The 53,542-nt window shown below is 53.1% G+C and carries 70 protein-coding genes and 1 tRNA gene (2 of these 71 cut by a window edge); 40 read left to right on the top strand and 31 right to left on the bottom strand.

Annotated elements, in window-relative coordinates; all coding sequences use genetic code 11:
• The 3 genes in view from NF683_RS17885 to NF683_RS17875 are tightly spaced (at most 20 nt apart) and all read left to right on the top strand, a layout consistent with a single transcriptional unit that may run on beyond the window.
• Window positions 1-395, top strand: partial view of a Na/Pi symporter gene (locus tag NF683_RS17885; RefSeq protein ID WP_089038452.1) — the end only. The gene continues 769 nt to the left of window position 1, outside the view; the window shows 395 of its 1,164 coding nt (coding positions 770-1,164); its start codon lies off the left edge, out of view; the stop codon is at window positions 393-395.
• Between the two features lie 20 nt (window positions 396-415).
• Window positions 416-646, top strand: a complete 231-nt coding sequence (locus tag NF683_RS17880; protein WP_089038451.1) for a hypothetical protein — start codon at window positions 416-418, stop codon at window positions 644-646.
• On the top strand, window positions 643-1,605 hold the full coding sequence (locus tag NF683_RS17875) for a PstS family phosphate ABC transporter substrate-binding protein (RefSeq protein WP_198361474.1): 963 nt from the start codon (window positions 643-645) through the stop codon (window positions 1,603-1,605). Before NF683_RS17880 ends, NF683_RS17875 begins: the two co-directional genes overlap by 4 nt.
• A gap of 131 nt (window positions 1,606-1,736) precedes the next feature.
• Here the strand turns inward: NF683_RS17875 and metG are convergent, their stop codons facing one another.
• The 4 genes from metG to NF683_RS17855 form a co-directional block, all read right to left on the bottom strand.
• Window positions 1,737-3,773, bottom strand: a complete 2,037-nt coding sequence (gene metG, locus NF683_RS17870) for a methionine--tRNA ligase (RefSeq protein WP_089038450.1) — start codon at window positions 3,771-3,773, stop codon at window positions 1,737-1,739.
• Between the two features lie 99 nt (window positions 3,774-3,872).
• Window positions 3,873-4,154, bottom strand: a complete 282-nt coding sequence (locus NF683_RS17865) for a hypothetical protein (RefSeq protein ID WP_038484684.1) — start codon at window positions 4,152-4,154, stop codon at window positions 3,873-3,875.
• A 199-nt stretch (window positions 4,155-4,353) separates the two neighbouring features.
• Window positions 4,354-5,535: a 1-acyl-sn-glycerol-3-phosphate acyltransferase gene (locus tag NF683_RS17860; protein ID WP_193085405.1), complete on the bottom strand. Its 1,182-nt coding sequence runs from the start codon at window positions 5,533-5,535 to the stop codon at window positions 4,354-4,356.
• 58 nt (window positions 5,536-5,593) lie between these two features.
• Entirely contained in the window at window positions 5,594-6,532 is a 939-nt protein-coding gene (locus tag NF683_RS17855; RefSeq protein WP_120386907.1) for a recombination-associated protein RdgC, read from the bottom strand.
• 157 nt (window positions 6,533-6,689) lie between these two features.
• Here NF683_RS17855 and NF683_RS17850 point away from each other — a divergent pair, with 157 nt between their 5' ends.
• From NF683_RS17850 to NF683_RS17815, 8 genes are all read left to right on the top strand, one after another.
• On the top strand, window positions 6,690-7,124 hold the full coding sequence (locus NF683_RS17850; RefSeq protein ID WP_089038447.1) for an acyl-CoA thioesterase: 435 nt from the start codon (window positions 6,690-6,692) through the stop codon (window positions 7,122-7,124).
• 153 nt (window positions 7,125-7,277) lie between these two features.
• Window positions 7,278-10,052, top strand: coding sequence for a DNA gyrase subunit A (gene gyrA, locus NF683_RS17845; protein WP_089038446.1), 2,775 nt, complete (start codon window positions 7,278-7,280; stop codon window positions 10,050-10,052).
• Window positions 10,036-11,139, top strand: a complete 1,104-nt coding sequence (gene serC, locus NF683_RS17840) for a 3-phosphoserine/phosphohydroxythreonine transaminase (protein ID WP_089038445.1) — start codon at window positions 10,036-10,038, stop codon at window positions 11,137-11,139. The genes gyrA and serC overlap by 17 nt, the downstream gene beginning before the upstream one ends.
• A gap of 5 nt (window positions 11,140-11,144) precedes the next feature.
• Entirely contained in the window at window positions 11,145-12,236 is a 1,092-nt protein-coding gene (gene pheA, locus NF683_RS17835) for a prephenate dehydratase (RefSeq protein WP_089038444.1), read from the top strand.
• Between the two features lie 11 nt (window positions 12,237-12,247).
• Entirely contained in the window at window positions 12,248-14,539 is a 2,292-nt protein-coding gene (locus tag NF683_RS17830; RefSeq protein WP_253920603.1) for a bifunctional prephenate dehydrogenase/3-phosphoshikimate 1-carboxyvinyltransferase, read from the top strand.
• Entirely contained in the window at window positions 14,529-15,218 is a 690-nt protein-coding gene (cmk, locus tag NF683_RS17825) for a (d)CMP kinase (RefSeq protein WP_253920601.1), read from the top strand. Before NF683_RS17830 ends, cmk begins: the two co-directional genes overlap by 11 nt.
• A 184-nt stretch (window positions 15,219-15,402) precedes the next feature.
• Window positions 15,403-17,079 (top strand): 30S ribosomal protein S1, encoded by a 1,677-nt coding sequence (gene rpsA, locus NF683_RS17820; RefSeq protein WP_089038441.1) that lies wholly within the window; start codon window positions 15,403-15,405, stop codon window positions 17,077-17,079.
• A 285-nt stretch (window positions 17,080-17,364) separates the two neighbouring features.
• Window positions 17,365-17,739 (top strand): histone-like nucleoid-structuring protein, MvaT/MvaU family, encoded by a 375-nt coding sequence (locus tag NF683_RS17815; RefSeq protein WP_009724762.1) that lies wholly within the window; start codon window positions 17,365-17,367, stop codon window positions 17,737-17,739.
• An 80-nt stretch (window positions 17,740-17,819) separates the two neighbouring features.
• On the opposite strand, the gene NF683_RS17810 is transcribed toward NF683_RS17815, so the two are convergent.
• Window positions 17,820-18,653 carry a helix-turn-helix transcriptional regulator gene (locus NF683_RS17810; RefSeq protein WP_253920600.1) on the bottom strand — a complete coding sequence of 278 codons (834 nt, stop codon included), beginning with the start codon at window positions 18,651-18,653 and terminating at the stop codon, window positions 17,820-17,822.
• A 370-nt stretch (window positions 18,654-19,023) separates the two neighbouring features.
• Between NF683_RS17810 and NF683_RS17805 the strand changes: the two genes are divergently transcribed.
• Window positions 19,024-19,371: a hypothetical protein gene (locus NF683_RS17805; protein WP_253920599.1), complete on the top strand. Its 348-nt coding sequence runs from the start codon at window positions 19,024-19,026 to the stop codon at window positions 19,369-19,371.
• Between the two features lie 27 nt (window positions 19,372-19,398).
• Here the strand turns inward: NF683_RS17805 and NF683_RS17800 are convergent, their stop codons facing one another.
• From NF683_RS17800 to pilB, 6 genes are read right to left on the bottom strand one after another with little or no spacing between them, the layout of a single operon-like run.
• The gene (locus tag NF683_RS17800; protein WP_089038439.1) at window positions 19,399-20,271 is read right to left on the bottom strand and encodes a DNA replication terminus site-binding protein; all 873 of its coding nucleotides are present in this window, start codon (window positions 20,269-20,271) and stop codon (window positions 19,399-19,401) included.
• Between the two features lie 13 nt (window positions 20,272-20,284).
• Window positions 20,285-20,518 carry a DNA gyrase inhibitor YacG gene (yacG, locus tag NF683_RS17795; RefSeq protein WP_083004574.1) on the bottom strand — a complete coding sequence of 78 codons (234 nt, stop codon included), beginning with the start codon at window positions 20,516-20,518 and terminating at the stop codon, window positions 20,285-20,287.
• A gap of 39 nt (window positions 20,519-20,557) precedes the next feature.
• Window positions 20,558-21,154 carry a dephospho-CoA kinase gene (coaE, locus tag NF683_RS17790; protein WP_089038438.1) on the bottom strand — a complete coding sequence of 199 codons (597 nt, stop codon included), beginning with the start codon at window positions 21,152-21,154 and terminating at the stop codon, window positions 20,558-20,560.
• Between the two features lie 40 nt (window positions 21,155-21,194).
• A complete protein-coding gene (locus NF683_RS17785; RefSeq protein WP_253920598.1) occupies window positions 21,195-22,040 on the bottom strand; it encodes a prepilin peptidase in 846 nt (281 codons plus the stop codon).
• A gap of 40 nt (window positions 22,041-22,080) precedes the next feature.
• The gene (locus tag NF683_RS17780; protein ID WP_089038436.1) at window positions 22,081-23,310 is read right to left on the bottom strand and encodes a type II secretion system F family protein; all 1,230 of its coding nucleotides are present in this window, start codon (window positions 23,308-23,310) and stop codon (window positions 22,081-22,083) included.
• 6 nt (window positions 23,311-23,316) lie between these two features.
• Complete coding sequence (gene pilB, locus NF683_RS17775) at window positions 23,317-25,071, bottom strand: type IV-A pilus assembly ATPase PilB (protein WP_253920596.1); 1,755 nt, start codon at window positions 25,069-25,071, stop codon at window positions 23,317-23,319.
• A 215-nt stretch (window positions 25,072-25,286) separates the two neighbouring features.
• On the opposite strand from pilB, the gene NF683_RS21320 reads away from it, so the two are divergent.
• The 4 genes from NF683_RS21320 (at window position 25,287) to NF683_RS17755 (ending at window position 27,405) form a co-directional block, all read left to right on the top strand.
• The gene (locus NF683_RS21320; RefSeq protein ID WP_269768698.1) at window positions 25,287-25,682 is read left to right on the top strand and encodes a prepilin-type N-terminal cleavage/methylation domain-containing protein; all 396 of its coding nucleotides are present in this window, start codon (window positions 25,287-25,289) and stop codon (window positions 25,680-25,682) included.
• 161 nt (window positions 25,683-25,843) lie between these two features.
• On the top strand, window positions 25,844-26,299 hold the full coding sequence (locus NF683_RS17765) for an anti-virulence regulator CigR family protein (RefSeq protein ID WP_089038434.1): 456 nt from the start codon (window positions 25,844-25,846) through the stop codon (window positions 26,297-26,299).
• 93 nt (window positions 26,300-26,392) lie between these two features.
• A complete protein-coding gene (locus tag NF683_RS17760) occupies window positions 26,393-27,202 on the top strand; it encodes an inositol monophosphatase family protein (RefSeq protein WP_038484635.1) in 810 nt (269 codons plus the stop codon).
• A gap of 126 nt (window positions 27,203-27,328) precedes the next feature.
• Window positions 27,329-27,405, top strand: a tRNA-Pro gene (locus NF683_RS17755).
• Between the two features lie 109 nt (window positions 27,406-27,514).
• Here the strand turns inward: NF683_RS17755 and NF683_RS17750 are convergent.
• The 19 genes from NF683_RS17750 to NF683_RS17660 all read right to left on the bottom strand — a co-directional run bounded on the left by NF683_RS17750 (window position 27,515) and on the right by NF683_RS17660 (window position 36,116).
• Window positions 27,515-28,654, bottom strand: a complete 1,140-nt coding sequence (locus tag NF683_RS17750; RefSeq protein WP_253920594.1) for a tyrosine-type recombinase/integrase — start codon at window positions 28,652-28,654, stop codon at window positions 27,515-27,517.
• A gap of 1 nt (window position 28,655) precedes the next feature.
• Window positions 28,656-28,862, bottom strand: a complete 207-nt coding sequence (locus NF683_RS17745) for an excisionase (protein WP_146943521.1) — start codon at window positions 28,860-28,862, stop codon at window positions 28,656-28,658.
• 1 nt (window position 28,863) lies between these two features.
• The gene (locus NF683_RS17740) at window positions 28,864-29,376 is read right to left on the bottom strand and encodes a hypothetical protein (protein WP_253920593.1); all 513 of its coding nucleotides are present in this window, start codon (window positions 29,374-29,376) and stop codon (window positions 28,864-28,866) included.
• The gene (locus tag NF683_RS17735) at window positions 29,373-29,780 is read right to left on the bottom strand and encodes a hypothetical protein (protein ID WP_253920592.1); all 408 of its coding nucleotides are present in this window, start codon (window positions 29,778-29,780) and stop codon (window positions 29,373-29,375) included. Before NF683_RS17735 ends, NF683_RS17740 begins: the two co-directional genes overlap by 4 nt.
• Window positions 29,777-30,040, bottom strand: a complete 264-nt coding sequence (locus NF683_RS17730; RefSeq protein WP_253920590.1) for a hypothetical protein — start codon at window positions 30,038-30,040, stop codon at window positions 29,777-29,779. Before NF683_RS17730 ends, NF683_RS17735 begins: the two co-directional genes overlap by 4 nt.
• Before the next feature lie 14 nt (window positions 30,041-30,054).
• Window positions 30,055-30,318, bottom strand: coding sequence for a hypothetical protein (locus NF683_RS17725; protein ID WP_253920588.1), 264 nt, complete (start codon window positions 30,316-30,318; stop codon window positions 30,055-30,057).
• On the bottom strand, window positions 30,315-30,935 hold the full coding sequence (locus NF683_RS17720) for an HNH endonuclease signature motif containing protein (RefSeq protein ID WP_253920586.1): 621 nt from the start codon (window positions 30,933-30,935) through the stop codon (window positions 30,315-30,317). Before NF683_RS17720 ends, NF683_RS17725 begins: the two co-directional genes overlap by 4 nt.
• On the bottom strand, window positions 30,932-31,237 hold the full coding sequence (locus tag NF683_RS17715) for a hypothetical protein (RefSeq protein ID WP_253920585.1): 306 nt from the start codon (window positions 31,235-31,237) through the stop codon (window positions 30,932-30,934). The genes NF683_RS17720 and NF683_RS17715 overlap by 4 nt, the downstream gene beginning before the upstream one ends.
• Window positions 31,234-32,166, bottom strand: a complete 933-nt coding sequence (locus tag NF683_RS17710; protein ID WP_253920584.1) for a recombination-associated protein RdgC — start codon at window positions 32,164-32,166, stop codon at window positions 31,234-31,236. Before NF683_RS17710 ends, NF683_RS17715 begins: the two co-directional genes overlap by 4 nt.
• Window position 32,167: 1 nt before the next feature.
• Window positions 32,168-32,407, bottom strand: a complete 240-nt coding sequence (locus NF683_RS17705) for a hypothetical protein (protein WP_253920583.1) — start codon at window positions 32,405-32,407, stop codon at window positions 32,168-32,170.
• 88 nt (window positions 32,408-32,495) lie between these two features.
• A complete protein-coding gene (locus NF683_RS17700; protein ID WP_253920582.1) occupies window positions 32,496-32,711 on the bottom strand; it encodes a hypothetical protein in 216 nt (71 codons plus the stop codon).
• A gap of 10 nt (window positions 32,712-32,721) precedes the next feature.
• Window positions 32,722-33,042, bottom strand: a complete 321-nt coding sequence (locus tag NF683_RS17695) for a hypothetical protein (protein ID WP_253920581.1) — start codon at window positions 33,040-33,042, stop codon at window positions 32,722-32,724.
• Window positions 33,039-33,335, bottom strand: a complete 297-nt coding sequence (locus NF683_RS17690; protein WP_253920580.1) for a hypothetical protein — start codon at window positions 33,333-33,335, stop codon at window positions 33,039-33,041. Before NF683_RS17690 ends, NF683_RS17695 begins: the two co-directional genes overlap by 4 nt.
• Window positions 33,332-33,604 carry a hypothetical protein gene (locus NF683_RS17685; RefSeq protein ID WP_253920579.1) on the bottom strand — a complete coding sequence of 91 codons (273 nt, stop codon included), beginning with the start codon at window positions 33,602-33,604 and terminating at the stop codon, window positions 33,332-33,334. The genes NF683_RS17690 and NF683_RS17685 overlap by 4 nt, the downstream gene beginning before the upstream one ends.
• Window positions 33,601-34,044 carry a hypothetical protein gene (locus tag NF683_RS17680; RefSeq protein WP_253920578.1) on the bottom strand — a complete coding sequence of 148 codons (444 nt, stop codon included), beginning with the start codon at window positions 34,042-34,044 and terminating at the stop codon, window positions 33,601-33,603. The genes NF683_RS17685 and NF683_RS17680 overlap by 4 nt, the downstream gene beginning before the upstream one ends.
• Entirely contained in the window at window positions 34,041-34,454 is a 414-nt protein-coding gene (locus NF683_RS17675; protein ID WP_253920577.1) for a LuxR C-terminal-related transcriptional regulator, read from the bottom strand. The genes NF683_RS17680 and NF683_RS17675 overlap by 4 nt, the downstream gene beginning before the upstream one ends.
• Window positions 34,455-34,595: 141 nt before the next feature.
• The gene (locus tag NF683_RS17670) at window positions 34,596-34,913 is read right to left on the bottom strand and encodes a CCDC90 family protein (RefSeq protein ID WP_253920576.1); all 318 of its coding nucleotides are present in this window, start codon (window positions 34,911-34,913) and stop codon (window positions 34,596-34,598) included.
• A complete protein-coding gene (locus NF683_RS17665; protein ID WP_253920575.1) occupies window positions 34,903-35,235 on the bottom strand; it encodes a hypothetical protein in 333 nt (110 codons plus the stop codon). The genes NF683_RS17670 and NF683_RS17665 overlap by 11 nt, the downstream gene beginning before the upstream one ends.
• A gap of 11 nt (window positions 35,236-35,246) precedes the next feature.
• The gene (locus tag NF683_RS17660; RefSeq protein ID WP_253920574.1) at window positions 35,247-36,116 is read right to left on the bottom strand and encodes a LexA family protein; all 870 of its coding nucleotides are present in this window, start codon (window positions 36,114-36,116) and stop codon (window positions 35,247-35,249) included.
• On the opposite strand from NF683_RS17660, the gene NF683_RS17655 reads away from it, so the two are divergent.
• The 13 genes from NF683_RS17655 (at window position 36,006) to NF683_RS17600 (ending at window position 43,964) form a co-directional block, all read left to right on the top strand.
• On the top strand, window positions 36,006-36,236 hold the full coding sequence (locus NF683_RS17655) for a transcriptional regulator (protein ID WP_120387383.1): 231 nt from the start codon (window positions 36,006-36,008) through the stop codon (window positions 36,234-36,236). The genes NF683_RS17660 and NF683_RS17655 overlap by 111 nt on opposite strands.
• Before the next feature lie 79 nt (window positions 36,237-36,315).
• The gene (locus NF683_RS17650) at window positions 36,316-37,323 is read left to right on the top strand and encodes a helix-turn-helix domain-containing protein (RefSeq protein ID WP_253920573.1); all 1,008 of its coding nucleotides are present in this window, start codon (window positions 36,316-36,318) and stop codon (window positions 37,321-37,323) included.
• Entirely contained in the window at window positions 37,314-38,051 is a 738-nt protein-coding gene (locus NF683_RS17645) for a hypothetical protein (RefSeq protein WP_253920572.1), read from the top strand. Before NF683_RS17650 ends, NF683_RS17645 begins: the two co-directional genes overlap by 10 nt.
• Before the next feature lie 2 nt (window positions 38,052-38,053).
• The gene (locus tag NF683_RS17640; protein WP_253920571.1) at window positions 38,054-38,377 is read left to right on the top strand and encodes a MarR family winged helix-turn-helix transcriptional regulator; all 324 of its coding nucleotides are present in this window, start codon (window positions 38,054-38,056) and stop codon (window positions 38,375-38,377) included.
• A complete protein-coding gene (locus NF683_RS17635) occupies window positions 38,361-38,633 on the top strand; it encodes a hypothetical protein (RefSeq protein WP_172419980.1) in 273 nt (90 codons plus the stop codon). The genes NF683_RS17640 and NF683_RS17635 overlap by 17 nt, the downstream gene beginning before the upstream one ends.
• A complete protein-coding gene (locus NF683_RS17630) occupies window positions 38,620-38,832 on the top strand; it encodes a hypothetical protein (RefSeq protein WP_253920570.1) in 213 nt (70 codons plus the stop codon). The genes NF683_RS17635 and NF683_RS17630 overlap by 14 nt, the downstream gene beginning before the upstream one ends.
• A 294-nt stretch (window positions 38,833-39,126) precedes the next feature.
• A complete protein-coding gene (locus tag NF683_RS21315) occupies window positions 39,127-39,255 on the top strand; it encodes a hypothetical protein (protein ID WP_275050922.1) in 129 nt (42 codons plus the stop codon).
• The gene (locus tag NF683_RS17625) at window positions 39,248-39,562 is read left to right on the top strand and encodes a hypothetical protein (RefSeq protein WP_253920569.1); all 315 of its coding nucleotides are present in this window, start codon (window positions 39,248-39,250) and stop codon (window positions 39,560-39,562) included. The genes NF683_RS21315 and NF683_RS17625 overlap by 8 nt, the downstream gene beginning before the upstream one ends.
• The gene (locus tag NF683_RS17620; protein ID WP_253920568.1) at window positions 39,559-40,068 is read left to right on the top strand and encodes a VRR-NUC domain-containing protein; all 510 of its coding nucleotides are present in this window, start codon (window positions 39,559-39,561) and stop codon (window positions 40,066-40,068) included. Before NF683_RS17625 ends, NF683_RS17620 begins: the two co-directional genes overlap by 4 nt.
• 80 nt (window positions 40,069-40,148) lie before the next feature.
• Window positions 40,149-40,763 (top strand): hypothetical protein, encoded by a 615-nt coding sequence (locus tag NF683_RS17615; RefSeq protein WP_253920567.1) that lies wholly within the window; start codon window positions 40,149-40,151, stop codon window positions 40,761-40,763.
• 89 nt (window positions 40,764-40,852) lie between these two features.
• Window positions 40,853-41,320, top strand: coding sequence for an AcrIF11 family anti-CRISPR ADP-ribosyltransferase (locus NF683_RS17610; protein ID WP_253920566.1), 468 nt, complete (start codon window positions 40,853-40,855; stop codon window positions 41,318-41,320).
• Window positions 41,317-41,895 (top strand): Aca2/YdiL-like domain-containing protein, encoded by a 579-nt coding sequence (locus NF683_RS17605; RefSeq protein WP_253920565.1) that lies wholly within the window; start codon window positions 41,317-41,319, stop codon window positions 41,893-41,895. Before NF683_RS17610 ends, NF683_RS17605 begins: the two co-directional genes overlap by 4 nt.
• Window positions 41,896-41,906: 11 nt before the next feature.
• Entirely contained in the window at window positions 41,907-43,964 is a 2,058-nt protein-coding gene (locus NF683_RS17600; protein WP_253920564.1) for a DEAD/DEAH box helicase, read from the top strand.
• 17 nt (window positions 43,965-43,981) lie between these two features.
• Here the strand turns inward: NF683_RS17600 and NF683_RS17595 are convergent, their stop codons facing one another.
• Window positions 43,982-44,269, bottom strand: coding sequence for a hypothetical protein (locus tag NF683_RS17595; protein WP_253920563.1), 288 nt, complete (start codon window positions 44,267-44,269; stop codon window positions 43,982-43,984).
• Window positions 44,270-44,321: 52 nt separating this feature from the next.
• Here NF683_RS17595 and NF683_RS17590 point away from each other — a divergent pair, with 52 nt between their 5' ends.
• The 11 genes from NF683_RS17590 to NF683_RS17545 form a co-directional block, all read left to right on the top strand.
• Window positions 44,322-44,873 carry a glycoside hydrolase family 24 protein gene (locus NF683_RS17590; protein ID WP_253920561.1) on the top strand — a complete coding sequence of 184 codons (552 nt, stop codon included), beginning with the start codon at window positions 44,322-44,324 and terminating at the stop codon, window positions 44,871-44,873.
• 27 nt (window positions 44,874-44,900) lie between these two features.
• Window positions 44,901-45,251: a phage holin, lambda family gene (locus NF683_RS17585; protein ID WP_120387256.1), complete on the top strand. Its 351-nt coding sequence runs from the start codon at window positions 44,901-44,903 to the stop codon at window positions 45,249-45,251.
• Window positions 45,248-45,670 (top strand): hypothetical protein, encoded by a 423-nt coding sequence (locus NF683_RS17580; protein WP_253920560.1) that lies wholly within the window; start codon window positions 45,248-45,250, stop codon window positions 45,668-45,670. The genes NF683_RS17585 and NF683_RS17580 overlap by 4 nt, the downstream gene beginning before the upstream one ends.
• A 159-nt stretch (window positions 45,671-45,829) precedes the next feature.
• Window positions 45,830-46,774 (top strand): HNH endonuclease, encoded by a 945-nt coding sequence (locus NF683_RS21455; protein WP_456362350.1) that lies wholly within the window; start codon window positions 45,830-45,832, stop codon window positions 46,772-46,774.
• A 139-nt stretch (window positions 46,775-46,913) separates the two neighbouring features.
• Window positions 46,914-47,462, top strand: coding sequence for a terminase small subunit (locus tag NF683_RS17575; RefSeq protein ID WP_253920558.1), 549 nt, complete (start codon window positions 46,914-46,916; stop codon window positions 47,460-47,462).
• Window positions 47,428-49,353, top strand: a complete 1,926-nt coding sequence (locus NF683_RS17570) for a terminase gpA endonuclease subunit (RefSeq protein ID WP_342760363.1) — start codon at window positions 47,428-47,430, stop codon at window positions 49,351-49,353. The genes NF683_RS17575 and NF683_RS17570 overlap by 35 nt, the downstream gene beginning before the upstream one ends.
• Window positions 49,350-49,571, top strand: a complete 222-nt coding sequence (locus NF683_RS17565; protein ID WP_253920556.1) for a hypothetical protein — start codon at window positions 49,350-49,352, stop codon at window positions 49,569-49,571. Before NF683_RS17570 ends, NF683_RS17565 begins: the two co-directional genes overlap by 4 nt.
• A 2-nt stretch (window positions 49,572-49,573) precedes the next feature.
• Complete coding sequence (locus NF683_RS17560; RefSeq protein ID WP_253920555.1) at window positions 49,574-51,208, top strand: phage portal protein; 1,635 nt, start codon at window positions 49,574-49,576, stop codon at window positions 51,206-51,208.
• Between the two features lie 15 nt (window positions 51,209-51,223).
• A complete protein-coding gene (locus NF683_RS17555; RefSeq protein WP_253920554.1) occupies window positions 51,224-52,462 on the top strand; it encodes a S49 family peptidase in 1,239 nt (412 codons plus the stop codon).
• A gap of 60 nt (window positions 52,463-52,522) precedes the next feature.
• Entirely contained in the window at window positions 52,523-52,876 is a 354-nt protein-coding gene (locus tag NF683_RS17550) for a head decoration protein (protein WP_253920553.1), read from the top strand.
• Between the two features lie 57 nt (window positions 52,877-52,933).
• A protein-coding gene (locus tag NF683_RS17545; RefSeq protein ID WP_253920551.1) for a major capsid protein crosses the window boundary here: on the top strand, window positions 52,934-53,542 show its 5' portion. It continues 423 nt past the right edge of the window; 609 of the gene's 1,032 nt are visible here — the first part of the coding sequence; its start codon is at window positions 52,934-52,936; the stop codon falls past the right edge of the window.

The following is a 53,542-nucleotide window of genomic DNA, read 5'->3' as shown; positions in this document are numbered from 1 at the left end:
CGGGGGCAATCATTACGCTGTTGGTGCAGTCGTCCTCTACCACTACAGCACTGATTGTGCCACTTGCTGGTACTGGTGTGTTTAATCTCAGGCAGGTCTATCCGTTCACATTAGGTACCAATGTGGGCACTTGTATCACTGCGTTGCTCGCTGCAACGGCGATAAGTGGCCCTACGGCGGTGCTTGCTATGCAGATTGCCTTGGTGCATCTGATGTTTAACCTAGTGGGGATACTAGTCATATACGGCCTACCTTTCTTACGTGGTATTCCGCCTAGCATTGCCACTGGCCTTGCGGAGCTGGCACAGAAAAACAAACTCTATGTGGTGGCTTATATTTTAGGTGTTTTCTTTGTGCTGCCATTGCTCCTGATCGGGGCGAGCCAGTTGTTTTGATCTAAGGGGATGGAATTGGCATGAGTTCACAACGCAGAGTTGAGACAGAAGCACGCATTCGCGAACTACGTGAATCGATTGATGAGCTGGAAGCGCAGTTGGCTGAGGCGTCCACCCAGGAGCGGGAAGAGCATGAGCAGCATGAGCTGATCGACCAGCTTGATCATTATATTGATGCTGTAGATACCAAAGTGAGCGGTCTTAAAACCTTCTGGCAAGCTCTCAAGAAAGAGCTGGGGGGGAGGCAATGATTAATGCTACACGCGGATATTCCTACTCCTTGATGGCGTCAGGCCTGCTATTGGGCCTTTTGCTTCAAGGTTACAGCGAGGATAGCCACTCAATGCAGGCAGCCGCCTCTGGTGATTTAACTGCCAGCGGTTCCAGCACCGTTTATCCATTGACGCGAGAAGCAGCACGTCGTTACGAGCGTGCTAATCCTGTTGCCAATATTGCCGTCGAGTTCACTGGAACAACGGCTGGTTTTGAGAAGTTTTGTGCAGGCGAGACTGATATTAATAATGCATCGCGGCCAATAGACGCAAGCGAGCGGGCCGTGTGCGCATCTAACGATGTAGCGTATGTGGAAGTGCCTATTGCGATGGATGCGATTTCGATCGTGGTCCACCCATCCAACCGCTGGGCAAATGATATTACTGTCGACGAACTTCACAGGCTTTGGTCTCCGGCGTCAGAAGGCGAGGTCATGACATGGCGTGATGTGCGCGCAAGTTGGCCAGATGAGCCCATTGAGCTGTTTGGTCGAGGACAGGACTCGGGAACTTATGACTACTTCACAACGGCCATTGTAGGCGCGACCCGTAGTAGCCGGATGGACTACGTTGCCAGCGAAGATGAGGAGTTTCTAGCTGCGCAAATTGCCGCTGAACCAGGTGCTTTGGGTTTTTTTGGTATCGGCGGATATCACCGTCACTGGAATGAGCTAAAACTTCTTGCGGTGGCCAATAGTGATCAACCCGTATTTCCGACGCTGGAAACCGTCAAGCGTGGTCAATATACCCCCTTATCTCGTCCGCTTTATCTTTACCTGAATAGACAAAGTGTCGAGGAAAAACCGGAGCTTCACCGTTTTGCGATGGCCTATGTCGAAGGCATTCGTGACTGGATTCATTTTACCGGCTACCTTCCGCTTGAAGAGCAGGAGTATGCCGACACCCTTGACGCGCTTCGCCAGCTTGAAAGTCAGTGAGGGAGTAACAAGCTAGCCGCATATTAGTTGTTCTCTGGGTAGCTCATTGTCGCTAAGAGATGGGCAAAAAAAAGGGGCTAAGGCTGTAGCAGGCCTTGCCCCTTATTAGTTACTTATTAATGTATTAGCCGTTAAGTTACACGCTGCCCTGGTTCCGCACCGGCATCGGGGGAAAGTAGGTAAATGCCTTCTTTGTTAGCAGATGCTAATACCATGCCTTCTGATAAACCGAAGCGCATTTTACGAGGAGCTAAATTAGCCACCATAATCGTCAAGCGGCCTTCAAGCGCTTCTGGTGAATAGGCCGAACGAATACCTGAAAAGACATTACGAGTTTCACCACCTAAATCCAGCGTAAGCTGGAGCAGCTTGTCAGCGCCTTCAACGTACTGTGCTTTGGCAATGCGGGCAATGCGTAAATCAACTTTAGCGAAATCTTCAAAGCTGATTTCTGCCGCAATCGGTTCTTCCGCCAGGGGGCCTTTGGGAGTGTTTTTCAGCTTCTGTTCTTCCACTAAATCCTCCTTGGATGCCTCAATCATAGCGTCAATCTTATCCCGCTCAACCCGCGTCATTAACGGCTTGAATTTGTTGATTGAGTGATTGACTAGTACGCTATTGCGGCTGTCCCAGTCGAGTGATTCAATCGCCAGGAATTCACGTGCCTGTTCGGCCATGGTTGGCACCACAGGTGCAAGATAGACCATCAACTGGCGGAACAAGTTGATGCCTACTGAGCAGATTTCCAGTACTTCGGCGTCACGGCCTTCCTGCTTGGCTAGTGCCCAGGGGGCCTTGTCGGCGATGTACGTATTGGCTTCATCGGCCAATTCCATAATTTTGCGCATGGCCCGGCTAAATTCACGCGCTTCAAAATCGTCAGCAATCTCGTCGCCAGCCGCGATAAAGCGCGCGACCATTTGTGGTTCGGCGCAGTGTTCAGCCAGCTTACCGCCGCCCAGTTTTTTCACAAAGCCGGCGCAGCGGCTGGCGATATTGACTACTTTTCCTACCAGATCAGAATTAACCCGTGCAGAAAAGTCGTCGAGGTTAAGATCCAGGTCATCCACTTTGGACGTTAATTTAGCGGCAAAGTAGTAGCGTAAATACTCTGGATTTAAATGTTCAGCGTAAGTAGCGGCTTTGATGAAAGTGCCACGAGATTTCGACATCTTGGCACCGTCTACAGTTAAGAAACCGTGACAGTTGACCGCAGTCGGCGTACGAAGGTCTGCACCATGCAACATGGCAGGCCAAAACAGGGCGTGGAAATAGACAATATCTTTGCCAATGAAGTGGTAAACCTCTGCATCGGAATCCTTCTTCCAAAAGGTATCGAAGTCGATCCCTTCCCGATCACATAAGTTCTTAAAGCTTGCCAGATAGCCGATGGGGGCATCTAGCCAGACATAGAAGTATTTACCTGGGGCATCGGGAATTTCAAAGCCAAAGTAGGGCGCATCTCGGGAGATGTCCCACTCATTAAAGCCCGACTCGAACCACTCCATCAGCTTGTTACGAATTTGCGGCTGTACATGGCCGTCATTAATCCATTGCTGAAGAAATTCAGCAAAGTCTGGTAGCTTGAAGAAGTAATGCGTAGAGCTACGTACTTCTGGTGTTGCCCCAGAAATAGCGGAGACAGGATTGATTAAGTCAGCAGGCGTGTAAGTGGCACCGCACTTTTCACAGTTATCGCCATATTGATCATCGGCACCACATTTAGGACACGTGCCCTTAATAAAACGGTCAGCTAGGAATAGACCCTTTTGCGGATCAAACATTTGCTCAATATCGCGGGTGGCAATATGGCCTTTATCACGCAAGCGGGTGTAGATCAGTTCGCTAAAATAGCGGTTTTCTTCTGAATGGGTGGAATGATAGTTATCAAATCCCACGCCAAAGCGGGCGAAATCTTCCTGATGATCTTGGGAAACGCGCTCGATCAGGGCTTCGGGCGTAATACCTTCCTGCTCAGCCCGCAGCATAATGGCAGTGCCGTGGGCGTCGTCGGCACAAACGTAGTAGCACTGCTGTCCACGACTTTTTTGAAAACGCACCCAAATGTCGGTTTGGATGTACTCAAGAAGATGACCCAAGTGAATGGCGCCATTGGCATAAGGAAGCGCGCTTGTCACCAAGATGTTGCGCGGGGCAGTATTTGACATGGTGAATGATAATTCCGGTTAGGCAGTGCAAATAAAGACGGCGAAGTAGGGGTGCGCTTCGCCGGTAACGTCAACATGCTGCTTACAGCTATTTCTCCACTAGTAGAGTGCCTGCTCTTCCTGAACGACTTCACGCAGAAGCTCTAAAAAAAGCTTGTCAGCTTCAGAGTGCTCAGTGGGGTCTTCGGGAATATGGACGCTCGTAGTGTCGGAGATTTCGTTGGCAATTTTGGCCATTACGGCAGGGCTGTTGCCTTCGACTAGCTGCTGTCGTGCAATCGCTAGGGATTGTTCTAAGATTTTTGGGTCTTGGAGCAGCTTGCGAATAAAATCGCGTAATTCATTAATAATACGTGTTTTTTGAATTTCTGATGCGGACATTGGAGTTCTCCTTAAGACCGCGCTTGAGGGATGTTCAAGCGAGACCAATGAATGCTTTGACCATAGCACTTTTTTAACAGCTGAGCATGGGTTCCTGGAAGCATTGGATGCAGTCTATTGGCTTTTGCTAGCACACTGTTCCAGTACGTTTGCTTCCAGTATGTATGTTTCCATTACGTATGTTTCCAGTACCTGCGCTTTAAAGGCTCAGGCGCCCAGCCTTGTGTTTGACAGGGTTGGCGTATTGTTCCAACCAATAAGGCCGCAACGCTTCAGGTATACTTGCCAGCCGAGCGTTAAAACGCTCTCTGTCTTGACGCGTTATCGTTTTGCGGGCGATCAGTTCTGGTGATTCGCCTAGGGCTTCCAGTGCTAAATAATGGCTAGGAAACAGGCGATAACCACCGATCACTTGGCGGTCAATTTCCGCTGCCACTTCATCCGGCGTTGCCATATCAGCGCCTACCGGGCTACCAAAGCGCAGTTGTACCCGACCCTTGGGACCGGTGATGCCTGACACAATAGAGCGAATGTCCTCGAATTCGCTTTTCGCGTAACTTCCTTCGGTAGCGATATCGTGAAGTTCCTGAGCTTTCTGTTGGTCGCAAGGGTCGTATTCGTAGCTAATCGATACCGGCACCAGTTTCAACTCGGCAATGGCGTCACCGAATACCATATCCCGGTCGGCGTTGCGTCTGGCCATGGTCAGCATTTTGATGATGGCGGGATCGGTGCGATCAATGCCATTTTTAGCACGACCCTCTCGCTGCGCCATCCAAATAGAGTGCTGATCAACAGTAATTGAGTGACGGATATAGGCTGATAACTGCTGATATGCCGCCAGCATCGCACGCTTGCCTCGGGCACTGCGCGGTACAATAAAACTTTTGTTTAACCGCATCAGATCGGTGACGTAGGGCTTTTTCAGGAGGTTATCTCCGATCGCAATACGCACGGTATCGCGACCCGCCAGATAAAGCGCATAGTTCACAAAGGCGGGGTCTAGCGATATATCGCGATGGTTGCCTATAAACAGGTAAGCGCTGTTGTTATCTAGCTTATCAAGCCCAGAGACTTCGAAGGCATCCGTGGTGGTGCGAATCATGCGCTCCATATAGCTGGCGATCCGCATCTGGAAGTCATATACGGATGTAACGCCCTTTACTTCACGACGGACGGCATGGCCTGCTAAGGCGCGGGCAATGGGAGGCGCCCACTTGGCCATGCGCGGAAGCCTGAACTGAGTCAATGCATTTAAAAGCTCGCTATCATGTGATAGGCGCTCAAGAACATCGGCCACTTCATGATCCATATAGGGGCGAATGTCAGCCCAGGGGTCGTTGGCGGTGTCAGCGTTAAGTGCGTTGTTGTGATGAGTCATGCGATCCGTTGGATATAGGCAGAAATAAACAGTTTATATCAGCAGGCTAACGGCTGAATTAAGCGTCTGGCTGCGTAGCAGCTTCGCGCTGAGCTTCACCACCCAGCCACTCGATTAGGCGAGGAATATCGTCAGAAAGTGCCTGCGCCATCAAAATAAAATCAGTTTCTAAGCGAGCAAGTGCATCATCGCCATCATCTGCGTGATCAGCTTCCTCTATTAATGCATCGCCAAAACGCAATGATTTCAGCGCTAAATCATCATGCAGAACAAAGCTTAAACGACCTTCCAGGCTAACTGCGAGCTTGCTGGCTTGACGTCCGCTTTCAAGCAGTTGCTGGATCTCGTCGCTGTCTAGATCAACTTGGCGAGCGCGCAGCACGCCATCATCGCCTTTGGCTTTTAACTCAACCTGATCCCCTAACACAAGATCAGCAGGGCGGCTTTCCGCTTCGCCCAGCCATTGCGTCATCGCACGGATAGGCAGTGTTTGTGATGTCAGCGGCGTGACTTTCAAGCTACCCAGCGTTTCACGTAGTAGATCCAGCACGTCTTCTGCCCGTGTGCGAGAGCTGGCATTGACGCCAATTAGTTGACGACGCGTATCCCACCATAAATCGATCTTCTGACTGCGAACAAATGCGCGGGGCATTAGTTCCTCAGTGACTTGCTCTTTCAGCGCCGTTTTTTCTTTGCGCGTTACCTTGCGTCCTTCGCTGGCTTCGATATCAGCGACTTTATCGTCCACTTCCTCTTTTACTACAGACGCAGGAAGCAAGCGCTCTTGGCGCAGGGCTGAAAGTAGTCGGTGGCCTTGGATTTCATGCAGCCGCTGACCACCACCCAGTCGTCCTGCCGGGGCTGTCCACCCTAAGCGACGCGCATCCGCACTGCCTAGCGGCTTGGCTGCATGCTCGTCGAGTGCATTCGCTAGTGTATCGCTGTCAAGCTCAGGGGCGCCGTGAAGGCGGTATAAATGTAGGTGCTTAAACCACATGTCACCAATCCTATTAAAAAGGTGGCACATTATGGCGAAACCAAGCCTTTCCTACCAGCGCCTTAGGGGATTGCCTTGTTGTTGCACTGGTTTAAAACTTGTGTTTGATTTGAGAGGTTTTGTGAATGGTTAACAGATTTTTAGAAATGGGGGTGTTATGTCTACAGCAATATCCAGTGTTGCGCTGCGAGTGCGTGGTTACCATTTAGACGGCTACGGTCACGTCAACAACGCGCGCTATCTTGAATTTATGGAAGAGGGGCGCTGGGCTTTTTTTGATGACCATCCGCGCCTGATAAATCAACTTCATAAGGCAGGTCGAGCGTTTGTCGTGGTCAATCTGAATATTGATTATCGAGCGGCCGCTGTTCAGAACGATGATTTGCAGATTATGACCGGCATAGTAGACGTGGGTGATCGTAGCGCGATTTGCCATCATCGAATTGTGCGTCAAGACGGCGTGCTGGTTGCTCAGGCAGATTTGACCTTTGTGCTGCTAGATGTGAAGGCGAATAAGGCCGCTCCTATTGAAGGAGACGTGCGAGAGGTGTTTGAGGGGCTTGTGGTCGATAAAGACGCCTTTTTAGCGTAAAGCGTAATGCCGTTGCCACTGACTGCCCATGGTGCTTATGCAGTGGTATGATGGTGCTGACTCTGCGCGCCGCCTTGTTGTGGTATCAAGGGCGGCTTTTTTAAGCGCTTTCAACTCTCGCAGTGCCAATGCAGTGCAAAGGATCTGACTTTCATGGGTGACATCGCCAGAGAAATCTTGCCCGTCAATATTGAAGACGAGCTTAAACAGTCGTACCTCGACTACGCGATGAGTGTCATTATCGGTCGCGCTCTTCCCGATGTGCGTGACGGCCTCAAGCCTGTTCACCGGCGCGTGCTTTTTGCCATGCACGAGCTGAGCAACGATTGGAATAAACCGTACAAGAAGTCGGCGCGTGTCGTCGGCGATGTCATCGGTAAATACCATCCGCATGGTGATAGTGCGGTGTATGACACTATCGTTCGTATGGCCCAGCACTTTTCCATGCGTCACGTACTGGTGGATGGCCAGGGTAACTTTGGTTCTATTGACGGTGATAACGCGGCCGCCATGCGTTACACCGAGGTGCGCATGGCGCGCCTTGCCCACGAGCTGCTAGCTGACCTGGAAAAAGATACCGTCGATTGGGTCGATAACTACGACGGCACCGAACGTATTCCTGCCGTGCTACCAACCAAAGTTCCTAACCTGTTAATCAATGGGTCATCAGGGATTGCGGTGGGCATGGCGACCAATATCCCGCCCCATAACATGCGGGAAATAATTGATGGTTGTCTGGCGTTAATTGATGATTACACGCTCACCGTTGATGACCTCATGCAGTACATTCCAGGGCCAGATTTCCCTACCGGGGGCATTATCAATGGTCGCGCGGGTATTTTAGATGCTTACCGCACCGGGCGTGGGCGTATCTATGTGCGTGCCTGCCATACGATTGAGCATGATGATAAGAGTGGTCGAGATCACATTATTATCACTGAACTGCCTTACCAGGTGAATAAAGCGCGATTGATCGAGAAAATCGCTGAGCTGGTAAAAGAGAAGAAAATCGAGGGTATTGCTGAACTCCGCGATGAGTCGGATAAAGACGGCCTGCGCGTGGTGATTGAGATCAAACGCGGCGAGTCAGGTGATGTCGTCGTCAACAACTTGTTTGCGCAAACACAATTGCAAAATGTGTTTGGGATTAACATGGTGGCGCTGGAGAACGGCCAGCCACGCACTCTTAACCTCAAAGAGATGCTTGAGGCGTTTATTCGCCATCGCCGTGAAGTTGTTACTCGCCGTACCTTGTATGAGTTGAAAAAAGCCCGTGAACGTGGCCATTTGTTGGAGGGTTTGGCAGTTGCCATCTCCAATATTGATGAAGTGATCGAGCTGATTAAGGCATCTCCCAATGCCTCTGAAGCGCGTGAAAAACTGTTGGCTAAAACGTGGCAGCCCGGACAGGTTACCGCGATGCTGGAACGTGCTGGCGCAACCTCATGCAAGCCTGAAGATCTGGATGAAGGGTTTGGTCTAAATACGGCGGCGACGGAATATCGACTGTCGCCGGCGCAGGCTCAAGCAATTCTAGAGCTTCGTCTGCATCGCCTAACAGGTCTTGAAACCGAGAAGCTGTTAGACGAATACCTGTCGATTCTTGAGAAAATCGCGGAATTTACGACCATCCTGGCGTCTCCAGATCGTCTGATGGAAGTCATCCGAGAAGAGCTGCATGCTGTACGTGAGCAGTATGGCGATGACCGCCGTACGGAAATTCAGGCGAGCCACCTTGATTTGTCGATTGAAGATCTCATCGCTGAAGAAGATATGGTGGTCACTGTTTCCCGCTCAGGCTACGCCAAGACTCAGCCGTTGTCTGATTATCAGGCACAACGCCGTGGTGGGCGAGGTAAGTCAGCCACCGCGATGAAAGATGAAGACGTTATCGAGCACCTGTTGGTCGCATCTACCCATGACACCGTGCTGCTGTTCTCTAACCGAGGCAAGGTGTATTGGCTGAAAGTGTATGAGATGCCGAACGCCAGTCGTGGTTCTCGGGGCAAGCCGCTGGTCAATATGCTGCCGCTTGAAGAAGGCGAAGCCGTCAACGCTATTTTGCCAGTGCGTGATTACGATCCTGAGCACTACATTTTCTTTGCCACGGCGAAAGGTACCGTTAAACGTACCAGTCTTGAGCAATTCTCTCGCCCACGTAGTGTTGGCTTGATTGCCATTGACTTGGAAGAGGGCGACCGTTTGGTTGGGGCTGCTATTACGTCTGGCTCTGATCACGCCATGCTGCTTTCCTCCAACGGTAAGGCGATCCGCTTCGAAGAAGGCAATGTGCGCGCCATGGGCCGTACCGCCCGTGGTGTGCGCGGTATGCGCCTGGCGGGGGATGCTGAAGTTATTAGCTTGATCATTCCTAAGAGCCAGCAAATTGACGCAGAAGATGACGTCGATGTAGATGCTGATACCCAGCTTGTCGCGGCCGAGAATGCTCAAGCGGAAGGACAGATCTATATTCTCACGGCCAGTGAGAATGGTTACGGTAAGCGTACGCGCCTAGAAGAATTCCCGCTGCGTGGTCGTGGTGGGCAGGGCGTTATTGCCATGCAAACCAGCGAGCGTAACGGCGCTCTAGTGGCCGCAATGCAAGTCTATGACAGCGATGAAATGATGCTGATCACTGATCGTGGCACCTTGGTGCGTACTCGGGTTGAAGAAGTGTCAACGACCTCACGAAATACTCAGGGGGTTATGCTGATTCGCCTGGGTAAAGAAGAAAAACTAGTAAAAACTGTCCGTGTGGATGAGCCTGCCGAAATAGATGAGCTTGAGTCAGATAGTTCAGAAACAGACGCTCTAGACACCGGTGCGATTGATACCGATGTCGTCGATAGCGATGCTGTTGATCCCGGCAAGCCAGATAACGCTGACGATGGCGAACAGGAACAGGGAACCGATGACACGTCATTATAACTTTTGTGCAGGGCCAGCGGCCCTGCCTGTTGCCGTGCTTGAACGTGCGCGCAACGAACTGCTGGACTTTCAAGGGCGTGGCTTGTCTGTAATGGAGATGAGTCATCGCAGTGATGAATTTGTCGCTATTGCTGATCGAGCAGAAGCAGACCTGCGTCATTTGCTGGATATTCCCAGTAATTACAAAGTGCTCTTCTTGCAGGGCGGAGCCAGCATGCAGTTTGCGATGCTGCCGATGAATTTGCTTGGACAAGGGGGAAGCGCCAATTTTATCCAAACGGGCATTTGGGGTAAAAAGGCGATTAGTGAAGCCCGGCGGTTAGGGTTTAGCTGCCATATGGCCGCGTGCAGTGAAGTCAATGGTCATACAGCGGTGCCTGATGAACATGCATTGGCGATTAGCAGCGATGCCGCCTATTTGCATTACACCTCAAATGAAACCATCGGTGGCTTAGAGTTCGACTACACGCCAAGGGTGCAACGTGCAGATGGCGCGGATGTACCTTTGGTTTGCGATATGTCGTCGAACATTCTGTCCGGCCCTATTGATGTGACGCAGTTTGGAGTGATTTACGCGGGGGCTCAGAAAAACATTGGCCCGGCTGGCTTAACCTTGGTCGCTATTCGTGATGACTTGCTCGGCAAAGCGCCTAGCTCCATTCCGTCACTGTTTGACTATCAAATGCTTGCGGACGCAGGCTCTATGGTCAACACGCCGCCAACGTTTGCATGGTACTTGGCTGGCCTTGTTTTCCAGTGGTTAAAAGATGACATCGGTGGCTTAGAGGTGATGGATGACATTAACCGGCGCAAAGCTCAGAAGCTTTACGCCGCTATTGATGCCAGTGATTTTTATACTAATCCGATTGCCAGCCGTAACCGTTCCCGCATGAATGTTCCGTTTGTGCTGGCCGACAGCAGTTTAGACAGCGTATTCCTGCAAGAAGCTGACGAGGCGGGGCTTCTTAACCTAAAAGGCCATCGTAGTGTTGGCGGCATGCGTGCGAGTTTATATAACGCGGTGCCTGAAGAGGCCGTTGACGCGCTAATCGCCTTTATGGCGGATTTTGAACAACGAAGAGGCTAACCATCATGTCCGATACGCCAATTAAATTAGACGACTTACGTCAACGTATCGACCAGTTGGATGGCGATATTCTGCGCTTGATTAGTGAGCGCGCCAACTGCGCCCAGCAGGTGGCACACGTTAAGCTTGCTCAAGATAAAGACGCCGTCTTTTATCGTCCTGAGCGGGAGGCGCAGGTGCTGCGCCGCATTATGTCGTTGAATCCTGGCCCGCTAGACTCAGAAGAGATGGCGAGGTTGTTTCGCGAGATTATGTCGGCGTGCCTTGCGCTGGAACAGCCAGTCAAAGTTGCCTACCTAGGCCCAGAGGGTACATTTACCCAGCAGGCGGCGCTTAAGCACTTTGGTGAGAGCGCTGTCAGTATGCCGATGGCAGCGATTGATGAAGTCTTTCGTGAAGTAGAGGCAGGTGCTGTTCATTATGGGGTGGTGCCGGTAGAGAACTCCACCGAAGGGGTTGTCAATCATACGCTTGACACCTTTATGGACTCGTCTATCAAGATCTGCGGTGAAGTGGTGCTACGCATTCACCACCACCTGCTAATTAGTGAAACCACGCGTCGGGATAAGGTCTCACGCATCTATTCCCACCCTCAATCGTTTGGCCAGTGCCGTAAATGGCTTGATGCTCACTATCCCCACGCTGAGCGGGTGCCAGTTTCCTCTAACGCAGAAGCTGCCAAGCTGGTCAAAACAGAGTGGCACAGTGCGGCAATTGCCGGAGATATGGCGGCCAAACTGTATGGTCTAGAGCGCATTGCCGAAAAGATTGAAGATCGCCCTGATAATTCCACGCGCTTTCTGATTATTGGTAATCAAGATGTGCCGATATCTGGCGAGGATAAAACCTCAATTGTTGTCGCTATGCGTAACCAGCCCGGTGCACTGCATGATCTGTTGGAACCGTTCCATCGTCACCGCATTGATTTAACGCGGATCGAAACACGGCCTTCGCGGACTGGTGTTTGGAATTATGTGTTCTTTATCGATTTCAAAGGGCATCGGGATGAGCCGCAGGTAGCGGCAGTGCTCGAAGAAGTAAGACTACGTGCTTCTGAGCTGCGTGTGCTTGGCTCCTATCCTCTAGGCGTGCTGTGACGGAGTGTGCTGTGCAAGCGTTGGCATCTAGCGCTGGCGTTCGGTCATCTTGCCAAGAGTCGCACCTACTGATTGTTGGCCTTGGCTTGATCGGAGGGTCGCTGGCCGCCGCGCTACGGCATTCAGGTTTCAAAGGGCATATTTCAGCGTGTGACTCCAATGCGTCAGAAATCGCCCTGGGAATTGATTTAGGGTTGATAGATCATGGCGGTTCGCAGCTAGCAGAACTGCTTGATGACGTCTCTATGGTGATTTTGGCCGTACCAGTATTGGCCATGCAGAGTGTGATGACCACCCTGGCAGGTTCGCTTCACCGTGCGTCTAAAAACGTGGTGATTACCGATGTGGGCAGCACGAAAGCGACGATCCGTGACTGTGCTGTGCGTGCCTTCGGGGAGGTGCCCCCTTCAGTGGTGCTAGGTCATCCTATTGCAGGCTCTGAAAAAAGTGGTGTTGCTGCAGCAGACTCCGCCCTCTATATCAATCACAAAGTGATACTAACGCCGGAGCCGAATGTCGACGCAGGAGCGCTTGCACGGGTTGAGGCATTATGGCGTGCCACTGGCGCAGACGTACTGCAAATGAGTGTAGAGCGGCACGACCAAGTGTTGGCACGTACCAGTCATTTGCCGCATTTACTGGCATTTTCGTTGGTCGATACGCTGGCACGTCAAGACGAGCGGTTAGAAATTTTTCGCTATGCAGCCGGTGGGTTTCGTGATTTTACCCGAATCGCGGGCAGCGATCCTGTTATGTGGCGAGATATCTTTATTGCCAACCGGGACGCCGTCTTGTCGTCGTTAGATGATTTTGAGGCGGGGCTCGCTCGGCTGCGGAAGGCGGTGGAAAGTGGCGATAGCGATGCCCTTATTGCAACGTTTGATCGTGCCAGTCATGCACGCCATTATTTCGATACGTTATTGAATAAAACCAGCTATCAGGCGGAATATCATATGCAACCACACGGTAAAGTGACTTATCGGGTGCAGCCGGGCGGCCAGGCGCAAGGCCGTCTGCGCGTGCCGGGCGATAAATCAATGTCCCATCGCTCCATTATGCTGGGTGCTCTGGCGGAGGGAGTCACCGAGGTTAAAGGGTTTCTTGAAGGTGAGGACAGTCTTGCAACACTGCAGTCTTTTCGTGAAATGGGTGTTGCCATTGAAGGGCCATATCAGGGGCGGGTTACTATTCATGGCGTAGGGATGCATGGCTTGAAAGCCCCGGCAGGCCCGCTGTACGTGGGTAATTCAGGTACTGCCATGCGCCTGTTTGCGGGATTGTTGGCAGGCCAAGCGTTTGATAGTGAGCTAACCGGTGACGAGTCGTTAACCAAGCGGCCAATGGGGCGTGTTGCTGACCCTCTGCGTTTGATGGGTGCGACTATCGACACCGCTGAAGGTGGCCGCCCGCCACTCAGGATCAAAGGTGGCGCCGCATTGCAGGGTATTTACTACGACATGCCGATGGCCAGTGCGCAGGTGAAATCCTGCTTGCTGTTAGCCGGTATGTACGCCGAAGGTGAAACTCGCGTGCGTGAGCCAGCGCCTACTCGCGATCACACCGAGCGTATGCTGAATGGTTTTGGCTACCAGGTCTCGCGCGAGGGCGATACTTGCTGGCTTCAAGGTGGCGGTAAGCTGACGGCAGGCCCGATTGATGTTCCTTCCGATATTTCTTCTGCCACGTTCTTCCTCGTCGCTGCGGCTATTACGCCAGGGGCTGACATTACCCTTGAGCACGTGGGTATCAACCCTACGCGCGTTGGTGTGATTAACATCCTCAGTCTGATGGGGGCTGACTTAACGCTTGAAAATGAGCATGAGGTAGGCGGTGAGCCGGTGGCGGATATCCGTATTCGCTATGCGCCTTTAAAGGGGATTGATATCCCGGTTGATCAAGTACCGCTTGCCATTGATGAGTTTCCCGCACTGTTTGTCGCGGCTGCTAACGCGCAAGGCAAAACGCGCTTGCGCGGTGCTGAAGAGCTGCGGGTCAAAGAGTCTGATCGAATTCAGGCAATGGCCGATGGGCTGGCGATACTAGGCGTTGAACACACGGTTGTTGAAGATGGCATTGATATTGTTGGCAATGCTGACGATGCCGTGGCGAGCTATGGCGGTGGTCGTATTGATAGCTTAGGTGATCACCGTATTGCCATGGCGTTTGCAATAGCCTCTTTGCGTGCAAGCGATGAGATTGTTATTGATGACTGCGCTAACGTGGCCACCTCTTTCCCTGATTTTGTGACCTTGGCGCAGCGTATCGGTATGCAGGTAAGTGTGGAGGGAGCTAATGCCGATTAACGCCCCTGTGCTAACGATTGACGGACCGGGTGGTGCAGGTAAAGGCACCATCAGTGGGTTGGTCGCCGAACGCCTGGGGTGGCACCTATTAGACAGTGGGGCGCTTTATCGGCTTACTGCTCAGGCAGCTTTAAAGCATGACGTGGCGTTGGATGATGAGGCGTCGTTGGCGTTGCTTGCTGCGCAACTTGATATCGCTTTCCCAGTGCAAGGTGGGCAAACTCAAACGCTTTTAGAAGGTGAAGACGTTTCCCGAGCGATACGCACAGAGCAGGCTGGTGAGTGCGCATCCCGTGTGGCGGCTCTACCGCAAGTTCGTGAAGCATTGCTTCAGCGTCAGCGAGATTTTCAACAACCGCCAGGCCTGGTAGCCGACGGCCGTGATATGGGAACCGTCGTGTTCCCTGATGCGCCATTAAAAATTTTTCTGACTGCAAGTGCGCAGGAGCGGGCTCGGCGTAGGCATCTACAGTTGCAGGAAGCCGGGGTGGATGCTAGTCTATCGAGTCTTTTAAAGGAGATTCAGGCACGCGATGCACGCGATACGCAGCGCAGTGTGGCTCCTCTCAAGCCGGCAGATGATGCCATAACGCTTGATACCACATGCCTGAGCATACCGGAAGTGGTTGATCAGTTGACCGAATTACTAGACCAACGTGGCATAGTAAGCGGCAGTTGATTCTCCCTTGCGGCGTTTTTGGAAAGGTGTCACGACGTGGCAGGGCGATAACTCCATATCAGAGAGCCCGGTCAGGTCTAACCAGCGCTAACACCTCCAGAAGCTGAATGACATTAGGCCCGTACTTGCTGGTGGTACGGAGAAGGCATTTATGCCTCAACAACGTTGATCACGTAGGAAAACCATGAGCGAAAGCTTTGCTGAACTGTTTGAACAGTCTCTTAACGACATCAACATGGAGCCAGGCGCAATTGTCGCGGCTCAGGTTGTCGACATTGACGGTGACTGGGTTACCGTTAACGCTGGTCTGAAATCTGAAGGTCAGATCCCTGCGTCACAATTCCGCGATGAGAACGGTGAACTGACCATCGCTATCGGTGACGACGTGCACGTTGCACTTGAAGCCGTAGAAGATGGCTTCGGTGAAACGCGTCTGTCCCGTGAAAAAGCCAAGCGCGCAGAAGCTTGGAAGATTCTGGAAGCAGCCTTCGAGAAAGACGAAGTCGTCAAGGGCGTGATCAACGGTAAGGTCAAAGGCGGCTTCACCGTCGACGTCGACTCTATCCGTGCCTTCTTGCCGGGCTCTCTGGTTGACGTTCGTCCGGTTCGTGACACTGCGCACCTGGAAAACAAAGAACTAGACTTCAAAGTCATCAAGCTTGACCCGAAGCGCAACAACGTAGTTGTTTCGCGTCGTGCTGTATTGGAAGCTGAAAACAGTGCTGAGCGTGAAGCACTGCTGGCAACCCTGCAGGAAGGTCAGCAAATCAAAGGTATCGTTAAGAACCTGACTGATTACGGTGCCTTCGTTGATCTCGGCGGCGTTGATGGTCTGCTGCACATCACTGATATGGCGTGGAAGCGCATCAAGCATCCGTCCGAAATCGTTGCTGTTGGCGACGAAATCAACGTCAAAGTGCTGAAGTTTGACCGTGAGCGTAACCGCGTATCACTAGGTCTTAAGCAGCTGGGTGAAGATCCTTGGGTCAACATCAAAGACCGTTACCCGGAAGGCACCAAAGTGCACGCAGTTGTCACTAATCTGACTGACTACGGCTGCTTTGCTGAGCTGGAAGAGGGCGTTGAAGGTCTGGTTCACGTTTCAGAAATGGACTGGACTAACAAGAATATCCATCCGTCTAAAGTTGTCCAAGTGGGCGATGATGTTGACGTTATGGTTCTTGACATCGATGAAGAGCGTCGTCGTATTTCTCTGGGTATCAAGCAGTGCACTGCTAACCCATGGGAAACTTTCAACGCTGAATACAACAAGGGCGACCGTGTTTCAGGTACCATCAAGTCAATCACTGACTTCGGTATCTTTATCGGCCTTGAAGGCGGTATTGATGGTCTGGTTCACCTGTCCGATATCTCTTGGACAGAAACTGGCGAAGAAGCCGTCCGTAACTTCAAGAAAGGTGACGAAGCTGAAGCCGTTATTCTTTCAATCGATCCTGAGCGTGAGCGTATCTCCTTAGGTATTAAGCAAATGGATTCCGATCCAGTAGCTGAATATCTGTCGGTTAACGACAAAGGCAGCATCGTTACAGGCCGTATCGTAGAAGTTGATGCCAAAGAAGCACACGTTGAGCTAGCGACTGATGTTGTTGCTATCCTCAAGGCGTCTGAAATCAGTGCTGATCGCATTGAAGATGCCCGTAACGTGCTGAATGAAGGCGATAGCATTGAAGCGCGTATCGTAAGCGTTGATCGTAAGAGCCGTCAGATCAGTCTGTCGGTTAAAGCGAAAGAGCAAGATGATACTCGTCAAAATCTGAAGAAGCTGCGTGATCAAGAGCCGGAAGCGGGTGGTCCGACCACTATCGGTGATCTAATCAAACAGCAGATGGGCCAAGACTAATTAAGTAGTTGATAGTCTTGAAAAACGCCGCCCTAATGGGCGGCGTTTTTTATGAATCTGTATGATATGACATAGATCATTAGCCTATGTTTGACTTGAGTATAAAGCTCGTTTTTATAGTTCCAACTAAGCAATAAAAATCGATTAGTATTTAAGCTAAAATCAACTAGACTATTGTCAGCTAGCGCATTTAAAGCAATAATGTGCGCGCATCCTGAACCCGTGCGTACTGAGTTGATAGATTGATTAACTCGCGCAGTTAAACCTTTGCTAAAAGGAATCCCCATGTCGTTATTAAATGAGTATATTCAAAAGGAACAGCAGCTAAAACAACTGCAAGAAGACTTACAGCGCTTGGAAGGTGATCAGCGCTTGAAAAGCGAGCTTGAATTTAAAGCTAAGCTTGAAGCGTTAATGAACGAGTTTGGTAAGCGTCCTTCTGATGTTATTGCATTGCTGGACCCTAACGCGGATCAGCGCGGATCCAAAGGTGCTGCGGCATCCTCTACGCGTCGTAAGCGTCGTCTGAAGATTTATAAGAACCCGCATACTGGTGAAGTGATTGAAACTCGTGGCGGTAATCATAAAGGCCTGCGTAGCTGGAAAGATGAGCATGGTGATGAAGCCGTCGAATCCTGGCTAGAGCGTATGGAAGACTGAGTCGTTTTAAACCGGCATTTCTAACAAGAAGTGCCGGTTTTTGGTTTGATGAGAGCGGATAAAAAAATTATCCAGACTGGCTAGGCAAATAAAGGTATTCGAAGCTCAATATGATGCGGATGCCATAATACTTGCGGTGCATCACCGCTGATATTTAAACGATTTTTTTCATCCATTAATGCCACTAGCGTTTCAGATATTACATAAGATAATTGCGAAATATTATCGAAGTATATTTTCGCATAGTAGCGTGAAGGAATGTCTACCCGACGGTAGTTGACAGGCAGTGCTAGGTATTCGGCAGTATCTCTATTCTCTAGATAGAGCCCGATATCAGTTCGAGTGTGGTTCGGTGCAGGCTCTTCTACAGCGGCTGTCACTTTCTCTGTTAAAAGGTCTGGCAATACCATGGTTGGGGTGGATGCCTCTAGTTGGGCTTGTAGGTGGTCTAAATGGTTAGCGTGATACTTTTTGTTGCCTAGCCCAGGAATGTGGTCTGGTGCTTGGTACAAGCGCATTAAAACCACATGTGCGGGACGGTTTCTTTCAATGCTGATTGTGAATTTTTTGTCAGGTCTGTTCAGAAGATACAGGCTGCTTATCGCTTGACGGTATTCGCGGGGTGACAGCCGGTAGCGGCGCTGAAATGCACGTGAAAAAGAAGAGTGATTAGTATATCCACAACGAATAGCGATTTGCGCTATATTTTGTGAGGTGAGTGAAAGTAAGACAGCGGCTCGCTCAAGACGCCTTTTTTCACGGTAAGCACTAGGTGAAATGTTGAAACAGTGGCGGAACTGTCGGCGTATTTGTGATGCTGAGTATCCTAAGTGATTAGCAAGGTCTTCGATTCCAAGCGGCTTATCGAGAGTGTCTTGCAGCCAGATCTCAGCTCGCATCATTGCATTGAACATTATCTGGCCTCCTATGCTTAAGTCGTACAGGTCGCGCTACTCATCTCACCTGTAATGCACCATCCCGGTGCTTGCGTTGCTAGTGATCTAATAGGCGATTAACATTGCTGCTTGCCTACTAGATGAATTTGCCGCTATATGCGCCACCTTAGGTTGCTTAACTGGGCGTTTTTGCTCTGCCAGTAGGAGCATCCTGTTTTATATCGGGAGCAGCTTATTTATTACTAAGTTGTGATGCCTTTATGCTGGGAAGAAAGAGCAAAGGCAAGTTTGCTCAGAGGCTTTACGCGTTTGGGCACAGTTTTGTCGGAAAAAGGTCTGTTTCAGCAGACTTGTCATCCATTTCAAGTAAGGTGTAAATGAAACATCGATGAAATATCAAAAAGTTCAAAAACAGCTAGATGAGCGTGAAAAGCTACGTAAGTTTCGTGAGCTGGATGATGCCTTCGCGCAGGCGCTGCGCCAGTTAGAAGATCCTAACAGCGATTTCAATATTCCAACGGGGCCGCCAGTACGTTCAATTGCTGCGTTGGAAGCTGAGGATCAAGCTGCAGACGAAGCGGCACACTCTCATGAGCAAGAGCGTCTGTTTGATCAACGCTTAAAAGTGCTGATTGGCGAATATGATTTGTCGGAGCGAGATGTAAGCGAGGTCATACACGCGCTGCTGGAGTCTAAGCGGTGGAAGCTTGATGACGTGCCAGTAGCGGGTAAATAATGCGACGTTATGAGATGAGGTAACTCGTTAGCGATACCGATAGATGCGTAAGCTAGGTAAATATACGTCATCTTCTAGTTTTTCGTCGCGCCGCTTAGCTCTTGTGCGAGTCGTTGGAGGCATTTCTGCTGGGGCTTTGAGATGTGGTAATCGCCCTTCATTAGCAGGCACAATTAGCGGCATTGCAATATTAAGTGCTCGTCGCGTGTGCCCATCCGCAAGCGGTTCGACAAAAAACAGATTCGCGCGCATTAAAGGGGCTTGGGTTTGTACCTGCGCCAATATTTCTCCACTTGGAATGCTGGCGAGCTTGCGTAGCTGTATACGAATATGTGGTGCATCGCTGTCTAGTTGTAATAATTTTTGCTCAGCCTCTTGAACACTAACGCGTTTGATTGAGCGACCGCTGCTGTACCACGCTAGCCTAACTCTAGACACCGGCGCAGGGGCAATGGGGAGTTGTCGCCAGCACTGTTTCAAGTGGAGTCTTGCAAATCCGCTTTTACGCAGTATGTCGTCGATATGTGGGTGCCTGCTCGGTAAACGAGACTTGGCATCGCTCAACGCGTTTGGATGAGACTGCTTAATGCGCGCGAGTAAATCGCTGATACGTGCTTTTGCGTGGTTAATTTGATGGCACGCTGCTAATAAATCATCGTTAGCGGCGATGACCGCGATGTAGTTACGCGTTTCGCGGCCATCCTGTCCCTGCTGATGCCACATGTCCAGCAGTGCTTCCCTCAGCCAAATAGAATCGTTCGCGTCAGGCTGGAACCGCCAAGTAGGTGGTGGGCTAAATTCGTAGAGCGCTGCAGCCCGCTCAATGGTGGCTACCAGTTGATCAAAGTGGGCATCAAGTTCATGCAGTAGATGATATAGAGGCAGCGTGGCGTCAGTCATGTTGGGCGAGCCTTTAAGAAAGCGGTGCGTCTCTATCTGCTTGAGCAAGCAGGGTATCTAAGTCCGCCTCATCCATGGCGGACTCACCTGCAATGCGATGTGACTCTTCCGCCCAGGCGCCCAAATCAAGCAGTTGGCAACGTTTGCTACAAAAAGGGCGATAAGTACTTTCTGGCCCCCAGATAACTTTCTTGCCACATTGGGGGCAAGCAACCTCTAGCGGTGAATCATTTGCCGGTGTGGGCATGACAAACTCCTGTTTCAAAAGTACGTCTCAAGTACGTCGTTAAGTGCACTCGGCGCGATAACGACGATCCAGTTGGATGACCTGGCGCGTCATATTCGCATGGTCACCACTGTTGTCGATGACATCATTGCCTTTAGCAAGGCGTTCTTCGCGTGGAAGTTGGGCGGCGAGGATAGCACGCACCTGGGATTCACTCACCCCATCTCGGGCAAGCGTACGCGCTAATTGCAGCGATTCGGGCACATCAATGACTAACGTACGATTAACCAACTTATCTTGGCCAGACTCAAAAAGCAGAGGAGACACTAATAACACATAAGGCGACTGTGCCTGCAGGCGGTCTAGATGCAAAAGCAGGCGCTCGCGTATTCTGGGATGAGTAACAGACTCTAACCACTGCCGTTGCGCAGGATCTTCAAAAATGATGCTACGCAGTGCTGACCTGTTCAGTGTCCCGTCGAGGTTCAATACGTCGCTGCCAAAGTGTTCGGCAATAGCGGCTAGCGCGGGTTCGCCAACGGCAACGACTTCTCTCGCGACATCATCGGCATCTACCCAGCCAATCCCCAGTTCTTCAAATGCACGGGCAACGGTTGACTTTCCCGAGCCTATACCGCCTGTTAGTCCAATGATCATGCATGCTCCCCATAGAATTGAATCAAAATCGGCGTTAGGCTTAATACAGCAACGACGTATAGAGTGTCATTAACTCGTTGCCTACCAGTATGCAAATCCAGCCCGCCAGCGCAAGAAAGGGGCCAAAGGGGAGAGGTTGGCCGCGTAACCGGGGATAAATAGCTTGAGCGGCTAATCCTATGATTGCGCCAATACCTGCAGATAAAATAAGCAGTAGCGGTAACATGCTCCAACCTACCCAGGCACCAAGCGCAGCGAGTAATTTGAAATCCCCAAACCCCATGCCTTCTTTGCCAGTTATGAGCTTAAATACCCAGTAAAAGCTCCATAGCACAAGATAGCCCGCCATTGCGCCGATGACAGCGCCAGGGAGCAGCAGGGGCTGAAAGAACAGTTGGTAAGCTAAGCCAGCCCATAACAACGGTAGGGTCAACATATCAGGGAGTAAATAGGTTCGAAAGTCGATCACTGCCAAAGCCAGTAGTGTTACACAAGCGCCATAGATAAACATTGCGCTTAGCGTCGGGCCATGCAAAGCCACAACGACCACAGCAAGTAGTCCGCCCATCAGCTCAACGAATGGGTACTGTACACTGATGGAGGTTTGGCAATGGGCGCATTTTCCCCTTCTTTTTAGCCAGCCGATTAAGGGTAGGTTATCGTGCCAAGCAATGGGTTGTTCGCAGCGTGGACACATTGACCTTGGAGTAGCAAGGTTAAAGCGGGGGGGTGTTTCGTCGGCCAGTTCAAGAGAGGCGCGTGCTTCATTACGCCAACGGCGCATTAGCATAACGGGTAAACGGGTGATGACAACGTTGAGAAAACTGCCAAAGCAGAGGCCGATCAGTAAAGCAAAAAAGAGGTAAAAGCTTGATGATAAACCCATGGTATTCCAATTGTTGGGGAAGTGCGTGTGAACGGTTTATTTATAGTGCGGTGCCAATTTCAAAAATAGGCAAATACATGGAGACTACAACGCCGCCCACTAGTGCGCCAAGGACAACGATAATAATCGGTTCCATTAACGAGGTCAGGGCGTCTACTTTATTATCCACTTCTTCTTCGTAGTAATCGGCGACTCGGTTAAGCATGGCATCTAGTGAGCCGGCTTCCTCACCAATACTCACCATTTGAACTGCCAGCGCTGGAAAGCGGTTGGTCATACGCATGGCGAAATGCAGCTGTTGTCCAGTAGTGACATCTTGGCGCACTTCATTAATCGCTCTGATATACACGCGATTATCCGATGCACCTGCGGCAGTTTCGAGCCCTTCAATAAGTGGCACGCCTGAAGTAAAGGTAGTCGCTAAGGTGCGTGTGAATCGTGAGACAGCCGATTTGTGTAAAATATCGCCAAGGATAGGCAGGTGAAGCATCATGCTGTCTAACCGATAAGCGACGCGTGGTGAGCGTCGCGCTGCAGCTTTCAGCAGCATGATACTGCCGATTAGTGTACCCGTTGCTTGTAACCAGTACTTTTGGGCCATGTCCGATAAGTTAACCGTAAACTGAGTGAGCGCTGGCAGTTCTGCGCCAAAACCTTGAAACATACTCTCAAATTCAGGCACGACTTTGATGAGTAGTAACATGGTAACGGCAACACCAATGATCATCACCGTAGTGGGGTACCAGAGCGCTTTTTTGACACGATTTTTGAGTGATTCAACTTTCTCTTTATAACTGGCTACCCGCTCCAGCATCTGGTCAAGCGCACCAGCCTGCTCTCCTGCGTCGACCAGGCTAACGAACAGGCGGTCAAACTGTTTGGGGTGTTTTGCCATGGCGCTGGAAAGGCTATCGCCCGAAGAGACGTCTTCCATGATTTTCTGGGTTAGGGCTACCATCGCGGGTTTTTTTAGGCTTTCAGAAACGGCTTGTAACGCCTGAAGAATAGGGATACCTGCTCGCACCATGGTGGCCATTTGCCGTGCAAAAATCATGATGTCGACGTTGGATACCTTGCTGCGACCACTAAAGCTGCTACGTTTTTGGATTTTTGTGGCGACAATACGCTGCTTAGCCAGTTGTTCAATGATTTCGGGTTTGGTGCGGCCAATCAACTCACCGCGCATGGCTCGATCTTGCGGCCCTTTACCTTCCCACTTCCAGCGGTGTAGCGGCGTTGGCTTGGTGCGATATGCTTTAGCGTTGGCCATGGCGCGTTACTCCTTACTGATGCGGTTAACTTCTGCCAGGCTAGTGCTGCCATCCAGCACACGACTTAGGCAACGCTGATAAAGGCTAGGGTAGCCTTCGCGGCGGGCTTGTTGATCGATATCTAGCGCATCGCCATCGCGCATAATCAGCTGGCGCATGGCATCAGTAATAGGCACCACTTCATAGATACCAATACGACCTTTATAGCCCTGGGTGCATTGTTTACAACCGACTGCTGAATAAATCGTGCCGTTGCAAATATCCTGTTGGCTAAAGCCAGCCTGACGCAGCGCTTCGGCAGGAATCTTAGCGGGTACTTTGCATAGGTCACATAGCTTGCGTGCCAAGCGCTGGGCAATGATCAAACTAACTGAGCTTGCAATGTTATACGATGCGATGCCCATATTCGCTAAACGGGTTAGCGTTTCAGCGGCGGAGTTAGTGTGTACGGTAGATAGCACTAAGTGGCCTGTTTGGGCTGCCTTTACGGCAATTTCAGCGGTTTCCAAGTCGCGAATTTCGCCCACCATGACGACATCAGGGTCTTGGCGTAAAAAGGCGCGCAGAGCACTGGCGAAGTTCAGACCGATTTTAGGGAGAACGTTCACCTGATTGACCCCCGACACTTTAATTTCTACTGGGTCCTCGGCGGTGCAAATATTGCGTTCAATTTGGTTAAGAATGTTGATGCCTGTGTAAAGCGTCACTGTTTTACCGCTCCCCGTCGGCCCGGTAACCAGGATCATTCCTTGAGGCTTCTTAAGTGCGTGTTCATAAACAGCCTGCTGTTCAGGGCTAAAACCTAGCTGCTCGATAGCGAGTTGAGCAGTGGCAGGGTCTAGCAAACGCAGTACTATTTTTTCACCAAACACAGTGGGTAGTGAGTTCACTCGAAAATCAATTGAGCGCGTGCGTGAAAGCTGCAGCTTGATTGCGCCATCCTGAGGCAGACGCCGCTCAGAAATATCCAGCCGAGACATGATTTTTACACGTGCTGCGATGCGGTGCCGCAGCGCAAAAGGTGGGCGAGCAATTTCAAGCAGCATGCCATCAATACGAAAGCGCACCCGGTACTGGGTTTCGTAGGGCTCAAAGTGAATATCGGAAGCGCCGCGGCTGATAGCGTCTAGCAGTATTTTATTGACGAATTTAACGACAGGGGCATCTTCGCTATCTGTTGCTGCTTTGTCTAATGTCGCCTCATCTTCGTCCAACTGAACAATATTCAACGCGCTGACCGCATCATCTACGTTTTCCAATTCATCTAGCATGCTGCGCTCATTTTGCGCTAGATATTGCGTTAGAGTGTTTTTAAGTTGATCAGCGGGAGCCAGTACGCCATCTACACTTAGCCCGGTAGCAAATTGAAGTTCATTCAGCTGGGTTAGCGTAGCGGGGTAGGGGACAGCGACAGTAAGACGGTGCCCGTGGCGTGCCAGAGGAAGAATATCTAGACGCTCTAATATTTTAACGGGGTAGTCATTGGCGGGTGGTAGCGCGTTTATACGAATGGCATCTAGGTCAACGACCGGTAAACCATACTCCCAGGCAGCGGCCAGCGCTGCTGCGCCTGATTCTACTAGCCCACTATCGACCACGTGCTGTAACAGCGACATTTCAAGCTCTGCCGCTGTGTTTTCCGCAACAGTCGCCTGAGCATCGGTCAGCACGCCATTTTCAACCAGCCGTTTAGCGATACCCTGCAGGCCGCTATGCATGGCCGCCTTGCTCAGCGTCGGCCCGGGGGTTAAATCGTTCATGGCTAAATTCAATCATGTTTGTTTTATTTCTTTATGCTAAGTATTAATTATTATTAATAGTCAACGGAAATGTAACGATGTGATTGCTATTGTTGATTCAATATAGCATCGAGAAGCTGTTGGTATTGTTAAACATTGTGGCACGGGCTTGTTTAGCGCACTTATCGCATTCATGTTATTGAAGAGGAAATTTAATAGCACAAAGGAGCAGTGTTATGAATAAAAAAATTTTTAAAATAACTACAATTCACAAGCAAAGTGGTTTTACTCTCATTGAACTGATGGTAGTCATTGCTATTATCGGCATCTTGGCTGCCATCGGCGTGCCCAAGTATGGAAGCTACTTGGACCGCTCAGAGGCTTCTGCATGTGTTGGAGAACTCAACTCATATAGAACACTTTCAGTCGCGGAAGCGTCTCTCGGAGAGGGCGCGCCTGAATTTAGCTTTCAGTCATGTGCTAAAAATACGGATGTTGAGAAGCTGTTCACTGTATTTTCAGGCGCTGCAGATATCGAACTATCAGAAACTATTGAAGTTTCAACTCAGGATCGCCAGGAAACTGTGTATGTATCTGGAGACGGGATAATTTCTATGACTGCTGAGGGATAGTGTACAGCACCTTAAAATCTAACCATTAGCTTTGGTTGTGGTGCCAGCTAATGGTTTTTTTATCTGCAGGTTTTTGCCCGTATTTTTAATATTGTTCAATCTTCACACTGCCTGCGCATTTGCTCTCTATACTCAATGCTCCTGGTCATAAGGAGCCGATAATGAAATCAATCCCTATTAGCGCTTGCCTGTTAGCTTGCACCCTATTGTGGCAAGTGGCGGCAGTCGCACAGCCAGCACACGCACCCGCCCATGGTGCTAGAGACAACAGCCCACATTCCGAGCGCCAGCGTGGCGGGCAGGATATAGGCCGACATGAGCGTCGCCATCGCGACGAACGCGTTGTAGATCTTCCTCGTATCAACGAACGTGAACTGCTTCATCTCTTGCGGCAATACGATGCGCCACGTGCTCAGCCATTGCCACCAGGTATTCAGCGCAACTTAGAACGCGGTAAACCCCTTCCCCCGGGAATTGCAAAACGTTTTGATGGCCCGTTGGCATCTCAACTTCCCCATTACCCCGGCTACGAATGGGAGCGCGTAGGAGCCGATGTCGTACTCATTGAGGCGGCGACCCGTATCGTTGTCGATGTGCTGGTTGATGCGCTTCGTTAAAGGTTGTTTCGCATGGCTCATGGTAATGCCATGCGTCACCGCTTAAGCTGGGCTTACTTCAGGCAATGTGAAACTACCAAGTAAGGAGCGTTAATGACGGCCTACACCCTAGAAGAGCGGCTGGCGCTGGCAGTGCGTATTGCGGAGGAGGCAGGCGATATGATTCGCCGCGCCCGCGAACAGCAAGATTTCAGTCAACGTTTAAAAGCTGGCATTGAGCTGGTTACCGATGTTGATGTGGCAGTTGATACGCTAATTAGCCAGCGCCTGGAGGAGCATTTTCCTGGTGAAGCGAGATTGAGTGAAGAGCTAAGCCCTGAGCGTGCGCTGCATACCCCCGCCGAGCGGCTGTGGGTGGTAGATCCTATCGATGGAACCGTCAACTTTGCTCAAGGCCTGCGCCATGTGGCGGTATCGATTGGCTGGATAGAGAACGGCATCGGTAAAGTAGGCGTCGTTCATGCCCCTTTCTTGGGTGATACCTTCAGTGCCGCGCAAGGATTAGGTGCGTACTGCAATCAGCAACCAATCAAGCCGAGTGACGCTGATACGCTTGAAAGCACTCTGGTGGCTACCGGTTTTCCCTACGATAAACAGGCCCGCAAACAGCTTCTACCACGTTTGGAAGCCGTGTTGGTGAACTGTCAGGATGTTCGTCGCAATGGTGCAGCTGCGATTGACCTCTGTGATGTCGCCTGCGGCCGCTTAGACGCGTATTACGAAAGCGTTTCACCATGGGACTTTGTCGCGGGTTGGGTCATTGCTCGCGAGGCAGGCGCGAAAGTAGGCCACTTAACTGAGGTGCCTGACGGCGTGCCAGCCGACCTCTACCCAGAGCAACTGCTCGTCACAACGCCCAAGGTATATGATGCCATGGCATCGCTACTTAAGCGCATCGATTAACTGCAAGCGGCAAGCAATTGAAAAGAAAGCGCAAAAAGAGCTTTTCATTTGGTTAAGAAAGCGCTAGTATACGCACCGTCTTGAGGCAAACGATGTTGGTTAACATTCGTTGCTAATCCAAGATATCGGAGTGTGGCGCAGCTTGGTAGCGCGTTGCAATGGGGTTGCAAAGGTCGCAGGTTCGAATCCTGTCACTCCGACCAAGAATATCTAATGAAAACCGCCGCTTACGGGTAAAACCTAGCGGCGGTTTTTTTGTGCTTGGTAAAACTTTCGAAATATTTTAGAAAAACAATCCAGCATTTCAAGGGCTTAAGACGTGACGTTTTCCATGCCTGAAAGCAGGGCGTCCATTGTGAACGGGTTGCCCTTAGCCGCTTGCCAGCGTGTGTCGTGACCGTCTAAATACACCTGTGTCATACTCTCATCTGCGTGACCCATGAGGGCTTGAATGTCTTCCACTGAGGTGCCTTTTAGCTCTAGTAGTCGTGAGCCCAGTGAGCGTATTTCATGAAACGTTGGGCGTTCCTCTTGAGGCATAGATTTTATATCTGGTATTAAGTCGCGAAGCTTTTCAAACTCTCTTGATAAGTAATCAGGTGTAACTTGTGACCAGTGCTTATTTCCTTTTCGGCTTGGCATTCTTAATGGCTTGCGATGGATTATAAAAGGGGACACTGGTTCAATCTGTCGCGACCTTTTAATTAAATCATCAATCGCGGGCGTTAATTCAATTGCTACATAAGCAGTTTTGCTGCGCTCTTTTGTTTTCTCACGAATATAATGTAGTCGCCCATTTTTAATATCTTCATATTTAGCGGCGACTGCTTCAGCTCGACCAAATAAACATAACAGAGATAACTCCATTGCTATTTTCATCCAGCCATCTGCTAAAGCATGAATGTTTTGGAATTGCGCAACGCTTAAGCGCGCCCTGACTTTCTTGTAATAGTTGTTCTTACGAGTTGGCTCTACTGGATTGTGGTCAACCCAGCCCTTAGTTTGAGAGAACTGGAATATCTGCGATAGCACTGAGCGGTATTGAACGTACGCCGTGTTGTGATGATTTTCGCTAAGATATTCAGCACACCATCGAGTGGTGATGTTCTCTAGTAGCATACTGCCAGCATCGTTGATGATGCGCTCACCCCGGCCACGTTTTGCCTCTTTGGTCCAGTCTCCCAGCGGGCTAGGCTTAACCCACTCAGCCAGCCAGGCTTTAATTGCGGCTTCCAGTGTGACGCCGCTTTCGCCCATCACGCCCGCCACTAGATCCGCGCCTTTCATCAGGCGCACATTAAGTATGCGCGCCGCATCCTGGGCTTTAGCTCGATCCCTACCCATCCCGTGCCGCTTGCCAGTATCAGGGCGACGATAAATATAGTAACCGTCGCTCTCATACAGGTTAGGCTCTAGGCCTTTGTTCTTTCTTTTCCGTGGCCTTGGCGCCATGTCACGCCTCCATCAATACGCTGTCGGCTAATTCGTTACCGGTTTGGCGGCGCTCTGCATCCAAGTCTATAAACCATGTGCCCCCCATTTTCTTAGCGGGCACCATTCCCTCCCGACACCACCGGCGCACAGTCGTTAGAGACGGTGGATTGCCTGCGAAGCGTGCACGGCGCCATTGATCCAAGTCCATCAATTTGCCAGTTTTCATATCAGTCTCCTGTCATCCTTTGGCCGCCTGGGCCGTGGCCTTTGCCATCTCGCCATTGCCGCTCCTGATGCGCCATGCTGTCGCTCATCGCTTGCTGGCGCTGCTGTTCGATCAGCGCCTGTACGGCAGGGTTGTTCGCAACCTGACGTAGCTGGTGTAGCTCTGCCTGCTGGCGCTCGATGATGCCGGTGGCCACCGTGCCGAGTTCCCACAAATCGGTAGCGGCTTCGCCGTCGGCTCGCACCTTGCCAAGTCCGTAGCAGTGGCCGCATGGGCGGTCTTTATTGCCTTTAATGTGGTCGTGACCGCTACCCAGGCAAACTGGGCAGTCATCAATCTGCAGTGGTCGCCAGTTGCGCAGCCAGTCATCCTGTGTGGTGGCGCTCTGAATGCATTTATCCAGATCTTCGTAGATCACTAGCCACTGCCCAGCGAGAGGCCCTGCGCCTTCGTGCTGCTGTAGTTCGGCGTATTTTCCACCGCTGGTGCGGCGGGTGTGGGTTGGCTGGGTCATTGATGGCCCTCGGCTTCTTTGCGCAACTTCTCTGCCTCAGTACGCATATCTGCTGCAAACTCGCCCATTCCTTCGGCGCCAATCGCATCAATCACGGCGCGGCCTAGCTTCTGTAAATCCTGGATAGTCCATCCATTCTTTTCGGAGTATGCAGCTTTAGCCAGCTCAGCTATGCGCTCCACATGCGCCGCCAGCGCGTCGCGCTCTTGCTCAACCTTTGCCAGCTCGCGCTCCGCCTTTTCCATTCGCCCCACGCCGTCGGGCCTGTCAGGGAAACGAGCACGATCTTCGATGAGGACTTCACGCTCCCGCAGCGCTTCAAGGATCTGCTCAATAGTTAGCGGTTGGCCGTCTTTAAGAATTTCCGCTCCGTCGTGGCATACGCCTTGTGTGTATTCGCTCATACCTCCATGCCCTCCTGAATGACTTCCCGCGGCTCAGGCCGATTGATTACATCGAAGCACTTGATGTGTGGATCTGGCGCGTGGGCGTTGCAGATCTGCGTGGCGAACACCTGCACGCCATGGCGATCGCACTGGCCGTAGGGTGTGCGTGTTGGTTTTTCCTGCAAGCCTGAGTGCCGCTGAAACGGGCAGTGCTTGTCTTCATCAAAGCCCTGATGCTCATAGTGCTGGCAGCTAACACAAGCTTTAGGAGAGCGCATAAAAGGCTCTGTGCTCACCGTCCACCTCCCAGCGCTGGCAGGCCTTCTTCATTGATCAGCTCGCCGGCGGGCAAAAAGTCGCTGCCTGGGGCGCGTTTGAGAAGCTTGAGCCGTTCGTTTTCAGCGCGGGCGGTGTCTACGATCTGTGCCGATACATCACTAACGGCTCTTGCCCGCTGGATCTCTTCTTTCAACGCATCGCCCTTGATGCTTTCATCACCTAAGCGTTCAAGCTGGGCAAACAGGTGGTTGCGTAGATCGTCGATTTTGTTCTTCATGCCTGCTTACTCCTGCTGTTGATTTTGCGGTTTAGGGCCCCGCGAAGCTGAACGATTTGCGGTAATGGCTCGGGTAGATTGAGGTAGCTGTTGCGACGCATCAGGTCGGCGCGGCTGATCAGCTCTAGGTTGGCTGGCGTGAAGTTGCGCTTATCGCCATCGCGAAATATCACAGCGTGCCCCTTAGGCACCGGATGACCATTGTGCTTTTCCCACTCGATGTGGCTGACCGCCACCCAGTCTTTTGGCGGGTAACCGGTGTCGGTCATCTTACGTTCTAGATAACCATCCCTGGTGACGCGCTCGCTTCCGATAGGCAACCAGGTTGCAGGCTTGTGGCCTTTTTTGAAGCGAGTGCGCTCGCTACCTGGCGCACTGTAGTTCGTGCCCTTATTCCATGGGGTTAGGTTGGGCTTAAAACAGCCTGGCTTTTCCCGCTCCATGTACTCAGCAGATTTACGCCAGCCGCGATTAATGGCCTGGTTTTTGATGCTAGAGACGCTGCGGCGATACATGCGCGCTAGCGTTGCGTTGTCAGTGTTTGGGTACGATTTGGATAACGCCAGCAAGTCTGACGCTGACCAGGGTTTGCCGTTATTTGCGAGATAATCGATCACGCTGCACCCCCAGCAGTCTTATCGGCGCTGGCAATCCGTTTAAGCGGCACCGCAAGCGGCGAGTGTTTAGCGCGTTCGATGAAGCATTTGCGGTTTTCCATCGCAATTCGTTCACGCACAGCCTCGCTAATGTTGCCGGTGGTGGGCTGCTCGATAAGCTCCATGCCACGTTGGCCTCGATCATATCGGGCGCGCACTGTTGTTCTGCGCAAGCCGTAGCGTTTTGCGAGCTCGTGCAGCGTGATCGTTTCGCCCGTATGCGGGTCCGCAACGATTGTTGATTGCCGGATAGGTTTGCTCATGACGAAGCCTCCCGCTGGGCTTCGCCGCCCAGCCATTCAATTAGCCGCTCGACGTTCTGGCGCAGGCTGCCCGCCATCAAGAGAAAGTCGGTTTCTAGTCGGGCTAGAGCGTCGTCGCCGTCGCTTGAGTGGTCGGCCTCTTCGATAAGGGCATCACCGAAGCGAATGGATTTAAGCGCGAGATCGTCATGCAGCACGAAAGAAAGCTGGCCCTCGATTCCCAGTGCTAGCTTGCTGGCTTGGCGGCCGCTTTCGAGCAGCTGTTGCATTTCGTCGCTATCGAGATCCACCTGGCGTGCACGTACCACGCCGTCATCGCCTTTGGCTTTTAGCTCGAAGTTGTCGCCTAGCTGTAGGTCAGCGGGGCGGCTAGCCGTATCGCCAAGCCACTCAGTCATCGCGCGGATGGGGAGCGTTTGAGACGTGAGCGGCGTTACCTTCAAGCTACCCAGGGTTTCGCGCAGTAGGTCGAGCACGTCTTCAGCGCGTGAGCGGCTGCTTGTATTCACGCCGATCAGCTGGCGCTCTACATCCCACCACAGGTCTATTTTCGTGCTGCGCACGAAAGCGCGTGGCATTAGCTCCTCGGTGACTTGTTCTTTCAAAGCCAGTTTTTCCTTGCGTGTGACTTTGCGGGCTTCGGTAGCTTCGATCTCTGCCACCTTTTCGGCCACTTCTTCGGCAACCACTGAAGAAGGCAGCAAACGCTCTTGGCGCAGGGCGCTGATCAATCGGTGACTATCGCCCTGCAGGGTGTGCAGCAGTTGCCCACCACCCATGCGACCCGCTGGCGCTGTCCATCCGATCCGGCGCGCGTCTGCGTTACCCAAGGGCTTAGCGACATGCTCAGTTAATAGCTCTGCCGTTTGTTCGGGGCTTAACAGCTGGTGGCCGTGCAAGCGGTAGAGGTGTAGGTTTTTGAACCACATGTTATTGATCTCCCGGCCAGTTGACGTTCTGGGCGCCCGTAGCAGCCATGTACTCGTCTTTGGTGATTCCTAGCGCGGCAAAGAGGTGAAAAACGCTGGGCATCGTGTCGGTTTCTTTGTGGTAGAAGTCCTCTGCGATGTTTTCCCAGTACGGGTCTTCTTGATCGATGATTGAATCGAGCAAGCCGATAGCCTGCTGTCGAGTCAGGTGGTCGGGCCATTCGGGAATTGCTTTGCTCATTTGGTTTCACCTTTCTGGTTGTCGCCTTTCGCTGGCACTGGCTGTTTGAAAATTCGGTCGAATGCGGCTTGGTCGATCATTGATGGCCTTAGTGCTTTGCTAGTGAGTAGCTGGTGACTGAGTCGCCAAAAAGGTCTTTACCCGCTGGCACAAGCAATCCTTTGGCGCTGAGTGAAGACACCGTGCGGTAATGAACCTTGGTGCCATCCATAAGCCGCCACCCCCCCCCATTGATGTAATTAAGCGCTGCGCCGCTGGCGATCTTGTTAACTACTCGCTGCTGAACCTTGGTTAGCTCTGCCATGGTCATCACCTCAAAACTGAACAATCTGAACGGGTGGCTGTGCGTAGTCGGGGTAGCTGTAAACAATGTGTTCGCGACTTTTCACCGCTGGCGCGGCTGGGCGCATGCCTGGGCATTGTTCTGCTGCGATCCCGCGATAGTCCGGCTGGCCTGTGCGCTGGTTGAGCGGCACGCCGCGCGCCTCTTCGGCCTGCCACACCGCTGCATCGGTGCAGTAGCTGATCAGCCAATCGCTTTGCTCTTGGGCTTCGCCCTTCGATAGCTGGCCCATGACGATCAGGGCGACGAACAGAAACGCGGCCCATAGTAATTTCGTGGCTTGATTGCTCATGCGGCGTGCTCCTCTGTAGCAGTGAGTGGATGGGCGTCAAGGTTGATGCGCTGCTCGACGTGTGCGCCCCACAGCACATCACGCAGGCTGTTGCGTGCGGCTTTCGCCGTGGGTAGTGGGGTGGCCATATCAACCACGACGCGGGTGTCACGCTTGCCGACGAAGGAGGGCAGGAAGCCACCTTTCACCGGCACCGCTTCAATCACGGTGGTGTGGAGCGTGTAGCCGTCTTGCATGGCCAGTAGTTGCCAATGCTTCACGATGAAACGGCAGGGCGTGTGTAGATCGCTCATTGGGCGCCGCCTGTCAGGTAAACGCGGGTTTGGTTTAGCGCGGTGTCTAGCTCAGCTAGCGCCAGCCTGTCGCTTACGTCGCTGCTCGGGAGCTGAGCCGTATAGGTGTTAATGGCACTGCTGCGAGACACGCCCAGCACGATGCAGCTTTTAGTGAGCGTTACAGTTGCGCGATGGATGCCGAGGCTATTGATGTTCATTGCTCGGTCGGTGAGGTCGTGAACGCGGTTACGCACTAGCTGCTCGATGGTTTTATCTACGATGCTCATGCGTGGGCCTCCTGAGCAGCTGCACGCAGGCGCTCGATGACCTTCTTGCCTGTTAAGCGACCCTTGATATTGCTTTCGGGATAACGGGAATGGGTGCTGCTTGTCGGGTCGTAGCTTGACCAGAAGCTTTCCCAATCCGTTGAAGCATCCAGAACATAGGCGGATGCGTGCTCATAAAGCGGGCAGAAGTCGTCCGCATCACCCATGCAGGAGTTGTACTCGCCGCCAATACTGGACACCCGGTTGACGCGAACTCTTCCGTTGCGATGCTGGCGCTCCAGCTTGCCGCTTTGAGAACGGCGGCCGCGCACTACGTAATCGGTTTCAAATTCGTCATCGATCCATACGCGCTCTGCCGTTTGCTGAAAATCACGTCGCGGGCTGGCGGCGAAGATGGCGTGGACTTTCTTGCTGAGCTTTTTCACGATGCGCGGTTTCATGCGTACACGCTCCCTGTGTCGCGGCGTGCTAGCGTGCGGCTGGCGCTGACCTGCTGGCGGCTACGTGTTGGTGAGCGGTGGCGCATCGCGTCGGCGTCGCTGTTGATGCCGCTGATGAGCAGCGAAGCGAACAGCACGACAAAAATGGCAACGCCGTTAATCTTGCTTATCCACTTCCGGTCCATTGCTACCACTACAGCGCTAAGCGCTTTGTAAACACCTAGCTTGTGATAGGCCTTCTTTAGGCTGCCGCGAACAGTCTCCGGAGAACGCCCCGTTGCTTTTGCAATCTGCTTGTAGGTGTTTCCCTCTGCTAGCAGCATCATGTCCATGGCTTCGGTGCGGGTGAAGCCGAGGCTTCCGCGCTCTGGATTGATTCGTGCCTGCCAATTTCCGTGTGTGATTTGCATCGCTTTCCCCTTGCAACTCATAAGTTATGCGTTGAAGTATGCGAAAGCTCATAATATCTGTCAATGCGAAAGCTCATATTTTTTATGAGGGCGAAAAAAAACCGCCTCAGTGGGCGGCTCTTAAAGCGATGTAAAGAGGTATTACGCAGCGGGGAATAAGCGCATGATGGTAAAGACTAATGCTCCAGCGGCGATAACGGTACCTACTCCCCACTGAATCATGCTGACTTTGGTATCAGATAAATCAGCTTTAGTGGCAAAAGTGTCTAGCTTGGTATTCATGGCGTTAAACTTTTCGTCGATCGTATCAAAGCGACCTTCGATACGCGCTAGCGTCACCTTGATGTCGCTAACATCGCGCTCCAGATGTTCTACACGGGCCTCAAGATTGCTCATTGGTGGTTCGCCTCCTGTGCCTCCGCCGCCCTTTGCTGGAAGATAGCTTACATTATCTGTCACTGGGTGGCTCCTCTTCTTCCCATTTTATAGACCTTGGCGGCGCGATTTCTTTCCACTCGACCACCATTTGGGCTGCAAACATTCGTAAGTGCCCGCAGTTCGGACAGGTGACACCGACCATTTCCACAGCGTCATCCTCTGGCGATCCTGGATGCAGGAGCGGCATCACAAAAATGTGTAGCGGTTGGTCTGGCCCATGAGAAAGTATTGCTACGTGGTCGTGACCGCAGGCAGGGCAGTCATGCGTAATGCCCTTTGCATCAATAAAGGCATGCAAGTCTTCGCCTTTCAGCTCTCGAGCTTTTAGGGCTTTTTCATTCATAAGTGCGCCTGCTATAACTTGGTTTTGGCCTCAACAGCCACCCCGATAATCCGGCAATTTCCGTTAATGGGTATCAGAGGGTATGCGGGGTTGAGAGGTTTTAGATACTTTTGCCCGCTTTCTACGATGTATTTTTTGAAGGTGGCTTCGTTGCTTTCATCCAGCTGCGCTACTACCAGTTTGCCGGGTGTTGCTTCAATGCCGGTATCGACCAGCACTAACGTCCCTTCGGGAATGCTAGGTCTTACGCCTGCGGGCGCGGTCATGGAATCGCCCGATACCTCCAGCCAAAAGGCTGGCCCTTTTGCGTCATAGTCTGTGCTTTCATGCTGATCTTCCATGCCTGATGGGTACGGCACGATGCACTCGGCAAACTTCCCCGCCTGAACGCTTGAGATAACAGGGTAGCGATAGTATCGGAAGGGCTGAGCTGTAGGGCTAGTATTGCCAATATAGCTGGCGCGCTCGTCTTCTACTGAGTGCATGTCGCCAAGCCCTGTTGTTAGCCAACGGTAGCTCACGCCTAAGGCGTCCGCGATTTTCAGCAGATGCGTGGAGCTATGGTGTCTACCACGCTCCAGGTTTGAAATGGTGGCCTGGTCGATGCCCGCTTTGTCAGCTGCTTGCATTTGACTCAGCTTTGCCTGCTTGCGCGCCACCCTGATTCGGTCTTTGAGTTCCATGCCTAAATTATTATGCGCGCCCTCATAGCGTTGCAAATGAGTTTGCGCATGGTCTATCCTATGAGCATTCGCATAAGAGGGCGACCGATGGACACCGTATTCAAAAGCCTTGTCAGCCATTTCGGCGGGCAAAATCAAACCGCAGAGGCTCTCAACGTCAACCAGGGGGCTGTCTCCAACTGGGTTCGTGGAAAGCATGGCATGTCTCCTGCTGTTGCTCTGCGAGCCGAAAAGTTAACGGATGGCAAGTTCACTGCTGCTCAACTTTGCCCCTCTGTTTTTGTTCAGCCGCATGCTGGCGAGGCGGCGTCTCAATGATTTCAGTGTATGCAATCACGCATAACGGCACAGCCCTCGCCGCTGGTCTGTTTGTGCGTACAGTGATTGGGGGTGCGCCATGACCGAAGAACGCGCCTTCCGTGGTGTCTGGATACCTGCCGAGATATGGCTGAATCGAGAGCTGTCGCTACAAGAGAAAGTGATGCTGATCGAGATCGATAGCCTGCAGCACCCTCAGAAGGGGTGTTTCAAATCCAACAAGAAGCTAGCTGAGTTCTTTGGCCTATCGCCTAACCGTGTCTCTGAAGTGATCAGTTCACTCAAGAAAAAGGGCTGGGTGCGAGTCGATCAGATCCGCGACGGCAAACAGATCGTCGAGCGCCGTATTTTTATGAAACGCCCGCTTGAAGCTGCTGGCGCAGGTACTCGGAAAACCGAAGAGGGGTATTCGGAAAACGGGGAGAACCCTATTCGAGATCCCGAAGAGGGGTATTCGGAAAACGGGGAGAACCCTACTCGAAATGTCGAAGAGGGGTATTCGGAAAACCGTGAAGAGAGGGGTTCAGGTTTAGGGGTTCAGTTAGAGGGGTCCAGTATTAGTACTGTTGCACCGGGGGCAAGCCCCGATGCATCGGAAGGTGAATATCTGGGCGCCGATGAACCCGAAACATCCAAAAGTGAGCAGGCGGAATCTGGCGCTGACTTGCTGGCGCGTATTCCTGCAGACATGCCCGGTACCCGCGACCCTAATGCCAAAACGTTCAAAGCTTGGGCGAACTACGCCTGCGCTTACCGTAGGCGCTACAAGACATGGCCCGTATCGAACCAGAAGACGTCTGCAATGCTTTCGCAGCTGGTCGACCGTGTAGGCGCTGAGTTGGCGCCCAAAGTGGCGGCGTTCTACCTGCAAATGAATCAGCAGTTCTACATCACAAAGGTTCACCCGGTCTCGCTGCTGCTGGCTGACTGTGAGGCCATTGCCACCCAGTGCACCACAGGGCAGCAAGTCACACACGCCCAGTCTCGACAGATGGACAGCACTCAATCCAATCTCAGCAACCTTGAGCAGGCGAAAGCCATGTTACGGCAGCGCCGCGCCCAACAGGAGGGATCGTCATGCCACTGACCGATGCACAGCACGAACAGGTGCTCGATCTTGTTTACGCAACTGCCGAGGTTCTTGGGCAGGAAATGCGCCCATCGGCGGGCATGCTGATCGCCGAAGACCTGAGCGTGTATCCGTTTGCCGAGATCCGCAGCGCGTTGGCCCGCTGCCGTGCCGAGCTACACGGCAAGCTGACGCTGGCCGCCATCGTTGAGCGCATTCCTAGCGCAAATGCGCATTTGAGCGGTAACGAAGCCTGGGCACTGGCACTGCGCAGCACTGACGAGCAAGAGACCGTTGTGTGGACGCCCGAGATTGCAAGCGCCTTTGCCACTGCAAAGCCACTGCTGGACGGTGAACGTCCGGACAAGGTTGGTGCCCGCATGGCGTTCCTAGCCGCCTATGAGCGTGAGTTGGCCACCGCTAAGGCCGAAGCACGCCAGCCTGAATGGATGGTTTCGCTAGGCCATGACCCGCAACGCCGTGAGATCGCTCTTACTGCTGCCGTGAGCGCCGGAAAGCTGCCCGCGCCGAAGGTGGAGCGCCTGCTGCCCCCGCCCGATAAGCCGCTGACCGAATCAGGTAAGCGCCAGCGTAAGCAGGTGGTTAGCAAGCTGCGCGACCTGATCAATCAGCCCGTAAGCCGCAAGACAGAAGAGCGCCGCGAAGCCCGAGAGCGGGAAGAAGCCCGTCGCCGTGAATTGTTAGAGCAAGCTGGCGCGCCGCTGGCTGCAATGGGAGGTCGTTAACTATGAATAGCGTATTTCAACCCAGCGGCAATGAAGTCAAAGCCGCGGCGTTCAACGATCACCGTCGTAGTGGTCGCTTATGCGCCAGCCAAAAAGCGGTACTCGATACGCTAGCAGCTGGGCCGATGACGCGTAACCAGATTGCAGGCCGTGCCGGTATTGCGCTGTCCAGTGCGTGCGGCCGCTGCCGTGAGTTGCTCGACGCGGATCTGATTACCGTGATGGGCACCACGCAGGACAAGCCCGCTCGCCAGCTGCTGCAGCTAACCGATAAAGGGCGGGTGGTCGCTCACAGCGAGGAGGCGGGTCATGCAAAAGCCGATTGAGCCGGGGTGTTTGGTTGTTTTTATCAATAGCATGTTTCCTGAAAACATCGGACGTACAGGAACGGTTATTGAAATTGACCACACGGATGATCCGCGAGGTGATGTTCATGTTGACGGTTATTTCAAGGGTACGGTTCATGACTCTGGCCCGTGTTGGACGCGTAGAGAAAACCTCAGACGCATTGACGGCGGAGACCCGGACGCAACGCAGGAAGAAAACCAAGATCAGGAGGTGCCCTCCGATGCCCTCGCTTAAACCCATCGACCATCAAAACATCGTCCTACGCTTGCTGGCGCGTACCGCCCCTTGCGACCCGCAACACATCGCAACGCTGGCGCAGGCGTACAAGCTGCCCGTGTCGCTGCATCAAATCCGCGTTGCCTGTGATGAGCTTGTCGCTCAACGGTTCGTGGGGCGCACGCCTTATGGGTATCGCCTTACTACCTGGGGATAGCGCGAGCTGCCCGCGCTGCCGCTGCTGGAAAGCTACTACGTCGCTGACGCAGGAGGTGTTGCATGACCTTTTTAGCCGGTGTTGTGCTTGGAGTTGTTATCACCCTCGCTGTGCTATTAGGCGTGTTCTATTGGGCATCCAGAGGAGATGGCGGCCGATGAGCAATAGCCAACCCCGAAAATGCCCGCAGTGCCAGTACCGCAAAGCGGCCAGCGAGTTTCGCGAATCCGGTACCGGTGCTGAATTGCCCGCGTGCAAACACTGTTTACGCAAATCACAGCGAGGTGGCAAACGATGGACGGCGTAACGATCTTCCTATTCGGCGTGCTTGCAGGTGTGCTTATCGTCATCGGGTGCGCAGTCGCCGCACTGTGCTGGGGCACACGGGATCTCAACCAGCGGGGAGAGCAAGACGATGGATAACGCTACACAGAAGGGCGGCCCCAACGCTCGCCGTGCGGCAATGCTGTGTCAGAACCCGCGCTTTTGGCTCTACCTAGATAACCGCTGGCGCTCACGCAATGCGCTCGAGTATCGAGAGTTTCCGGACGGCACGTTTAAAGCCGCTGGCGCTACACGATGGCTGCGCAAGGCGTGCGGTATCCAAAGCCGCGCGGAGCTAGACCATGACGCCGAAGCCGCTGAAATGCTTGAAAAGGTGATGACGAGCTATCAAGCGTGGGAGCGCCAGCAGCGTTTGATTGATCGGACTGTAGGGGGTTTGGTGTGAGCTTACGTATTCAGCAACCACGCCGCCCGCGCGCGCTAAAGAAAGACGGCAAGCCTAGAGCTAGGCCTGTTGACTGGGAGGGCCAAGAGCAAGCCGTTCTGATCCGTTGGCTGCTGGGCGAAAAGAAGCGCGGCACTCCGGTGGGGCAGTTATACGACGTTATCTATCACGTACCCAATGGTGGCCAGCGCAGCAAGAGCACCGGCGCGGCGATGAAGCGCCAGGGCGTTAAATCCGGCGTGAGTGACCTGGTGGTAATGGATGCGCGTGGCGGGTGGCATGGGCTGTATATGGAGTTCAAGGCGTCGCCGCCGCATACCTCCCCATTGACAGATAGTCAGCGCGATTGGCTGGCGCAGGCAGAAAGAAGAGGGTACTGCGCTGTATTGGCTGTGGGGTTAGAAGAAGCCAAACGGGTGCTAGACAGCTATGCGTGCTCAGGCTGCTCGTATAGCCATTACACCAAAGCACCTTTTGGCGGTACCGAGTGGAGAAAGGGCGAATGATTTGCGCATTAAAACACTCAGAATTGAACATATCGGCAATAAATGAGCATGATAGTGCACAAAAGCAAAAGGGGATCGTGATGCGTGAGGCATTGGAGCGCATGCCTATGAGCCGGTTGCGTGAACTGGCGAAAGAGTCGAATGCTGACCATCATCCCGACGCGCCACGTGTGTTCGTGAGCCGCGTGCTTGATATGGAGGTAGAGCGCCGGACTTGGTACGCCCATGAGAACCCGGGTTACCAGCCGTTCAGCTCGACCGCCAAACTGGGCGAACATCCGGGTGGTGGTACCGCTGCCGCTGATCCGCTAGTGATTGCGTATGACCGTGGTATACGCTTGCATGCTGCCCATGAAGAGGCGCGCCAGTTTATAGACTATGCCCGCTTGACGCCGCGCAACCTGCTGGCGGCACTGATTCAGGCGGCTAAGACAGATCGCCGCGTTATAGGCCCTTGGGGAAGGAGTTACGACCAGATAGCCGATGATTGTTGCACATATGCGCAGCGCTTAGGTTTTTCGCCTGGTGTTATGCACGGTAAGACACTGGTGTGCTATGACACGATCAAGCATGAGTCTGGCTGGTGCCAGCCCATCGAAACTAAGCATGTGGTGCCGTTGTTTGGGGACGGTATGGCTATAAAGAACGCTGCAAAGCAAGCGCGCGTAGCGCTTATATTACTCGCAAAGCTATAAATTACATTGACAGCTTCGCGATTGCGAAGCTATAATTGGGGCATAGGGTACGAAATCAGTTCGACCCAACTCTTAGAGAGAGCCCCGCAATGACTTTTCTTCACACTAGCCCTTCTACAATTATCGAAATCAACGCTTTTGGCCGTTTTGGTGAGTTTTTGTTCTTTACAGCTGATGCGCCTTACGTGATGACAGCCGGTAATTATGTGACTTATTCCCTTGAGCTTGATGAGAATCAGATCATTGATGCTGAGTCACTTTTTTACCATCAAGACGCCGAGAAGCTATCAGGTTTGGTTCATAAAGTTGTTGCGTTGGTTGGCTGTGATGAGGATATGGCTGAAGAGCTTATCGCCCAACGTGCCGATATTCACTCTATTGACTGTGATATTGAGCCTGAAGATCTGGCAGAGGTGTCTTGGGATATTCAACGTATAGCAGGCGAGGCGGCTTTGTTGTTGGGTTTTGCAGGGGTCGCCATGGATGATGAGCAAGGCCGTGCCTACTTAATCAACATGGCAGATCGTGTATCACAACTGGAAGAGGTGGCACAGTGAAGCCAGATAGCCAGCGTTACAGCTATTCAATAACGTGGTCAGAAGATGATCAGCAGTTTGTAGGGCTGTGTTCAGAATTTCCCTCTCTGTCGTGGCTGTCTGACTCACAGGAAGACGCTTTAAAAGGCATAGCTCAAGCTGTGCAAGATGCCCTTGAGGATATGGAAAACGATAGAGAGCTTATACCCAGGCCCAGCATTGCAGGCAGGGTTCACGCTGATGAAATGCGAGGCTCAGAGCTTCAGGCATTAAGGAAGTTGCTAATGCTGGATATTCGGGAAGCCGCTGAAGAGATCGGGCAGGTGTCTGCGCGTAGCTGGCAATATTGGGAGTCGGGCCGGTATCAGGTCCCTTCCGATGTTGCCGACAAAATGTGGGCAGCTGTCGATATTTATAAGCGCCTTAAGGCGCATATAGAAGGTCTGGCCGCTAAGCAAGCTGGCTTTGATATGTCTTATTACACTCGCTTTGAGGATTACCATAGAGACCACCCCAGTAAGAGCATTATTAACTGGCGAATAGAGCAGGCTGTCGCAGCTGAAGCATATTCTAAAGGCCATATTGTCATTGTTTAGCTGAGGTGTTGATGCAACCGCGTAGCTATCAAATTGAAGCTGTAGATGCGGCCGCTAACGCATTTAAGAGTGAGCGAAAAGCGACAGTCGTAATGTGCTGCGGGTCAGGCAAAACCCTAGTGGCTAGACTTATCGTTGAGCGTATGCGCCACAACTTGGTGTTGGTGGTAGCGCCAACTGTTATGCTGCTTAACCAGCTAAAACGCCTTTGGGATGGGTTAAATGAGTTGACGGTCATTGTTGATCATGAGAATCCCGAGAATAAGGAAGATCTTGCGAGCATTCTAGCTCATCATTCCTCAGTCACAGTGTTGACGACCTATCATTCTGCACCGGAGTGCGTGCAGGCTTTCGCTGAGGCCGGTAAGCAGGTAGATATAGCCGTTTATGATGAGGCTCACAAAACGGCAGGTAGTTTTGCAGGAAAATTTTCATCCACCCTTGATGACGCGCTGCCGATCCGTAAGCGCCTATTTGTGACTGCCACTCCTCGCCACGCTGATTATAGCGGTAAGGTAGATAAGCACTTCTTTACGATGGACAATCCTGGGCAGTATGGGCCGATTGTTTACAACTACCCGTTGCGGCGGGGTATCGAAGATGGAACTGTTACCGACTATCGCGTGCTGGTCGCTTCCGTTACCGATGAGGAGGTGAGGGGGAGTCTGCTGGACTCTAACGATCAGACCAAAATGTCTGCCATGGCGTTGGCGCTTAGCAAGGCTATGCATGAGTTCGATCTTAATAAGGTCATTACCTATCACGCTACTATTGAGGAGTCGCGAGAGTTTGTTGGGTATCTTGCCCGCTACCTGCCTGGCGTAAAGGTGGTGCATGTGTCGAGCGAGCAGACTCGCGATGAACGTGTGCTGGCATTTAATACATATCGTAATGAACCTAAGGCGGTTATTACCAATGCCCGCGTATTAGGGGAAGGTATTGATGTGCCTGCCACTGATGCCGTCATGTACTGCACCCCTAAAACGTCGGTACAGGACATTGTTCAGACCTCGGGCCGCGCAATGCGTGTGAGTCCAGGTAAGGAGTTTGGGTATGTCATCATCCCGGCCCTAACGAAAGCGGATCTAAACTCCGATGAATTTGGTGACTTCAATCCGGTCATTGAGGTGTTAGGCGCTCTGGCTGAAAACGACGACTTGCTCAAACAGATTATTAAACTGCGCCTAGATAATGAGTGGGAGTTCGAGCAGGGGCTGGGCAGGTTCGTCAGTTTCACATCTGTTGGGGCGGGCGATTTTGATTACAAGAAGCTGCTTAGCTCTATTAGCTTGCGCATGATTAAGTCAATGAATGCTTCCTTCTTTGAAAGGCTAGAGCAGTTCATTGAGTACCGTGACACCTTCGGAACGGCACTGGTGCCCACTGCAAGGACTGGCTCGCTGGGCATCTGGGTGAAACATATGCGCAAGCAGTTCTCGGTAGGCTTGTTGGCGGCTGAGAAGGTAGACATATTAAACCGCGAAGGTTTTGTATGGGATGTGAGCGAGAGCCATTTCAATGAGCAGTTGGCTCAGCTAAAACGCTATCTTGATCAGGGTAACTCTGTTGAACAGGCAAGCACAGGGCCTTTCATGGGTTTTATTAAGAATGCGAGGGCTAGGGCAAGGGCAGGCACGCTGCCCGAGCGCCGAAGGCTGGCATTGGAAGACGTGGGTGTGTATTTCGATGTAGAAACTTACCGATACGAAAGCACGCTTCAAGAACTGCGAGAAGCCAAGGTTAACGGTTTGACCATAAATGATAGTGGGTTAGCCGATTGGGTGAAATATCAACGCCAAAAGTATAAAAATGGCACCCTTGATCAGGGGATCGTTGATGCCTTTAATGACATGGGCATTTCCCTAGAAGTCGATTTTGATCAAGTGTTTAATGAAAACGTTTCTCAGCTAGCTGGTGTTCTGCAAGCAGGGAAAAAGCCCGAAGGTAAGCTGCGCAACTTTATGAAAAGGCATCGAGCCCTTTATCGTCAAAACAAAATAAGTGAGGATAGGCTTAAGGTTATCCGTTCGGCCGAACGATCCTTTAATGTAAATATTTTGGGTGGTTGAGATAGCTACATGTTGTGTTAATAACACGGTTGATCTACTATCTGTATAGGCTGGCGATGAATGAAGCTAGCCGCCACACACCATGAAGCCCTGCCGGTCACCCGGCGGGGCTTCTGCGTTTCTGCGCAGGTGTCGGGAGTCGGGTAGAGCCGAGCTGGTGCTGGCAAACCAGTGACCGTTAATAAATCAATGATGCCTGGGTTACACGTATGCGCACTCACTGAGCGCAGCCTATCGTCAGAGACCAGAGCGGCTGACAGTGCAGCGCCGGAGGCGTAACCGGCACCATTCTCTTGCGTTGCCACCTGGCGCGCCTTGCCCCGCGTACTGGGGCTTTCTTACATCTAGTGACTGCCCATGCCTGTTATCACTCCTGCCCAAGCGGGCGGCGTCAACGTGTGCGCCTTTCTTGACGTGCTTGCCTTTGCTGAGATCGGCGCGGTAATGCTCAAGGACCCGCGAACAGATAACGGGTACCGAGTCATTGTCGGCTCATTGCCCAGTAAGTTGATCCTAATGGATGACTACAGTGACCACCCGCGCAAGCTGGTAAAGATTCGCAAGGGCCTTAGCTCAACAGCGGCAGGCCGTTATCAGCAGCTTAGCCGCTATTGGAACCATTACCGCGACCAGCTGAACCTGCCTGACTTCGGCCCTCTTAGCCAAGATCGTTGTGCGATTCAGCAGATGCGCGAACAGAAGGCGCTGCCGCTGATTCAGCAAGGGCGCATTGCTGATGCCATCCACCGTTGCCGAAATATCTGGGCGTCTCTGCCAGGGGCGGGTTATGGCCAGCATGAATATTCACTAGAGCGTTTGCTGCTTGAGTTCAAGCGCTCCAAAGGGGTGCTGTGTGATGCAGATCAGACATGGTATGAGCGCGCGATGCTGAAGCGCCGAAGCGCTTAACACTCAACGGCTACTGAGGTGGCCAACATGCACTTAATCAAAGAGCCTGACGCAATGCCTAACCGAGACCCTAACAACTGGCAGGCACTGCTAAACGTAGTGCTGAGCCTGTGGCCTCAGATCTACGCGGCGGGTCTGGCAATGCTGATTGCTTTGGTGCGCGCCATCCACGCGGGAGGCCGACCCATGAAGAGTTTATTGGAAGCCGTGCTGTGCGGATTTCTTACGCTAGCCCTGATGCCGCTGCTTAGCTACTTCGGGATGCCGCAAGACATGGCCATCGCCATTGGTGCTGCCATCGCCTTTCTTGGTGTTGAGTGGGTACGTGACCGCATCGATGCGCTATACGAGAAGATCATCGGCAGGTGGCTGAAATGATCGGTCGCTTGCTGGGCAGTGTGACGCCCTGGCTGTTAGCCGCACTGATAGGTCTCTCAGTGTTTCAGTATCAGTACACACAGCGCGTGACTGCTGATCGCGAGCGCGCTGAGATGCAAGCAGTGCACGCAAATGAACGCGCCGAGATACTACGCCGACACCAGCAGTTCCAGCGCCAGCAGATCCAAACGCTGAACGATGCGCTGGCCGAGCGTGACCGAGCGCTAACGATCATTGCCGACGACATACGCGCCAGCACAGCGGCGCTTCAATCACTGGGAGAGACAGATGCTGAAGCGCGTGAATGGCTGGATAGCGATCTGCCTAGCGGTATTACTGACTGGGTGCGCGAGCTCCAGCAGCCCAGTACCGGTGATGGCGTGCGACTGCCCAACGGTACCCGCACACCTAACCAGTGAGCTACCCGCGCCAGCGCTGATCCTCAACAGCAATCGTGGCCTTTTATTGCTGCTTGCTGAGTATGAGGCGTTAAGGCGCCGGTTCAATGCGGACCGGGCGGCGGTTGCTGATATTATCCAGAGCGGCGAAGGTGACGATAGCTAGGGGCTATAAGTCGTATGAGCAAAGAACAGTCAGTAGGGTGCTGCATTGCTTGCAGCGCTACCCTTGTTCAGCCGTCGAGAGGCCGCAGGCGTGTCTATTGTTCCAAGCAGTGCCGAGACCTTCAGCGGCAACAACGAGACAAGCAAAAGACATCTGGCATCAAAGGCCGAAAAAAGAAGCGTGTTGACTGGTCCTGCCACGCGTGCGCGAAAACATTTAGCCTCAGGCCTTTTGAAGCGCTCTCGAAGCTTTATTGCAGTAGGCGGTGTGCCAATGGTGCGAGGCCAAGCTCTGAGGGACGCGGTCCCTACAAATGTAAGCACTGTCAGAAAAGCTATTTCACTAAGCGACCTAAAGGTGAAGGCGAGACATTCTGCAGCCGATCTTGCTCTGAAGCTTATAGGCCTCTGCGTGCAGGGCCGCATACTCGAATTACTTTTCATAATTGCGAACATTGTAGAAAGCGTTTTGCCTCACGCAGAGGCGTCAAGCTGTGCTCTATATCCTGCCGCTTAGAAGCTGGTCGAGCTAGGTCAAAAAAGCTGGAAGTTAAAAAGAGCCAACGCCGAAAGCCGATCCATTGCCAGCAGTGTGGTTGTCTTTTTTCACGCCTGTACGGGAATAAGTCGCGGCTATGCTCTGATCAGTGCGCCGTTGCAGCCAGTCAGTCATTAAAGCGTAAGGCGAAGGCTGCCCGCAGAGCGAGTGAGCGAGCAGGGCGTAAGGCATTTGGTGCATTTGATCCCTTTGAAGTTTTTGAGCGTGATGGTTGGGAATGCGCATTATGCAACGTTCCGACCCCTGAAGTGTTACGCGGGACCACAGCGAACGCTGCGCCTGAGCTGGATCATGTCCGGCCTCTCAGCAAGGGTGGCCAACACTCAAAAGAGAATACACAGCTTCTGTGCCGATCCTGCAATCTTGGCAAATCGGATCAATGGCCTGCCCCTGATGGCTAAATGCACATTTTTGGTGCAAAAAAGCGGCGGGTCCTCCTGGGCAGGCGCATGCAGAGTACGGGGGAACATAGCCGCAGAATTCGGCTATTTATGAGATTTTTTCAGGGAGGCCGGTTCCGGTTCCGGTAAGGGGGCAAAGGTGGCTACTCAGGTTGAAGTGGCAAATCATCTTGATGTGTCGGACCGGTGGGTGCGTGAATTGGTGCAAAGTGGCGTGCTTCCTGCGTCTAAGGGACGAGGCGGGTATGACCTAGAGCAGTGCAGATTGGCCTATATTCGCCATATCCGAGGCCAGCTATCTGGGCAGGTCAAAGTTCCGGAAGCGGAAGGCAAAGAATATCCGGATGACGTTATCGACCCTTACATTGAGCAGAAGCGAGAGCAAGAAGAGTACCTGCTGACAAAAGAGCGCCGGATCGGGCAGCAGCAAAAGAACGAACTGGCCGCCCGGAAGGTGGTGCCCAGTGAGTTTGCAATTTTTACCCTATCCAAAATCGCGGCAGAGATCGCCGCTATTCTCGACACGCTGCCACTGACCATGAAGCGCAAGCACCCAGACCTAGAGACTCGACACCTAGACACTCTGATGCGGGAGCTAGCACGTGCCCGCAACCAAGCCAGCGGGCTCGATAATTTGTTGCCGGAGCTGCTGGATGACTACTGCGATAGTTTCGACACAACAGCTTAGAGAGTGGCGGCGCTCGGTACGCCAAGGCCTATTGGCGCTGTATCGGCCTGAGCCACTGACGGCAGTGGAATGGGCAGACAAAAACTTCTATCTATCGTCTGAATCGAGCTATCACGAAGGACGCTGGACCACGCTGCCGTTTCAGATTGCCATCCTCAATGCGATGGGCAACGACGAGATCCGCACCGTTAACGTGGTCAAGTCAGCGCGCCTGGGTTACACCAAGATGCTGCTAGCCGCTCTGGGCTACATGCTGGAGCACAAAAAGCGCAACATCCTGACGTTCAGCCCTACCGATACTGACGCTGAATCGTTCATGAAAACGCACCTAGAAACGATGGTGCGAGACGTGCCGGTGGTGCTGGACCTAGCGCCCTGGCATGGCATGAAACACCGGGACAACACTCTCAGCGCCAAGCGCTTTGCGAACGGCAAGCAAGTGTTCGTGCACGGTGGTAAAGCCGCGCGTAACTACCGTGAAAAGTCGGTAGACGTGGTGATTTATGACGAGCTAGCCGCCTTTGATGAAGACATCGAGAAAGAGGGTTCGCCCACCACGCTGGGGGATAAGCGCCTAGAAGGTTCCACCTTCCCGAAGTCGATTCGCGGCTCCACGCCTAAGGTGCGTGGCCAGTGCCAAATCGAAGCCGCTGCGGATGAGTCACCGCACACGCTCAACTTTCACGTCCCGTGCCCGCACTGCGGGGAGGAGCAAATACTCAAGTGGGGCGGGCAGGATGCAGGCTTTGGCATCAAGTGGGATGAAGGTAAGCCGGAAACCGCGTTCTACCTCTGTGAGCACAATGGCTGCATGATCAAGCAGCATGAGCTGCAAGACGAAAGCCGAGAGCACAGCATTAAAGATGGCGTTTGGGTCTGCTCCGAAACGGGGATATGGACCCGAGACGGCATCGACTGGTTTAGCGCATTACATGAGCCGATCCCCACGCCGGACAGCATCACGTTTTACCTCTGGACAGTGCTAAGCCCCTTTACCACCTGGGAGCGCATTGTGCGCGACTTCCTCAAGGCCAAAGGGTCGCCCTCCAAGCTAAAAACGTTCGTCAACACCACGCTAGGCGAAACCTGGGAAGACGAGCTAGGCGAGAAGCTGGAATGGGAAGCTATTTACGGCAGGCGCGAAGTTTACCCGCAAGTGCCCGACAGAGTAGTGGCGCTAACCGGTGGCATTGATACCCAAGATGACCGCTACGAAGGGCGCGTTTGGGGCTGGGGCAAAGACGAAGAGTGTTGGCTGATAGATCGCTGGATTATCTACGGCGATCCAGCAGGCCCCGAGCTCAAGCGCAAAGTAGCTCACAAGCTGCACCAAGGTTACCAGCGCACAGATGGCAACTGGATGCCCGTGATGCGTTGGTGCTGGGACTCAGGCGGCCACTACACCGATGAAGTGTACGCCATGAGTAAGCAGCAAGGGGCGTATTGGGTGATTCCCATCAAGGGCGCCAATAAGTACGGCAAGCCGATTGCCAACATGCCGCGCAAGAAAACCGCTAAGGGCGTTTTCCTCACTGAAGTGGGCACCGACAACGCCAAAGAAACCATCTACAACCGCCTAAAGTTGCAGCCCCAACCCGGCATGGCAGTGCCTGGCTGTGTGCATTTGCCGTCTAACGATCTCATTTGTGATGAAGACGAGATCAAGCAACTAACGGCTGAAATCAAAGTGGCCAAGATTGAAAAGGGCCGGCGTGTTTACCGCTGGGACGCAGGCGGTCGACGTAACGAAGCGCTCGACTGTTTCGTATACGCCCTTGCCGCGCTACGCATTTGCCAACAGCGCTTTGGCCTAGACCTTAACGACCCCGCCACGCTGGCGCCGCGACCCAAACGCAAGCGCTCCCGCGTGGCCACTAAGAGCAGCTTATGACCATGGAAACCTATGCCGAGCGCCTCACCAAAGTGCGTACGGCTATCGACAAGATCCTGAGCGGCTCACAGTCATGGCGCTTTGGTGATCGGCAATACACACGGGCAGACCTGCCCACGCTCTACAAAATGGAAGAGCGCTTCGAGCGGCTAGCCGCCAAAGAGAGAGCGGCCACCGGTTCCGGTGGTCGTAACCGCATTCGCTACATCGGGTTTTAATCATGAAGCTATTTGGCCGCTCCAAAGGCAACGCCGCAGAGCAAAAGCGTGAAGAGGTGATGCGCCAGGAGTTTGAACGCTTGGCAGGCACGCAAGGCCGCACGCGGGCCAATAGCGGCAGCGAAACCCGCCACCGTGGCGCAAGCCGCATGATTCGCTCAATGCTCAGCTGGCTGCCTGGATTGGGAAGCCCCCGGCAGGATACGCCAACAGGCGAGCGGGAAATGCTGATTAGCCGCACCCGGGATGCTTACCGCAATCACATGCTGGCGCGTGCCGCCGTGAACCGTGCTGCAACCAACGTGGTAGGCATGGGGTTAACGGTTCGGCCTAACGTGGATGGCGAGGCGCTGGGCCTCGATGACGATGAAACCGATAAGCTGAATGATGAGTTAGCCCGCGGTTTTCGCTTGTGGGCAGAAGATCCCGCCGAGTGCGATGTGGAAGCCGGGCTAGATTTTTACATGCTCCAACGTTTGGCCTTTATCAGCGCACTCGTTAGCGGTGACGTGTTCGCCATGACGCCAGACGACCAGCGCCCTGGTGGCCTGTTTGGTACCAAGCTGCAGCTTATAGAGTCAGAGCGCGTTGGTAACCCGCTGACAGATACGCCCACTGAAACCGATGGTGTGCGCGTGGATCGGCTTGGAAAACCAACGCATGTGCGCGTTTGCAGCGGCTACCCCAGCGACTACACCACCGCGCAGGACTGGAACTGGTACCCCATCTTTGGGGCGCAAACCGGCCGCCGCCGCATTCTGCACCTCATGAACGAGAAAGGCCGTCCCGGCCAAGTGCGCGGCGTTCCCTACTTGGCACCTATTTTAGAAGCACTGCAGAAGCTGGAACGCTTCTCTCAAGCGGAGCTTACCGCCGCTGTGATCAGTGCCATGTTTACCGTGGCCATCAAACACACCGCTACCGACGACCCCGATATATCCGCCGGCGGGCCGATGTGGAGCGACGATAGCGACGACCCCAACAAGCCAGAGCGCCCAGTAGTCACCAGTTCAGGCGAGCAGCCAAGCGAAGGTGACAGCCTCACGCTAGGCGAGGGGGCCGTGTGGGATCTGGAAGAGGGCGCAGAACCCGTCACGATCAACCCGAACCGGCCCAACGCACAGTTTGACCCGTTCTTTGTCGCCATCGTTAAAGAGATTGGCGCCGCCCTGGAAATGCCTTCCGAAGTGCTGCTAATGCACTTTTCGACAAGCTACACCGCTGCCCGCGCTGCCTTTAACCAGCTCTGGAAGTTCATCAAGCAGCGCCGTCACCACCTCACGGTTCAGTTTTGCCAGCCCACCTACGAGCTGGTGATTGATGAGCTGGTGGCGCGTGGCCGTGTCAGCCTTCCAGGGTATCGCGATCCCGCCCAGCGCCGCGCTTACACCAGAGCGTTATGGATAGGTGAGCCGCTTGGCTCACTGAATGAGCAAGTAGACGCCAGGGCCGCCACCGAGCGCATCGCTAACGGCACCAGTAACGAGCATATCGAAACCATGGCGCTGCACGGCGAAGACTGGGAAGACGTACACCGCGACCGCGCCCGAGAGATTAAGCGCAAGCGCGAAGAGGGCGTGCCCATCTACGTGGGCGGAAAAGTGCACGAAGAACCCGTCAGCACTGCTGACGAATAGACCAGGAGACACACCATGCCACTGCCGCGTACCGCATTTGAGCTAGCGGCCAATCACACCTGGCTGATCACTGCCGAAGCACTGGATACCGTCATGACGGTGGCCGCGCGGGAAGGCGACGTGCAGGCCCTGGAAGCAAAACTAGGCCGCCCGCTAGACAACACGCGCAATGTCACCGTGCGTGACGGGGTGGCCGTTATCCCGGTAACAGGGCCCATCTTCCGCCATGCCAACCTAATGACGGAAATCAGCGGCGCCACGTCTACCAGTAGCCTCGCCACTGATATTCAGGAAGCGCTTGATAACCCCAGCGTTAAGGCGCTGCTGCTGGATATAGATAGTCCCGGTGGCGAAGCCACAGGCATTAATGAGCTCTCGGAAATGATCTTTCAGGCCCGCAGCAAGAAGCCCGTTAAGGCTTATGTTGGCGGCATGGGAGCCAGTGCCGCTTATTGGATTGCCAGCGCAGCCGAGGAAGTGGTGATAGACGACACAGCCCAGCTCGGCAGCGTGGGCGTTGTGCTCAACCTGCGCAAACGGGACGACAAAACGGGCGAGAAAACCTACGAGATCGTCTCCAGCAATGCCCCCAACAAGCGCCCCGACTTAGAAACAGAGCAAGGCCGTGCCCAGCTTCAAACACGCACCGACGAACTGGCAAACGTTTTCCTCGACAAGGTTGCCCGCAACCGCGGCATCCCTCGCGAAGAAGTGAACGACCGTTTCCGCCAGGGCGGCATCGCCACTGGTGCACTCGCCGTGGAGGCCGGAATGGCCGACCGCCTCGGCTCACTAGAGGGCCTGATTGCCGAACTGGCAGGCTCGTCAACTTCATCTTTCAGCACACAAAGGAGCGTCAAGATGACGACCGTTAAAACCACGGCAGAACTACAGGCCGCCATTGAGGCGGGTACCGATCCTAAAACCATTCAGATTGCCGAGCCGGAAGCGGTCGATACCGACAAAATCCGAGCGGAGGCGGCCGAAGCTGAGCGTGCTCGATGTAAAGGCATTATGGGTCTCGCCTCGGCAGGGTTTGAGAAAGAAGTGGCCACTGCCATTGATGAAGGCGCAAGCGTTGAGGCCACCGGTCTAGCGCTCTTCAAGGCCGCTCAGGATCGCGGGATTAACCTACAGACCCTACAGGCCGACGGTCAAGGCGCACCCACCGCTACACCGCCTAAAGATGACACCGAAGCTTCAGAGCGTGCCCAAGGCGTGAATGCCATCACCGCACGCTGGAAGAACGGTTAGCACCACCCAGCCCGAGCTTGTCAGATCACTACGCCATAAACCATATACGAGGTTTTCGTCATGTCTGGAATGACCACTACACCACACCCCGAAGCTGCTGCGCTGCTCGCGGGCGATTTTCCGCGCCGTTTTATGACCATCACCGTTGCGTCTGGCCAAGTTCAGCCCGCTGGCGCTGTGATGGGTGAAGTGACCGCCGATGAGAAATACATCCTCTCAGCATCTGCCGCTGAGGATGGCAGCCAAACTCCTAGCGTCATTCTTTGGGAGCCTGTCGACGCCACCGATGGTGACGTAGAAGCCGAAGCCCTTATTTGTGGCGACGTGCGCGGCGAAAAACTCACGTTAGGCACTGGTCACACTATTACGTCGGTGCGTAAAGCGCTGCGCTCGCTCTCTCTTTTCGTTCGCTAATACCGCCGCCAGGGGCTAAGCCCTAAACCACTGGTAATCACTTTCAGGAGAACCCCCATGCCCATGGATCTGTTTGAACCACGCACGATGCTGGAGGCGGTCGAGCAGATGAAGCGCGCACGCCGCTTCCTCGGCACCACCTTCTTTGGCGCTAACCCGGTTAATTTCGTCACCAAGCATGTCGACATCGACATCATGAAAGGGCAGCGCAAGATGGCGCCGTTTGTTCGCCCTAATCGCCCCGGCCAAGTCGTGGACCGCACAGGTAGCGTGATGCGCAGCTATACGCCGCCCTACGTTAAGCCAAAGCTAGAAACCAGTGCAGGCCTGCTGTTGAACCATCGCCAGCCAGGGGAGCACATCTACTCTGGTCGTACGCCGCTGCAGCGTGCAGGCGATCAGCTGGCGCGTGATATGGAAGATCTTGACGATCAGATCAACCGCCGTGAAGAGTGGATGGCCGCCCAAGCGCTCACCAGCGGCCAAGTACACGTTGTGGGCGATGGCGTTGATGACATCATCGATTACCAGATGGCTTCGACGCACCAAGTCACTGAGGCAACGCTTTGGTCTGCTGCTGGCTCTGACCCGATCGCAGACCTGCGCAAGTACAAGCGCCGCATCGCCAAGGACAGCGGCCGCACCGCAAATGCAGTGGTAATGAGC

Source organism: Halomonas sp. MS1 (assembly GCF_024182575.1).
Classification (GTDB): domain Bacteria; phylum Pseudomonadota; class Gammaproteobacteria; order Pseudomonadales; family Halomonadaceae; genus Vreelandella.
This window is presented reverse-complemented; position numbering and strand designations above follow the sequence as displayed.

Excerpts from the sequence above, each read along its gene's own strand:
- NF683_RS17880 (WP_089038451.1), top strand. The coding sequence starts at position 416 with ATGAGTTCACAACGCAGAGTTGAGACAGAAGCACGCATTCGCGAACTA.
- NF683_RS17875 (WP_198361474.1), top strand. The coding sequence starts at position 643 with ATGATTAATGCTACACGCGGATATTCCTACTCCTTGATGGCGTCAGGC.
- metG (WP_089038450.1), bottom strand. The coding sequence starts at position 3,773 with ATGTCAAATACTGCCCCGCGCAACATCTTGGTGACAAGCGCGCTTCCT.
- NF683_RS17865 (WP_038484684.1), bottom strand. The coding sequence starts at position 4,154 with ATGTCCGCATCAGAAATTCAAAAAACACGTATTATTAATGAATTACGC.
- NF683_RS17860 (WP_193085405.1), bottom strand. The coding sequence starts at position 5,535 with ATGACTCATCACAACAACGCACTTAACGCTGACACCGCCAACGACCCC.
- NF683_RS17855 (WP_120386907.1), bottom strand. The coding sequence starts at position 6,532 with ATGTGGTTTAAGCACCTACATTTATACCGCCTTCACGGCGCCCCTGAG.
- NF683_RS17850 (WP_089038447.1), top strand. The coding sequence starts at position 6,690 with ATGTCTACAGCAATATCCAGTGTTGCGCTGCGAGTGCGTGGTTACCAT.
- gyrA (WP_089038446.1), top strand. The coding sequence starts at position 7,278 with ATGGGTGACATCGCCAGAGAAATCTTGCCCGTCAATATTGAAGACGAG.
- serC (WP_089038445.1), top strand. The coding sequence starts at position 10,036 with ATGACACGTCATTATAACTTTTGTGCAGGGCCAGCGGCCCTGCCTGTT.
- pheA (WP_089038444.1), top strand. The coding sequence starts at position 11,145 with ATGTCCGATACGCCAATTAAATTAGACGACTTACGTCAACGTATCGAC.
- cmk (WP_253920601.1), top strand. The coding sequence starts at position 14,529 with ATGCCGATTAACGCCCCTGTGCTAACGATTGACGGACCGGGTGGTGCA.
- rpsA (WP_089038441.1), top strand. The coding sequence starts at position 15,403 with ATGAGCGAAAGCTTTGCTGAACTGTTTGAACAGTCTCTTAACGACATC.
- NF683_RS17815 (WP_009724762.1), top strand. The coding sequence starts at position 17,365 with ATGTCGTTATTAAATGAGTATATTCAAAAGGAACAGCAGCTAAAACAA.
- NF683_RS17810 (WP_253920600.1), bottom strand. The coding sequence starts at position 18,653 with ATGTTCAATGCAATGATGCGAGCTGAGATCTGGCTGCAAGACACTCTC.
- NF683_RS17805 (WP_253920599.1), top strand. The coding sequence starts at position 19,024 with ATGAAATATCAAAAAGTTCAAAAACAGCTAGATGAGCGTGAAAAGCTA.
- NF683_RS17800 (WP_089038439.1), bottom strand. The coding sequence starts at position 20,271 with ATGACTGACGCCACGCTGCCTCTATATCATCTACTGCATGAACTTGAT.
- yacG (WP_083004574.1), bottom strand. The coding sequence starts at position 20,518 with ATGCCCACACCGGCAAATGATTCACCGCTAGAGGTTGCTTGCCCCCAA.
- coaE (WP_089038438.1), bottom strand. The coding sequence starts at position 21,154 with ATGATCATTGGACTAACAGGCGGTATAGGCTCGGGAAAGTCAACCGTT.
- NF683_RS17785 (WP_253920598.1), bottom strand. The coding sequence starts at position 22,040 with ATGGGTTTATCATCAAGCTTTTACCTCTTTTTTGCTTTACTGATCGGC.
- NF683_RS17780 (WP_089038436.1), bottom strand. The coding sequence starts at position 23,310 with ATGGCCAACGCTAAAGCATATCGCACCAAGCCAACGCCGCTACACCGC.
- pilB (WP_253920596.1), bottom strand. The coding sequence starts at position 25,071 with ATGAACGATTTAACCCCCGGGCCGACGCTGAGCAAGGCGGCCATGCAT.
- NF683_RS21320 (WP_269768698.1), top strand. The coding sequence starts at position 25,287 with ATGAATAAAAAAATTTTTAAAATAACTACAATTCACAAGCAAAGTGGT.
- NF683_RS17765 (WP_089038434.1), top strand. The coding sequence starts at position 25,844 with ATGAAATCAATCCCTATTAGCGCTTGCCTGTTAGCTTGCACCCTATTG.
- NF683_RS17760 (WP_038484635.1), top strand. The coding sequence starts at position 26,393 with ATGACGGCCTACACCCTAGAAGAGCGGCTGGCGCTGGCAGTGCGTATT.
- NF683_RS17750 (WP_253920594.1), bottom strand. The coding sequence starts at position 28,654 with ATGGCGCCAAGGCCACGGAAAAGAAAGAACAAAGGCCTAGAGCCTAAC.
- NF683_RS17745 (WP_146943521.1), bottom strand. The coding sequence starts at position 28,862 with ATGAAAACTGGCAAATTGATGGACTTGGATCAATGGCGCCGTGCACGC.
- NF683_RS17740 (WP_253920593.1), bottom strand. The coding sequence starts at position 29,376 with ATGACCCAGCCAACCCACACCCGCCGCACCAGCGGTGGAAAATACGCC.
- NF683_RS17735 (WP_253920592.1), bottom strand. The coding sequence starts at position 29,780 with ATGAGCGAATACACACAAGGCGTATGCCACGACGGAGCGGAAATTCTT.
- NF683_RS17730 (WP_253920590.1), bottom strand. The coding sequence starts at position 30,040 with ATGCGCTCTCCTAAAGCTTGTGTTAGCTGCCAGCACTATGAGCATCAG.
- NF683_RS17725 (WP_253920588.1), bottom strand. The coding sequence starts at position 30,318 with ATGAAGAACAAAATCGACGATCTACGCAACCACCTGTTTGCCCAGCTT.
- NF683_RS17715 (WP_253920585.1), bottom strand. The coding sequence starts at position 31,237 with ATGAGCAAACCTATCCGGCAATCAACAATCGTTGCGGACCCGCATACG.
- NF683_RS17710 (WP_253920584.1), bottom strand. The coding sequence starts at position 32,166 with ATGTGGTTCAAAAACCTACACCTCTACCGCTTGCACGGCCACCAGCTG.
- NF683_RS17705 (WP_253920583.1), bottom strand. The coding sequence starts at position 32,407 with ATGAGCAAAGCAATTCCCGAATGGCCCGACCACCTGACTCGACAGCAG.
- NF683_RS17700 (WP_253920582.1), bottom strand. The coding sequence starts at position 32,711 with ATGGCAGAGCTAACCAAGGTTCAGCAGCGAGTAGTTAACAAGATCGCC.
- NF683_RS17695 (WP_253920581.1), bottom strand. The coding sequence starts at position 33,042 with ATGAGCAATCAAGCCACGAAATTACTATGGGCCGCGTTTCTGTTCGTC.
- NF683_RS17690 (WP_253920580.1), bottom strand. The coding sequence starts at position 33,335 with ATGAGCGATCTACACACGCCCTGCCGTTTCATCGTGAAGCATTGGCAA.
- NF683_RS17685 (WP_253920579.1), bottom strand. The coding sequence starts at position 33,604 with ATGAGCATCGTAGATAAAACCATCGAGCAGCTAGTGCGTAACCGCGTT.
- NF683_RS17680 (WP_253920578.1), bottom strand. The coding sequence starts at position 34,044 with ATGAAACCGCGCATCGTGAAAAAGCTCAGCAAGAAAGTCCACGCCATC.
- NF683_RS17675 (WP_253920577.1), bottom strand. The coding sequence starts at position 34,454 with ATGCAAATCACACACGGAAATTGGCAGGCACGAATCAATCCAGAGCGC.
- NF683_RS17665 (WP_253920575.1), bottom strand. The coding sequence starts at position 35,235 with ATGAATGAAAAAGCCCTAAAAGCTCGAGAGCTGAAAGGCGAAGACTTG.
- NF683_RS17655 (WP_120387383.1), top strand. The coding sequence starts at position 36,006 with ATGGACACCGTATTCAAAAGCCTTGTCAGCCATTTCGGCGGGCAAAAT.
- NF683_RS17660 (WP_253920574.1), bottom strand. The coding sequence starts at position 36,116 with ATGCTTTCCACGAACCCAGTTGGAGACAGCCCCCTGGTTGACGTTGAG.
- NF683_RS17650 (WP_253920573.1), top strand. The coding sequence starts at position 36,316 with ATGACCGAAGAACGCGCCTTCCGTGGTGTCTGGATACCTGCCGAGATA.
- NF683_RS17645 (WP_253920572.1), top strand. The coding sequence starts at position 37,314 with ATGCCACTGACCGATGCACAGCACGAACAGGTGCTCGATCTTGTTTAC.
- NF683_RS17640 (WP_253920571.1), top strand. The coding sequence starts at position 38,054 with ATGAATAGCGTATTTCAACCCAGCGGCAATGAAGTCAAAGCCGCGGCG.
- NF683_RS17635 (WP_172419980.1), top strand. The coding sequence starts at position 38,361 with ATGCAAAAGCCGATTGAGCCGGGGTGTTTGGTTGTTTTTATCAATAGC.
- NF683_RS17630 (WP_253920570.1), top strand. The coding sequence starts at position 38,620 with ATGCCCTCGCTTAAACCCATCGACCATCAAAACATCGTCCTACGCTTG.
- NF683_RS21315 (WP_275050922.1), top strand. The coding sequence starts at position 39,127 with ATGGACGGCGTAACGATCTTCCTATTCGGCGTGCTTGCAGGTGTGCTT.
- NF683_RS17625 (WP_253920569.1), top strand. The coding sequence starts at position 39,248 with ATGGATAACGCTACACAGAAGGGCGGCCCCAACGCTCGCCGTGCGGCA.
- NF683_RS17615 (WP_253920567.1), top strand. The coding sequence starts at position 40,149 with ATGCGTGAGGCATTGGAGCGCATGCCTATGAGCCGGTTGCGTGAACTG.
- NF683_RS17610 (WP_253920566.1), top strand. The coding sequence starts at position 40,853 with ATGACTTTTCTTCACACTAGCCCTTCTACAATTATCGAAATCAACGCT.
- NF683_RS17600 (WP_253920564.1), top strand. The coding sequence starts at position 41,907 with ATGCAACCGCGTAGCTATCAAATTGAAGCTGTAGATGCGGCCGCTAAC.
- NF683_RS17590 (WP_253920561.1), top strand. The coding sequence starts at position 44,322 with ATGCCTGTTATCACTCCTGCCCAAGCGGGCGGCGTCAACGTGTGCGCC.
- NF683_RS17585 (WP_120387256.1), top strand. The coding sequence starts at position 44,901 with ATGCACTTAATCAAAGAGCCTGACGCAATGCCTAACCGAGACCCTAAC.
- NF683_RS17580 (WP_253920560.1), top strand. The coding sequence starts at position 45,248 with ATGATCGGTCGCTTGCTGGGCAGTGTGACGCCCTGGCTGTTAGCCGCA.
- NF683_RS21455 (WP_456362350.1), top strand. The coding sequence starts at position 45,830 with ATGAGCAAAGAACAGTCAGTAGGGTGCTGCATTGCTTGCAGCGCTACC.
- NF683_RS17570 (WP_342760363.1), top strand. The coding sequence starts at position 47,428 with ATGACTACTGCGATAGTTTCGACACAACAGCTTAGAGAGTGGCGGCGC.
- NF683_RS17565 (WP_253920556.1), top strand. The coding sequence starts at position 49,350 with ATGACCATGGAAACCTATGCCGAGCGCCTCACCAAAGTGCGTACGGCT.
- NF683_RS17560 (WP_253920555.1), top strand. The coding sequence starts at position 49,574 with ATGAAGCTATTTGGCCGCTCCAAAGGCAACGCCGCAGAGCAAAAGCGT.
- NF683_RS17555 (WP_253920554.1), top strand. The coding sequence starts at position 51,224 with ATGCCACTGCCGCGTACCGCATTTGAGCTAGCGGCCAATCACACCTGG.
- NF683_RS17550 (WP_253920553.1), top strand. The coding sequence starts at position 52,523 with ATGTCTGGAATGACCACTACACCACACCCCGAAGCTGCTGCGCTGCTC.